General features: G+C 57.0%; 58 protein-coding genes (2 of these 58 running past the window's edge). 26 read left to right on the top strand and 32 right to left on the bottom strand.

Annotation, left to right across the window (positions count from 1 at the left end):
• Positions 1-1291: the 5' portion of a 30S ribosomal protein S12 methylthiotransferase RimO gene (rimO, locus tag EDF81_RS09190; RefSeq protein ID WP_123347850.1), read on the bottom strand. The gene continues 35 nt to the left of window position 1, outside the view; 1291 of the gene's 1326 nt are visible here — the first part of the coding sequence; it begins with the start codon at positions 1289-1291; the stop codon falls past the left edge of the window.
• A 212-nt stretch (positions 1292-1503) separates the two neighbouring features.
• On the opposite strand from rimO, the gene EDF81_RS09185 reads away from it, so the two are divergent.
• Together EDF81_RS09185 and EDF81_RS09180 are read left to right on the top strand one after the other, a co-directional pair.
• The gene (locus EDF81_RS09185) at positions 1504-1887 is read left to right on the top strand and encodes a biofilm formation regulator BssR (protein WP_123347849.1); all 384 of its coding nucleotides are present in this window, start codon (positions 1504-1506) and stop codon (positions 1885-1887) included.
• A gap of 114 nt (positions 1888-2001) precedes the next feature.
• Complete coding sequence (locus EDF81_RS09180) at positions 2002-3114, top strand: PQQ-dependent sugar dehydrogenase (protein WP_123347848.1); 1113 nt, start codon at positions 2002-2004, stop codon at positions 3112-3114.
• Positions 3115-3148: 34 nt separating this feature from the next.
• On the opposite strand, the gene EDF81_RS09175 is transcribed toward EDF81_RS09180, so the two are convergent.
• Positions 3149-3775 (bottom strand): glutathione S-transferase family protein, encoded by a 627-nt coding sequence (locus tag EDF81_RS09175; protein WP_123347847.1) that lies wholly within the window; start codon positions 3773-3775, stop codon positions 3149-3151.
• A 224-nt stretch (positions 3776-3999) separates the two neighbouring features.
• Here EDF81_RS09175 and dacC point away from each other — a divergent pair, with 224 nt between their 5' ends.
• Positions 4000-5220: a serine-type D-Ala-D-Ala carboxypeptidase gene (gene dacC / locus EDF81_RS09170; RefSeq protein WP_123347846.1), complete on the top strand. Its 1221-nt coding sequence runs from the start codon at positions 4000-4002 to the stop codon at positions 5218-5220.
• Here the strand turns inward: dacC and deoR are convergent.
• The 3 genes from deoR to EDF81_RS09155 all read right to left on the bottom strand — a co-directional run bounded on the left by deoR (position 5215) and on the right by EDF81_RS09155 (position 8115).
• On the bottom strand, positions 5215-5991 hold the full coding sequence (gene deoR / locus EDF81_RS09165) for a DNA-binding transcriptional repressor DeoR (RefSeq protein ID WP_123347845.1): 777 nt from the start codon (positions 5989-5991) through the stop codon (positions 5215-5217). The two genes, dacC and deoR, sit on opposite strands and share 6 nt — an antisense overlap.
• 77 nt (positions 5992-6068) lie before the next feature.
• On the bottom strand, positions 6069-6677 hold the full coding sequence (gene ybjG, locus EDF81_RS09160; protein ID WP_123347844.1) for an undecaprenyl-diphosphate phosphatase: 609 nt from the start codon (positions 6675-6677) through the stop codon (positions 6069-6071).
• 223 nt (positions 6678-6900) lie between these two features.
• Entirely contained in the window at positions 6901-8115 is a 1215-nt protein-coding gene (locus EDF81_RS09155) for an MFS transporter (RefSeq protein WP_123347843.1), read from the bottom strand.
• A gap of 83 nt (positions 8116-8198) precedes the next feature.
• On the opposite strand from EDF81_RS09155, the gene EDF81_RS09150 reads away from it, so the two are divergent.
• Positions 8199-8750 (top strand): TetR/AcrR family transcriptional regulator, encoded by a 552-nt coding sequence (locus EDF81_RS09150; RefSeq protein WP_123347842.1) that lies wholly within the window; start codon positions 8199-8201, stop codon positions 8748-8750.
• A gap of 45 nt (positions 8751-8795) precedes the next feature.
• Here the strand turns inward: EDF81_RS09150 and EDF81_RS09145 are convergent, their stop codons facing one another.
• Positions 8796-9392: a hypothetical protein gene (locus tag EDF81_RS09145; protein ID WP_123347841.1), complete on the bottom strand. Its 597-nt coding sequence runs from the start codon at positions 9390-9392 to the stop codon at positions 8796-8798.
• 207 nt (positions 9393-9599) lie between these two features.
• On the opposite strand from EDF81_RS09145, the gene EDF81_RS09140 reads away from it, so the two are divergent.
• Positions 9600-9854: a hypothetical protein gene (locus tag EDF81_RS09140; RefSeq protein ID WP_123347840.1), complete on the top strand. Its 255-nt coding sequence runs from the start codon at positions 9600-9602 to the stop codon at positions 9852-9854.
• Between the two features lie 398 nt (positions 9855-10252).
• Here the strand turns inward: EDF81_RS09140 and EDF81_RS09130 are convergent, their stop codons facing one another.
• Positions 10253-11518: a HEPN domain-containing protein gene (locus EDF81_RS09130; protein ID WP_123362938.1), complete on the bottom strand. Its 1266-nt coding sequence runs from the start codon at positions 11516-11518 to the stop codon at positions 10253-10255.
• Between the two features lie 384 nt (positions 11519-11902).
• Here EDF81_RS09130 and EDF81_RS09125 point away from each other — a divergent pair, with 384 nt between their 5' ends.
• Entirely contained in the window at positions 11903-12706 is an 804-nt protein-coding gene (locus tag EDF81_RS09125; protein ID WP_123347837.1) for an FRG domain-containing protein, read from the top strand.
• A 238-nt stretch (positions 12707-12944) separates the two neighbouring features.
• Here EDF81_RS09125 and EDF81_RS09120 read toward each other — a convergent pair whose 3' ends face one another.
• Complete coding sequence (locus tag EDF81_RS09120; RefSeq protein ID WP_123347836.1) at positions 12945-14630, bottom strand: aspartate:alanine antiporter; 1686 nt, start codon at positions 14628-14630, stop codon at positions 12945-12947.
• A gap of 268 nt (positions 14631-14898) precedes the next feature.
• On the opposite strand from EDF81_RS09120, the gene ybjM reads away from it, so the two are divergent.
• Positions 14899-15261, top strand: a complete 363-nt coding sequence (ybjM, locus tag EDF81_RS09115) for an inner membrane protein YbjM (protein ID WP_260232691.1) — start codon at positions 14899-14901, stop codon at positions 15259-15261.
• A 17-nt stretch (positions 15262-15278) separates the two neighbouring features.
• Here ybjM and EDF81_RS09110 read toward each other — a convergent pair whose 3' ends face one another.
• Entirely contained in the window at positions 15279-15542 is a 264-nt protein-coding gene (locus EDF81_RS09110; RefSeq protein ID WP_123347834.1) for a GrxA family glutaredoxin, read from the bottom strand.
• A 165-nt stretch (positions 15543-15707) separates the two neighbouring features.
• Between EDF81_RS09110 and nfsA the strand changes: the two genes are divergently transcribed.
• The 9 genes from nfsA (at position 15708) to rlmC (ending at position 24243) form a co-directional block, all read left to right on the top strand.
• Positions 15708-16430 (top strand): oxygen-insensitive NADPH nitroreductase, encoded by a 723-nt coding sequence (nfsA, locus tag EDF81_RS09105; RefSeq protein WP_123347833.1) that lies wholly within the window; start codon positions 15708-15710, stop codon positions 16428-16430.
• Between the two features lie 90 nt (positions 16431-16520).
• Positions 16521-17423: a 30S ribosomal protein S6--L-glutamate ligase gene (rimK, locus tag EDF81_RS09100; RefSeq protein WP_123347832.1), complete on the top strand. Its 903-nt coding sequence runs from the start codon at positions 16521-16523 to the stop codon at positions 17421-17423.
• An 87-nt stretch (positions 17424-17510) separates the two neighbouring features.
• A complete protein-coding gene (locus EDF81_RS09095; RefSeq protein WP_123347831.1) occupies positions 17511-17990 on the top strand; it encodes a YbjN domain-containing protein in 480 nt (159 codons plus the stop codon).
• 348 nt (positions 17991-18338) lie between these two features.
• On the top strand, positions 18339-19451 hold the full coding sequence (gene potF, locus EDF81_RS09090) for a spermidine/putrescine ABC transporter substrate-binding protein PotF (protein WP_123347830.1): 1113 nt from the start codon (positions 18339-18341) through the stop codon (positions 19449-19451).
• Positions 19452-19586: 135 nt separating this feature from the next.
• The gene (potG, locus tag EDF81_RS09085) at positions 19587-20720 is read left to right on the top strand and encodes a putrescine ABC transporter ATP-binding subunit PotG (protein ID WP_123347829.1); all 1134 of its coding nucleotides are present in this window, start codon (positions 19587-19589) and stop codon (positions 20718-20720) included.
• 9 nt (positions 20721-20729) lie between these two features.
• Positions 20730-21683: a putrescine ABC transporter permease PotH gene (gene potH / locus EDF81_RS09080; RefSeq protein ID WP_123347828.1), complete on the top strand. Its 954-nt coding sequence runs from the start codon at positions 20730-20732 to the stop codon at positions 21681-21683.
• A complete protein-coding gene (gene potI / locus EDF81_RS09075) occupies positions 21680-22525 on the top strand; it encodes a putrescine ABC transporter permease PotI (protein WP_123347827.1) in 846 nt (281 codons plus the stop codon). The genes potH and potI overlap by 4 nt, the downstream gene beginning before the upstream one ends.
• 59 nt (positions 22526-22584) lie before the next feature.
• Complete coding sequence (locus EDF81_RS09070) at positions 22585-23073, top strand: YbjO family protein (protein WP_184999527.1); 489 nt, start codon at positions 22585-22587, stop codon at positions 23071-23073.
• A 42-nt stretch (positions 23074-23115) separates the two neighbouring features.
• Positions 23116-24243 carry a 23S rRNA (uracil(747)-C(5))-methyltransferase RlmC gene (rlmC, locus tag EDF81_RS09065; protein WP_123347826.1) on the top strand — a complete coding sequence of 376 codons (1128 nt, stop codon included), beginning with the start codon at positions 23116-23118 and terminating at the stop codon, positions 24241-24243.
• A 41-nt stretch (positions 24244-24284) separates the two neighbouring features.
• On the opposite strand, the gene artJ (EDF81_RS09060) is transcribed toward rlmC, so the two are convergent.
• The 6 genes from artJ (EDF81_RS09060) to EDF81_RS09035 all read right to left on the bottom strand — a co-directional run bounded on the left by artJ (EDF81_RS09060) (position 24285) and on the right by EDF81_RS09035 (position 28879).
• Positions 24285-25016: an arginine ABC transporter substrate-binding protein ArtJ gene (gene artJ / locus EDF81_RS09060; RefSeq protein ID WP_123347825.1), complete on the bottom strand. Its 732-nt coding sequence runs from the start codon at positions 25014-25016 to the stop codon at positions 24285-24287.
• A 151-nt stretch (positions 25017-25167) separates the two neighbouring features.
• Positions 25168-25836: an arginine ABC transporter permease ArtM gene (gene artM, locus EDF81_RS09055; RefSeq protein ID WP_123347824.1), complete on the bottom strand. Its 669-nt coding sequence runs from the start codon at positions 25834-25836 to the stop codon at positions 25168-25170.
• Positions 25836-26552, bottom strand: coding sequence for an arginine ABC transporter permease ArtQ (gene artQ / locus EDF81_RS09050; RefSeq protein WP_123347823.1), 717 nt, complete (start codon positions 26550-26552; stop codon positions 25836-25838). The genes artM and artQ overlap by 1 nt, the downstream gene beginning before the upstream one ends.
• A 5-nt stretch (positions 26553-26557) precedes the next feature.
• Positions 26558-27289 carry an arginine ABC transporter substrate-binding protein gene (gene artJ / locus EDF81_RS09045; RefSeq protein WP_123349016.1) on the bottom strand — a complete coding sequence of 244 codons (732 nt, stop codon included), beginning with the start codon at positions 27287-27289 and terminating at the stop codon, positions 26558-26560.
• A gap of 17 nt (positions 27290-27306) precedes the next feature.
• Complete coding sequence (artP, locus tag EDF81_RS09040) at positions 27307-28035, bottom strand: arginine ABC transporter ATP-binding protein ArtP (RefSeq protein WP_123347822.1); 729 nt, start codon at positions 28033-28035, stop codon at positions 27307-27309.
• 331 nt (positions 28036-28366) lie between these two features.
• Entirely contained in the window at positions 28367-28879 is a 513-nt protein-coding gene (locus EDF81_RS09035) for a lipoprotein (protein ID WP_123347821.1), read from the bottom strand.
• 113 nt (positions 28880-28992) lie between these two features.
• On the opposite strand from EDF81_RS09035, the gene EDF81_RS09030 reads away from it, so the two are divergent.
• From EDF81_RS09030 to EDF81_RS09020, 3 genes are read left to right on the top strand one after another with little or no spacing between them, the layout of a single operon-like run.
• Complete coding sequence (locus tag EDF81_RS09030; protein ID WP_123347820.1) at positions 28993-29316, top strand: heavy metal-binding domain-containing protein; 324 nt, start codon at positions 28993-28995, stop codon at positions 29314-29316.
• Positions 29313-30146, top strand: a complete 834-nt coding sequence (locus EDF81_RS09025; RefSeq protein WP_123347819.1) for an N-acetylmuramoyl-L-alanine amidase — start codon at positions 29313-29315, stop codon at positions 30144-30146. The genes EDF81_RS09030 and EDF81_RS09025 overlap by 4 nt, the downstream gene beginning before the upstream one ends.
• A gap of 35 nt (positions 30147-30181) precedes the next feature.
• Positions 30182-30757, top strand: a complete 576-nt coding sequence (locus EDF81_RS09020; protein ID WP_260232690.1) for a WG repeat-containing protein — start codon at positions 30182-30184, stop codon at positions 30755-30757.
• Positions 30758-30762: 5 nt separating this feature from the next.
• Here the strand turns inward: EDF81_RS09020 and EDF81_RS09015 are convergent, their stop codons facing one another.
• Complete coding sequence (locus tag EDF81_RS09015; RefSeq protein ID WP_123349014.1) at positions 30763-31776, bottom strand: NAD(P)-dependent oxidoreductase; 1014 nt, start codon at positions 31774-31776, stop codon at positions 30763-30765.
• A 112-nt stretch (positions 31777-31888) separates the two neighbouring features.
• A complete protein-coding gene (ltaE, locus tag EDF81_RS09010; protein WP_123347818.1) occupies positions 31889-32890 on the bottom strand; it encodes a low-specificity L-threonine aldolase in 1002 nt (333 codons plus the stop codon).
• A 202-nt stretch (positions 32891-33092) separates the two neighbouring features.
• On the opposite strand from ltaE, the gene EDF81_RS09005 reads away from it, so the two are divergent.
• On the top strand, positions 33093-33527 hold the full coding sequence (locus tag EDF81_RS09005; RefSeq protein ID WP_123347817.1) for a DoxX family protein: 435 nt from the start codon (positions 33093-33095) through the stop codon (positions 33525-33527).
• Positions 33528-33578: 51 nt separating this feature from the next.
• Here EDF81_RS09005 and EDF81_RS09000 read toward each other — a convergent pair whose 3' ends face one another.
• The 13 genes from EDF81_RS09000 to EDF81_RS08940 all read right to left on the bottom strand — a co-directional run bounded on the left by EDF81_RS09000 (position 33579) and on the right by EDF81_RS08940 (position 48042).
• Positions 33579-34613 (bottom strand): HoxN/HupN/NixA family nickel/cobalt transporter, encoded by a 1035-nt coding sequence (locus EDF81_RS09000; protein ID WP_123347816.1) that lies wholly within the window; start codon positions 34611-34613, stop codon positions 33579-33581.
• The gene (gene hypF, locus EDF81_RS08995; RefSeq protein ID WP_123347815.1) at positions 34606-36909 is read right to left on the bottom strand and encodes a carbamoyltransferase HypF; all 2304 of its coding nucleotides are present in this window, start codon (positions 36907-36909) and stop codon (positions 34606-34608) included. Before hypF ends, EDF81_RS09000 begins: the two co-directional genes overlap by 8 nt.
• Positions 36910-36959: 50 nt before the next feature.
• A complete protein-coding gene (fdhF, locus tag EDF81_RS08990) occupies positions 36960-39131 on the bottom strand; it encodes a formate dehydrogenase subunit alpha (RefSeq protein WP_123347814.1) in 2172 nt (723 codons plus the stop codon).
• Between the two features lie 23 nt (positions 39132-39154).
• A complete protein-coding gene (hydN, locus tag EDF81_RS08985) occupies positions 39155-39700 on the bottom strand; it encodes an electron transport protein HydN (protein ID WP_123347813.1) in 546 nt (181 codons plus the stop codon).
• Between the two features lie 170 nt (positions 39701-39870).
• Positions 39871-40380 carry a hydrogenase maturation peptidase HycI gene (gene hycI / locus EDF81_RS08980; protein WP_123347812.1) on the bottom strand — a complete coding sequence of 170 codons (510 nt, stop codon included), beginning with the start codon at positions 40378-40380 and terminating at the stop codon, positions 39871-39873.
• Positions 40373-40852, bottom strand: a complete 480-nt coding sequence (locus EDF81_RS08975; RefSeq protein WP_123347811.1) for a formate hydrogenlyase maturation HycH family protein — start codon at positions 40850-40852, stop codon at positions 40373-40375. Before EDF81_RS08975 ends, hycI begins: the two co-directional genes overlap by 8 nt.
• On the bottom strand, positions 40849-41646 hold the full coding sequence (locus EDF81_RS08970) for an NADH-quinone oxidoreductase subunit B family protein (protein ID WP_123347810.1): 798 nt from the start codon (positions 41644-41646) through the stop codon (positions 40849-40851). Before EDF81_RS08970 ends, EDF81_RS08975 begins: the two co-directional genes overlap by 4 nt.
• A complete protein-coding gene (locus tag EDF81_RS08965) occupies positions 41643-42200 on the bottom strand; it encodes a formate hydrogenlyase complex iron-sulfur subunit (RefSeq protein ID WP_123347809.1) in 558 nt (185 codons plus the stop codon). The genes EDF81_RS08970 and EDF81_RS08965 overlap by 4 nt, the downstream gene beginning before the upstream one ends.
• A 13-nt stretch (positions 42201-42213) precedes the next feature.
• Positions 42214-43938, bottom strand: coding sequence for an NADH-quinone oxidoreductase subunit C (locus tag EDF81_RS08960; RefSeq protein WP_123347808.1), 1725 nt, complete (start codon positions 43936-43938; stop codon positions 42214-42216).
• A gap of 44 nt (positions 43939-43982) precedes the next feature.
• Positions 43983-44936, bottom strand: a complete 954-nt coding sequence (locus EDF81_RS08955; protein WP_123347807.1) for a respiratory chain complex I subunit 1 family protein — start codon at positions 44934-44936, stop codon at positions 43983-43985.
• 10 nt (positions 44937-44946) lie between these two features.
• Complete coding sequence (locus tag EDF81_RS08950; RefSeq protein ID WP_123347806.1) at positions 44947-46842, bottom strand: proton-conducting transporter membrane subunit; 1896 nt, start codon at positions 46840-46842, stop codon at positions 44947-44949.
• Positions 46839-47444 (bottom strand): 4Fe-4S dicluster domain-containing protein, encoded by a 606-nt coding sequence (locus tag EDF81_RS08945; RefSeq protein WP_184999535.1) that lies wholly within the window; start codon positions 47442-47444, stop codon positions 46839-46841. Before EDF81_RS08945 ends, EDF81_RS08950 begins: the two co-directional genes overlap by 4 nt.
• A gap of 130 nt (positions 47445-47574) precedes the next feature.
• The gene (locus EDF81_RS08940) at positions 47575-48042 is read right to left on the bottom strand and encodes a formate hydrogenlyase regulator HycA (RefSeq protein ID WP_123347804.1); all 468 of its coding nucleotides are present in this window, start codon (positions 48040-48042) and stop codon (positions 47575-47577) included.
• Between the two features lie 300 nt (positions 48043-48342).
• On the opposite strand from EDF81_RS08940, the gene hypA reads away from it, so the two are divergent.
• The 6 genes from hypA (at position 48343) to flhA (ending at position 54083) form a co-directional block, all read left to right on the top strand.
• Positions 48343-48687 carry a hydrogenase maturation nickel metallochaperone HypA gene (gene hypA, locus EDF81_RS08935; protein WP_123347803.1) on the top strand — a complete coding sequence of 115 codons (345 nt, stop codon included), beginning with the start codon at positions 48343-48345 and terminating at the stop codon, positions 48685-48687.
• A 30-nt stretch (positions 48688-48717) separates the two neighbouring features.
• Complete coding sequence (hypB, locus tag EDF81_RS08930) at positions 48718-49470, top strand: hydrogenase nickel incorporation protein HypB (protein WP_123347802.1); 753 nt, start codon at positions 48718-48720, stop codon at positions 49468-49470.
• Positions 49461-49739, top strand: coding sequence for a HypC/HybG/HupF family hydrogenase formation chaperone (locus EDF81_RS08925; protein WP_123347801.1), 279 nt, complete (start codon positions 49461-49463; stop codon positions 49737-49739). Before hypB ends, EDF81_RS08925 begins: the two co-directional genes overlap by 10 nt.
• Positions 49739-50884 (top strand): hydrogenase formation protein HypD, encoded by a 1146-nt coding sequence (gene hypD / locus EDF81_RS08920; protein ID WP_123347800.1) that lies wholly within the window; start codon positions 49739-49741, stop codon positions 50882-50884. Before EDF81_RS08925 ends, hypD begins: the two co-directional genes overlap by 1 nt.
• Positions 50881-51912: a hydrogenase expression/formation protein HypE gene (gene hypE, locus EDF81_RS08915; RefSeq protein WP_123347799.1), complete on the top strand. Its 1032-nt coding sequence runs from the start codon at positions 50881-50883 to the stop codon at positions 51910-51912. The genes hypD and hypE overlap by 4 nt, the downstream gene beginning before the upstream one ends.
• Before the next feature lie 83 nt (positions 51913-51995).
• Entirely contained in the window at positions 51996-54083 is a 2088-nt protein-coding gene (flhA, locus tag EDF81_RS08910; protein ID WP_123347798.1) for a formate hydrogenlyase transcriptional activator FlhA, read from the top strand.
• 38 nt (positions 54084-54121) lie between these two features.
• On the opposite strand, the gene EDF81_RS08905 is transcribed toward flhA, so the two are convergent.
• Positions 54122-54940, bottom strand: a complete 819-nt coding sequence (locus tag EDF81_RS08905) for a 5'-nucleotidase, lipoprotein e(P4) family (protein WP_123347797.1) — start codon at positions 54938-54940, stop codon at positions 54122-54124.
• 33 nt (positions 54941-54973) lie between these two features.
• Positions 54974-55331: the 3' portion of a phosphatase PAP2 family protein gene (locus tag EDF81_RS08900; RefSeq protein ID WP_123347796.1), read on the bottom strand. It continues 494 nt past the right edge of the window; 358 of the gene's 852 nt are visible here — the last part of the coding sequence; its start codon lies off the right edge, out of view — the gene reads right to left on this strand; its stop codon occupies positions 54974-54976.

The raw sequence follows: 55331 nt of genomic DNA, 5'->3' as shown, positions 1-55331 counted from the left end.
CGTGATCGATTTTCACTTTCACGACGTCGCCCGGCTTAAGCTTGCTCTCACCGTTCAGATAGACCGCGCCGTCGATTTCCGGGGCGTCGGCCATACTGCGGCCAATCGCGCCTTCTGCGTCGACTTCATCGACAATCACCATCAGCTCGCGGCCCACTTTCTCCTGCAGACGCTCGGCGGAAATCTTCTGCTGCAGCTGCATAAAGCGGTTCCAGCGCTCCTCTTTGACCTCTTCCGGCACCTGGTCCGCCAGTTCATTGGCGGTGGCACCTTCAACCGGGCTGTACTTAAAGCAGCCGACGCGGTCGAGGCGCGCTTCTTTCAGGAAGTCGAGCAGCATCTGGAAATCTTCTTCGGTCTCGCCCGGGAAGCCAACGATAAAGGTGGATCGCAGGGTCAGCTCAGGACACATTTCACGCCACTGCTTAATGCGTGCCAGCTGGCGATCGACTGCGCCAGGGCGCTTCATCAGCTTGAGGATTTTCGGGCTGGCGTGCTGCATCGGGATATCCAGATACGGCAGAATTTTGCCTTCCGCCATCAGCGGGATCACATCGTCCACGTGCGGATACGGGTAGACATAGTGCAGACGCACCCAGATACCCAGCTTCGCCAGCTGCTCGCACAGGCTTACCATGCTGGTTTTCACCGGCTCGCCGTTATAGAAACCGGTCCGGTGCTTCACGTCCACGCCGTAGGCGGAAGTGTCCTGAGAGATCACCAGCAGCTCTTTAACGCCCGCGTCGGCCAGACGCTTAGCTTCCGCCAACACGTCGCCAATCGGACGGCTGTCGAGATCGCCGCGCATGGACGGGATAATGCAGAAGGTGCAGCGATGGTTGCAGCCTTCGGAAATTTTCAGATAGGCATAGTGGCGCGGCGTCAGCTTCACGCCCTGTTCCGGGACCAGGCTCAGGAACGGGTTATGCTTTGGCTTCGGCACATAGTGGTGAACATGCTCCAGCACCTGCTCATAGCTATGCGGACCGGTAATCTCCAGCACCTTCGGATGGACTTCACGGATCTGATCGACCTTCGCGCCCAGACAGCCGGTCACAATCACCTTGCCGTTCTCGTTCAGGGCTTCGCCAATCGCCTCCAGCGACTCCTGCACCGCGCTGTCGATAAAGCCGCAGGTGTTGACGATCACCATATCGGCATCGTCGTAGCGGGGAACGACGTCATAGCCTTCGGTACGCAGCTCGGTGAGGATGCGTTCTGAATCCACCAGATTCTTTGGACAACCGAGAGAGACAAAACCAATCTTCGGCTGCTGGGTTACATTGCTCATAAGGTCAAAAAATAGTCATTTATAGAATTATCAGGGCTCGGATTTTACAGAAGCTGGAGGGAAAGTTGTACTGGTATCTTTAGTACGGCTTTTCTGCTGCAGCAGTGTAAATAACCCTGCACTTTGGTCAATAATTGACCTCACGCATGTTTCCTGCTCAATAAATAGCCATAATCAGATCGGGCTAACAGATGACAAAGGAGGAAAATGCTATGTCGATTGCGCGACTGAAACGCAACCTGCTGAATAAACTGATTAATGCCTGTATCGACCTGGATGCTTATCTGCAGCTAAGAAAAGCGAAGGGTTATATGACGGTCAGCGAAAGTGACGAGCTGCGCGACAACCTTTTTGACCTCTGCACGGAAATGCGCACTCAGGGGGCGCAGCTAAGTACGCTGCCTGAGCCGAGAGAGCGGGAGGCGCTGCACAATGCGGCGGAGGCGATGGTCACCGCGGCGGTATCCTTAATGAGCGGACGCCACGACTGCCCGCAGTTTGTGGCGGTGGACGCAGAGAAACTTGAACGCTGCCTGGCGGTATTAACCACCAGTATTCAGCACCTCAATGCTAACGCTTCACACACTTCAGCCTGAGCACGGGGGAGGCAACTCCCCCATCTGCTCATTATTCAGTTTTTGTAAAAGTAAATGCACTTCCCGGCGCGCTGGCTAACCTTAACGCGGACACATCATACAAGGGAGTCTGTTATGCGACGTTCAGCCACGGCACTGTTTTTCGGTTCTCTGTTTTTCCTCTCTTCTGCACAGGCGGCGACGGTCAACGTCGAGGTGTTGCAGGACAATCTTGAACACCCCTGGTCTCTGGCATTTTTACCCGACAATAACGGGATGCTGATTACCCTGCGCGGCGGGGAGCTGCATCACTGGCAGGCGGGGAAAGGGCTCTCAGCGCCGATTGCTGGCGTGCCGAAGGTGTGGGCTAATGGCCAGGGCGGTCTGCTGGACGTGGTGCTGGCCCCGGATTTTGCCGAGTCGCGTCGGGTGTGGCTGAGCTATGCCGAAGCCGGGGAGGATAATAAAGCCGGTACCGCCGTGGGCTACGGGCGACTGAGCGACGACGGTCAGCGACTGGAAAATTTCCAGGTGGTCTTCCGCCAGACGCCGAAGCTCTCTACCGGCAACCACTTCGGCGGACGTCTGGTGTTTGACGGCAAGGGCTACCTCTATATTGCCCTCGGTGAAAATAACGAGCGCGCCACCGCCCAGGACCTGGATAAGCTGCAGGGCAAAGTGGTGCGTCTCACCGATCAGGGCAAGGTGCCGGAAGATAATCCGTTCGTTGGCAAGGCGGGCGCACGGGAAGAGATCTGGTCATACGGGATCCGCAATCCGCAGGGCATGGCAATGAATCCCTGGAGCCAGACCCTGTGGCTGAACGAGCACGGCCCGCGCGGCGGGGATGAGATCAATATCCCGGAGAAAGGCAAAAACTACGGCTGGCCGCTGGCGACCTGGGGCATTAACTACAGCGGCCTGCCGATCCCGGAGGCGAAAGGCGGGATCGTGGAAGGCACCGAGCAGCCGATCTTCTACTGGAAACAGTCCCCGGCGGTCAGCGGCATGGCGTTCTATAACGCAACGGCCTTCCCGCAGTGGAAGAACAAACTGTTTATCGGCGCGTTAAAAGATCAGGATGTGATTGTGATGAGCGTCAACGGCAATAAGGTCACGGAGGACGGGCGTATTCTCGGGGATAAAAAACAGCGTATCCGCGACGTGCGTGTCGGCCCGGATGGCTATCTCTACGTCCTGACCGATGAGTCGAAGGGTGAGCTGTGGAAGGTCAGCCCGGCAGGCTAAAGCCTTTGACGCCGGGCGCTGTCAGCATCCGGCGTCAGGTCACCGGGATCATGACCGCTTTTCGATATGCCGGGCGGTCGGCCAGCTTCTGATACCACGCCTGCAGATGCGGGCGTGGCGTCCAGCCATCGGTGGCATTGAACAGGTTATAGACGAAGGGCGCGACGGCAATATCACCGGCGCCAAAGGCGTCACCTGACAGCCACGGGCTCTGCGCCAGGGCGTTATCAAGGATTTCAAACTGCGCTTCGCAGGCTTTCTTGCTGGCCGCAATTGCCGCCGCGTCGCGTTTTTCCGGCGGCGTTCTTACCAGCCCCATCAGGATCCCACGGTGTGCAGGAGAGAGGTTGCCATTGGCCCAGTCCATCCACTTTTCTCCGACGGCACGCCGGACGGGTTCCTCAATCCACAGGCTCTCTTTCCCGTACTGCGCCAGCAGATAGCGCACGATAGTATTAGATTCCCACAGCACCAGGCCCGTTTCTTCATCGCGCATGAGCGGCACCAGACCGTTGGGGTTCATCGCCAGATACGCCGCATCGTGGTTGAGCCCGAACTCCAGCCCGGCCAGGATTTGAGTATAGGGCACGCCGAGCTCTTCCAGCGTCCAGAGGACTTTTTTGACGTTGGTCGAGTTGTTTCGACCCCAAAGCGTAATCATAACCACCTCTCCTGGAAACAGTTTGGGCACATTGCCAAATGACGGTCTATGTTGGGATAAACTTCACAATCGCGCAACACCCGACAAAAAAAATCACGTAGCGGATGCGGGCAAGGGACAGATTGCTTAAACTTTAAAAACTTTACCAACTCACTGTTTCTTTACGGGCATTTGTACGTTACTAATCACTTTTTATGTGACACGGCAATGTGGCGTGCTTCTGAATGGACACTCGGGTGGCTCTTATGATGCGTAATGTTTTCTCCCTCCGCAGCCTGACGGCAGGCTCAGTTCTCCTCTTATTAACGGCTCCCGCTCTGCAGGCTGCAGAACAAACCCCGGCAGCGCCTGAGATTGATGCGCGCGCATGGATCCTGATGGATTACGCCAGCGGCAAAGTGCTGGCCGAAGGCAATGCCGACGAAAAACTCGATCCCGCCAGCCTGACCAAAATTATGACCAGCTACGTGGTCGGTCAGGCGATTAAGGCGGAAAAAATTCACCTGACCGATATGGTCACCGTCGGCAAAGATGCCTGGGCAACCGGCAACCCGGCCCTGCGCGGCTCTTCCCTGATGTTCCTTAAGCCCGGGGATCAGGTCTCGGTAGAAAACCTCAATAAAGGGGTCATAATTCAGTCCGGCAACGATGCCAGTATCGCCATTGCCGACTACGTGGCCGGGAGCCAGGACTCCTTTGTCAGCCTGATGAACGGCTACGCCAAACGTCTGGGGCTGAACAGCACAACGTTTAAAACCGTTCACGGCCTGGACGCGCCGGGACAGTTCAGCACGGCAAGGGATATGGCTCTGCTGAGCCAGGCGATGATCCGCGACGTGCCGGAAGAGTACGCCATCCACAAAGAGAAAGAGTTCACCTTCAATAACATCCGCCAGCCTAACCGTAACCGCCTGCTGTGGAGCAGCAATTTACAGGTCGACGGGATGAAGACCGGTACCACGACGGGCGCGGGCTACAATCTGGTGGCATCGGCAACCCAGGGCGATATGCGTTTGATCTCGGTGGTGCTGGGCAGCAAAACTGACCGTATCCGCTTTAACGAGTCGGAGAAACTCCTGACCTGGGGTTTCCGCTTCTTTGATACGGTCACGCCGATCAAACCCGGTACCGCCTTTGTTTCCCAGCGGGTCTGGTTTGGCGACAGCGATGAGGTTCCGCTTAGCGCGGGCGATGCCGGATCTATTACCATTCCAAAAGGCCAGCTGAAAAACCTGAAGGCCAGCTTCACCTTAACCGAACCTCAGCTGAAAGCGCCTCTCAGCAAAGGTCAGGTGGTTGGCACCATTGATTTCCAGCTTAACGGGAAATCCATTGAGCAACGCCCGCTGGTGGTGATGGAAGCGGTGGAAGAGGGCGGTTTCTTTAGCCGGATGTGGGACTTTGTCATGATGAAGCTCAACCAGTGGACGGGCGGCTGGTTATAGCCCCTGAGCCTTTGAGTAAAGCAGGCGGATATTCTGTGCTTCCGCCTGCTCCCGCAGAGCCTCATCAGGCTGACAGTCGCTGACGATGGCATCAAAGCGGCTGAGCTCACCCATCCGCGCCGGGCGGACCTTACCGAATTTACTGTGATCGACCACCAGCACGTGATAGCGCGCATGGTGCATCGCCCAGTGCTTGACCGGCAGCTCCTCCAGATTAAAACAGGTTGCGCCGTGGCGAGCATGGACGCCGGCCGCCGAGTAGAAGGCGATATCCGGGCTGAGGCTGTTCAGGGTTTCGTGCAGATTCAGCGGCTTAAAAATGGCGTTGCTGGCGTGAAATTCGCCGCCGCAGAGAATGACCCGACACAGAGGCTTAGCCTGCAACGCCAGAAAGGTGTTCAGAGAGTAGCAGACGGCGGTAAACGGCAGTTCGTTATCGATGGCATCGATAATCCACGGCGTGGTGGTGCCGCAGTCGAAAAAGGCCATCTGGTGGGGCTGTAACAGACCGGCGGCCAGTCGGGCGGCGGCACGCTTCTCCTCTACCAGCCGGGTTTGCTGATCGCTCAGCAGATAGTGACCGGCGCTGCGCGGCTCCAGCACGATATAACCGCCCAGCAGGACGACGGGTCCGCCGTGGCCGTTCAGATCCCGGCGAATGGTCATCTCCGACACGCCAAGCAGGGCGGCTGCTTCTTTAAGATGCAGTTTATCGCTGCGCTTCAGCGCCTGAAGAAGTTGCCCAATCCGCTCGTCGCGCCGCGTTTCCATAAAGCTCCTGATGACCATAAAAAAACACCCTGCACGAAGCAGGGTGCGATGGGGCGATTTTACCTGCCCACAGCGGGTTAGTCACGTATCCAGCCTTTGCGGATCGGCAGGGAGAAGCAAATACGGTAAATCTGCTGCAGCCGCTGGTGCAGCGCCGGACCGAAGCCCTGCCACAGGATCTGCGCCGTCAGACAGCCAATCAGCGCCACCAGCAGACCGCCCAGCATATCCATCGGCCAGTGGACGCCGAGATAGACCCGCGACCAGGCGATAGCGCACGCCATGACCATCAGCAGCGCGCCGGACCACAGCCGGTGCCAGAACAGGAACGCCAGCGCAAAGGTGAAGATTACCGTCCCGTGATCGCTGGGGAAGGAGTCGTCCGCCGCATGCTGGAGGAAGTTATAGCCAACGTGATCGGCAAAGGGACGGTCGTGCGGAAACAGATGACCCATTAGCCAGGAAACCAGCAGGCTGGCGACCATCGCCAGAGCCACTTTAATCACCAGCTGCCGCTGGGCGCTGACCTGCTCGCGTGGACCCCACAGCCAGAGCGCAACCGCCGCCAGAGGCGCAACAAGAATCAGGTCCCGGGCGATCAGGATCGCCAGTGAGATAAGCCAGGGTGGGGAATCCGGGGTGGCGTTAATCAGCGAGAAGAGCGAATAGTTGAGCGTCTCCAGCATGGTTTAAAGTCCTTGGTCTGCACAAATGGGGTCGGCCGGGCCGATGGCTGTCATAAAAGTGTCATCACCTTAAAAGCGTCAGACACATTGATAAAGCAGTTTTGTCTTACTTTACGTTGGGGATAAGTCTACGAGGCTTAACTTAAGCCAACCTTAAACGGCAGAAGGGAAAGGGGATTTTTAGGAAGAAGGGAAAAAAGGCCCCGAATCGGGGCCTCTGAAGCTAGTTTTTCTCTGATACCGGTTCTGCCGTGAAAGGCACCGCCGGTTTGGCGACCGCACGGGCCACCAGAGCGGCAATCAGGACCATTCCGAGCACCACCAGCATGGCGCTGCGCAGGCCGTAGTGCTCGCCGAGGAAGCCCAGCAGCGGCGGGCCTACCAGAAACGCCAGATAGCCGGTAGTGGCGACCACGCTGACGCGGGTCGCGGCATCCGGGCCGGTATCTCCGGCGGCGGAAATGGTCAGCGGGAAGCCCAGCGACGCGCCCAGTCCCCACAGGATCACCGATACTCCGGCCACCCAGGCGATGTCGACAAAGATAATCAGCCCGATACCCAGCGCGCCCATGATCGCGCTGGCGCGGACGACCGCCACGCGGCTATATCGGTCGATAAACCAGCCGCCGGTAAAGCGTCCGACGGTCATCCCCAGGGTAAACCCGGCGTAGATCAGCGAGCCGGAGGTCGGGTTAAAGCCGTGACCATCCACCATTAATAGCGGCAGCCAGTCGTTGGCCGAGCCTTCGGCAAAGGCCATCGCCAGCACCACCACGCCAATCAGCAGCAGCTGACCGTCGCGCCAGAAGGGGCGACCTTTTTCACCCTGCTGACCCTCACCGGCGACGTTCTTGCCCGTGCCGTCCGGAATAGCGGTAATACAAATCATAATCGGGGCAATCACCACCAGCGCCGCCAGCAGCACATGCAGGGTTGCGTTCATGCCAAAGCCGGTCAGCGCCATGCCGATCCCCGCGCCGACCAGGGTGCCGAGGCTATAGAAGCCGTGCATCATCGGCAGAACGGTTTTATTAATCTCGCGCTCAACGGCCGCGCCTTCCACGTTAATCGCCACTTCTGCCGCGCCAAAGCTGCCGCCAAAAATCGCCAGCCCACCGGCAAACAGCAGCGGGGAGCGTAGCCACAGAGCGGTACTCATGACCAGCATGCCGACGACCGCGCTCAGCATCGCGGTGCGGATCACCTTACGGGTGCCAAAGCGCTTCACCAGCCAGCCGGAGCAGAGAATACCGCTCATCGATCCAACCGACAGACCAAACAGCACTGCGCCCATACCGGCGGTCGAGACGGACAGGATGTCGCGGATAGCGGGCGTGCGGGTGGCCCAGGAGGCCATCAGAATACCTGGAATAAAGAAGAACATAAAAAGCGCCCAGGTCCGCAGACGCAGGGCTTTACGATGCGATACAGCTGTCATTTACTGGCACCACGGGAAGTTGTTTGCTGACAACGGTAGCAAGGTTGTGTACATTTGTACATAACTGATGTGAGAGATTAATTATGGCCCGACGACCCAACGACCCGCAGCGCCGGGAAAGGATCCTCCAGGCAACCCTGGACACCATCGCCGAGCACGGCATTACCGCGGTGACACATCGCAAGATAGCCGCCTGCGCCGATGTGCCCCTCGGCTCGATGACCTACTATTTTTCGGGGATCGATGCCCTGGTGGAAGAGACCCTGCGCGAGTTCACCCGTGATATGTCGGTCCAGTACCAGGCTTTTTTCGATGATGTCAGCACGCCAGATCAGGCCTGCGACAGTCTCACCGAACTGATTTTCAGCGCCCGAATCACCACCGCCCGCAATATGGGCCTGATGTACCAGCTCTACGCCTTTATGAGCTGCAAACCCTCCCTGCGCGAGGTCATGCAGGACTGGATGACCAGCAGCCAGCAGACGCTGGCCCAGTGGTTCGATCCCGTCACGGCGCGTGCGCTCGACGCCTTTATCGAAGGGATGACCCTGCACTTTGTGACCGACCGCCAGCCGCTTTCGCGGGGAGAACTGAGGAAGATGGTGGGGAGGATTGCGGGGGAGAAAGAGGCCTGAGAAGAGACGTCTGCCGCTGGACCTGCGCGGCAGACGTAAAAACGGTTAATTTATGCCCTGAGTTTTTTGGGCCGCCACCCAACGATGACGCTTCTTATCCCACTCCTGACGCATATCCAGCGTGTAAATCTTCACCAGCCAGCCGCCGCGATAGCCATAGCGCACCGCACTGTCCGCAAGATGGCTCGCCAGCCCGCGGTTATAGCTGATTTTAATATCGCGAATCCCGTCTAATGGTTTCTCCAGCGCCATCACGGCGGTGTCGTTAACCTGCGGCTCGCCCTGCGCATTTTTCAGCAGCGCCCGGTTTGAATACCAGTAAGAGTGCCCCCGCGCCGCCGCCAAATCCCGGGCATAGCCTTCCAGCTGGCTCAGACTCAACTCCGTCTCCCCGGCCTGCCTTGCCGCGTTATCGGCCCAGCTATCGTAAGCCTCGAAGAAAGCGACAATATCCTGATGGCTTTTCTGCGTATTCTGCCAGGCGCTATAGCGCGACCAGCCCAGGATAGCGGCAATAATCACGGCGATAACCGTAAAGGCGATCAGCGCCACGCGTAGCACCGTGTCTTTATGCTGCCCCAGCTGACGCCAGATAAAAATGGCCAGCGTTACGGCGATAAGGAAGAGAACAATCTGGATCATCGGCGGCCCTGTCGAGTTGAAGATTGAATTTATTAGGGATTATACATCAGGGGGAAGGGATGTCATGGCTAAAGCCCGGGTGATTCGGGGTTGATCTGATCGTTACGGCACAGTGATTTTTATCAGTCGTTTAATTATCCACGCTAATTTATTCCTGATATTTTATAGGTCATCATCCGAAATGGCTTGAGTGACTAAGGGGTAACGATGAGTTTAAAAGTGACGACACAGCAGGTGGATACCTGGAAGAAACGCATTCAGCGGGATGGGTTAAAAGGTTCTACCTACCTTTGCCAGCAGGGTGGGGCCGTGTGGGTTTCCGCATCCGCCGATCATCAGGCTATCTGCCAGCGAGTTTTGGGCCGGGATTCAGGAACAAGTTCTTTAGAAAGTTATTTGCGTTGGGATGATGTAAAGGCTGTGGATTTGGTTGAATTGCTGTACGCGATTGAAACGGCATAAGCCATGAACTGTTCAGTCATGCTATTGACTATCGCAACTTTGAAGGATAACTGGTTTTTTTCAGGCTTATCCAGGAGCCAGGTAAGTGGTTGCACATACTCGTTTTATGTGATGGCTCAGGATTTTCTACAGGGCGAGAATATTCTCGCCCGACACCATAAAGCGCGTTGTGAACGTATGATGCTGAACCTGGATGAGTTGTTCAATTGGAAACATCATGTAGGTTTCCGCTATGGGCGAAGTAGCAGTCAATAAAGAATCCTGAAGTTGTCTAAGGCAATGGTGTTCTCGTACAGCATCTTGCAAATCGGTTTCGTTGTGTTGAGTTCCATACATCAATAAAAATCTTCCATATTGAAAAAATAAAATTAACTGCGCATATAAACAGAACCTGCAAGTTAATATTCATCTGCGTCATCTTTGCTGATTTCTATTTGTATGATCTTATCGCTAACTATATTTCTTATGTCCAGGCATGTTTTTGTTAGATTATTTAGTTCAAAGTTGTCAATTTTATTAATGCTCCCTTCTTTAGCCACGATACTTATGAGGCTCATAACATCTTGTGCACCGTATTTTTCATCGGGAATAATAAATTCAAATACTTGATTTATAATTCTTGATACAGGATCTCCTTTTTTAATGTCATTGTCATATACTGTAAGATACAAATTTTTAATTTCCAGGTAAAGTTTGTAAACGGCTTCGCAAAATATTTGCTTGTCAGTTTTATCTTCTTTGAAAAAATTATCTTCAAACTGATCTGCTAACTCATTTTTATCTGTTTCTTTGATATTTATAGATTCTGTCTTTTCAATCGCCTTTTTTAGTATTGGTGAGATTTCATTTATTAGTCGTGATGTTTCATCAAAGTCTGCTTTTGAGAAGTCTCGGTTATGAGCGATTTTGCATCTGTACTCATAAAGTTTCTCCCAACTTTCAGTTATCTTTTTCTGTTGTGCTTCTATATGAGGAGCAAAATATTTATCCCAGTTGGATTGAGGAACTATTCTTTTTAATTCATCAAAGGTTTCTTGGTTTAATTCATTGAATTCCAATGGTGATATTTTTTTTATTAACTCGCTGATATCTATTTCTTTGTAGGCTTTAAATAAAAAATTTGTTAACTGGATGAAATCAACCTGATACATCATATTATGATCTTCAGGTAATTTTGTGCTAGATCTCAAACTAGTAAACTCTTCCGGGATGGATGTTTTTGTCCATGATACACCAACGTTAAGCAACATGAATTTTGTAATAAGCTTACGCATTAGATTTTCAACTTCATGAATAAGTGGGTATGCTTGAATACTGTAGTATTTACTAATGTCATCCCAGATGAGTTGAATTTGACCAATTTTACATTCACTGGACACCTTACGAAATGTGCGTATAACCTTTGAAAAAGTTACGAGATTATTTTGATTGGTATTCTCCAGTGAGATTTTTATAAACAAAGAGTCTTTTTTATTATCATATTCTGATATATGGAATTTAAAATCAACGTCGTTAAATATTAAGCAGTCGTCGCTGATTTTGAATTCATCGGTAGATTCGAGAATTTTAATGAAAGAATCAGGAGATTTACCTATCATAGCGTTTTTATTAATAATAAAAAGCATTTCTACATCACATTTGGGCATGATACTTTTTTTGCTCATAAATAAATCACTTTATTTAAAAATGTTAATGAATAAACCAATGTTGAAATTCATAAGATCTCGAAAAAAATCAAAATTGCATTGACAGATTCTAATGATGATCCTGGCACTGAACTCAACATGTTCTTTTGGCGGTTTTATTACTACCCACCAAAAATGGCTCGCCATGAGAAATAATGTTGCACCATGGGGCCAAAAATTTCAATCACTCAGAATACGCTACAGGTCACAATTGAACGTTATCGTGAGCCGCAAATTCACTGGCGCCCCTGTCGACATGATCAACGACATGTTGACTGATGGGTTTTTCATTGCTTGCTGTACTCTAAGCGCATAAAGTTTTTTCGTTACCTTAATCAAGGGCAAAGGGAGTCATGGATACAAATGAAAATAGTTGAAACGGAATTATTTGGCCCTGTAGTCGCACCAGATGAGTTTTGGCAAGTTATCGAACTTGCTTCTTTAGGTGAATGCGAAACAAAAAACATCTTCCTATGGAGAGGACAGGGCAGTATCGCCTGGCCAATTCATAGCTCTGCTTACAGGCGCTTAGAAAAGGATAAAGTCTTCACTCCTTCAGAAATGACTATGCGCGACTACGAGAGGGAACTTCTGTTAAACGCTAAGCATCAAGGCTACCAGTACGAAAATGGCCGTGTATTGGCTGACTTTGAGCTTCTGGCAAAGCTTCAACATCATGGTGCGGCAACCCGATTGGTAGATTTTTCAAGAAACATGCTTGTAGCCTTGTGGTTTGCCTGTAATTCTGAGCGAGACAAAACTGGACTGTTGTTCGGAATGTACTGGGCAGGAGTCAGTGGTTTCGAAGGAAGACCTGAACTTCGTACATACAATGAGTTATTTGGCTCAGGAGACCCTAAGGTCGACGACGAGTTGGAGAATTTTCCGAGACTCTGGCAGCCTCCTGTTGTGACGAGAAGGATCGCAGCTCAGAGTGCACAATTCCTTTATAGCAGAGTCACCGATGTTCGGACTGGCAGCTTGGTTTTATGTGAAAACCCAAATCATCTCAATATGATTGCCATTACGCCTGAACTGAAAAAGCAATGTTTGGTCTTGCTGGAGAATGTTTTTGATATCAGACAGTTCACTCTTTTCCCTGATATTGATGGTTTTTGTTATGCCAACAGCGTTAGTTTTGAAAGCCATAGTAACGAGCGCTGGTAGCTAAGCGTTTTTCAGCCGCCATTTAGTCTCTGGGTTTTGATGTAATTTATTGATTATATTATGTTTAAGTTTAAGGCAAACAAAAAACCCATCAACCTTGAACCAAATTTGGCGGGGTTGATGGGCTCCACAAAATGGGGACATCAAAGAAAAGCAGTGGCATAAATTATGACTGCGGGCCCGGTGAAAAGTTCTGCGAATGATGCAAAAAATTTCCGTTAGCGGGCCATCTTCAGATTTATCCCAGGCCAGGCCAGATAATGATGATCAGCGTACCCGCAAGCGTCAGCAGCACGTTGGCGATGGCGTAGGTGCCGGCATAGCCCAGCGCCGGGATATTGCTGCGGGCGGTGTCGCTGATAATCTCCATGGCCGGGGCGCAGGTACGGGCGCCCATCATCGCGCCGAAGAGCAGGGCGCGGTTCATACGCAGGACGTAGGCGCCGAACAGGAAGCAGATCACCACCGGCACCAGGCTGACGATGAGCCCTGCGACCAGCATCTGGCCGCCGACGGCGCCGAGGTTGTTGCCGATGCCGCTACCGGCGCTGAGGCCGACGCCCGCCATAAAGACCATCAGACCAAACTCTTTCACCATATTCAGCGCGCCCTGAGGGATATAGCCGAAGGTCGGGTGGTTGGCGCGCAGGAAGCCGAGCATGATCCCGGCGAACAGCAGGCCCGCCGCGTTGCCGATACCGAAGCTAAAGGAGCTGAACTGGAAGGTGATCATGCCGATCATCAGGCCCACAATAAAGAAGGCGCAGAAGGCGAGCAGGTCGGTGACCTGGCTATGAATAGAGATAAAGCCGATGCGATCGGCGATAGCCTTCACCCGTCGTGCATCGCCGCTGACCTGGAGCACGTCGCCTTTATTCAGCACGATATTGTCGTCGATAGGCATCTCAATCTGGCTGCGGATCACGCGGTTAAGGAAACAGCCGTGGTCGGTCAGCTTGATCTGCGCCAGGCGACGGCCCACCACGTTGTGATTTTTAACCACCACCTCTTCGGTGACGATACGCATATCCAGCAGATCGCGGTCGAAGACCTCTTTGCCGTTGCGGAAGCTCGGGTCGAGGCGGGCGTGGGCGTCCGGGTAGCCGACGAGGGCGATTTCATCCCCGACCTGCAGAACTGCATCCCCGTCCGGGTTAGCCAGAATGCCGTTACGGCGAATACGCTCGATATAGCAGCCGGTCTGGCGATAAATGCCCAGCTCACGCAGATTTTTGCCGTCGGCCCAGGCCACCAGCTCCTGGCCGACGCGATAGGCGCGGATCACCGGGAGATACACTTTACGCTGGGAGTCGGCGTCCAGGCCGCGCTCGCGGGCGATCTGCTGGGCGCTGGTCTGCAGATCCTGATGCTGGAGCTTCGGCATATAGCGTGCGCCCACAATCAGGCTGACCAGACCGATCAGATAGGTCAGGGCGTAGCCGAGGCTAAGATGGTCAAGGGCCGACGCCAGCTCGCTGCCGGTCATCCCCGAATGGCGTAGCGTATCGCCCGCGCCAACCAGCACCGGCGTGGAGGTCATCGACCCGGCCAGCATCCCGGCGGTGAGGCCAATATCCCAGCCGAAGAACTTCCCTAAACCGAGGGCAATCAGCAGGGCGCTGCCCACCATCACCAGCGCCAGCATCAGGTAATTTTTGCCGTCGCGAAAGAAAATTGAAAAAAAGTTCGGGCCGGCTTCGACGCCGACACAAAAAATAAACAGCATAAAACCGAGATTCAGGGCGTCGGTGTTAATGCTGAAATGCTGCTGGCCTAATAATAGTGAAACCACTAAAACGCCAATAGAATTACCGAGTTGGACTGAACCAAGCCGTAATTTACCCAGGCAAAGGCCGAGGGCCAGCACCACAAATAATAACAGGATGTAATTCCCGTTTAACAAATCTGCGACGTTTATATTCACGTAAGCTAACTTCTTGTTTACTAGTAACTTATTGAAAGAAATGGTTATTTGCGCTAATGTTTGACCTGTTCTGAAGAAAATTCCGAATTCTTCATAAGAGCTTAAAACAGAAAAAACAGGCCGTAGTTTAATCCTTCCTGGATGCCACGGCTAGTCACAATCCATTGAGATCTCATGGGTAATTCGGCATGGAATGCCACAGGCTTTATCTTACGGGTGTCCGGAAGGGCAAAACGAGAGTTTGATAGAGAAATATCAGGAGGATGATGTGAACTCTGGGCGTATTGGGGTCGGCGAAGTCTGCTGCTTTGTTCTGTTTATTACGCTGATCGTGGTGCTGAATACGCATAGCACCTCGTCGGTCGCGGGCGATCCTGATATCGGGCTGCTCTTTTTCACGCTGCCCGGCGCTATCGCCAGCTATGTGTCGAGACCCAGTCGGGTGCTGCGTCCGCTGCTGGGTGCGGTGCTGGCCGCCGCCTGTAGCCTGCTGCTTGTCCGGCTGATTTTTATCACTCCCCGCTCATTCTGGCAGGATCTGGCCTGGCTGTTCAGCGCGGTATTCTGGTGCGGTCTGGGCGCGTTGTTTATCAGCGCGCTGCTGCACGGTAAGCGCAGAAGGCGCCGGTAGCGCCTTCTCATCTCATCTTATGCGTAGAGGCCCAGCGTCTCTTTTGCCCAGGCTTCAAAATCGGTAAAACCGCCAATGTGCTGCTGGTCAACGAAGATCTGCGGCACGGTCTCAACCGGTTTACCCACGGTTTTTTCCAGATCGGCTTTGGTGATACCTTCCGCGTGAATATCGATATAGCGGAAGTTAAAGTCATCACGCTCGTTAGTCAGTTTTTCTGCCAGCTCTTTAGCGCGTACACAGTATGGGCAGCCCGGGCGACCAAAAATTACAGTAAACATGGTTATTCCTTAAAGAGAAGTAAGCCTGACGGCGAATGGCGCTTATGATGCCGTTAACGACTCGTGCTGGAAAGCAGGTTGTACCTTTTGGTTTGATATCCTCAGGCTATACTGGGTCCCTGGTTTACCGGAAACACCCGTATTATTTTCAGACAGGATACCGACATGACGCCGACCATTGCGCTTCTGCGAGGCCACCGCTCCATTCGCCACTTTACCGACCAGCCGATTAGCGATGAACAGCGCGAGGCGATTATCGCCAGCGCCCAGTCCGCCTCCAGCTCCAGCTTTTTACAGTGCAGCGCCATTATCCGTATCACCGACAACGAGACGCGCCAGCAGCTGGTTACCCTGAGCGGCGGGCAGCAGCACGTAGCCCAGGCCGCGGAGTTCTGGATCTTCTGCGCTGATTTTAATCGTCATCTGCAGATCAGCCCCGACGCGCAGCTGGGGCTGGCCGAACAACTTTTGCTGGGATGCGTGGATACAGCCATTATGGGGCAGAATGCGCTGGTTGCCGCCGAATCCCTGGGGCTGGGCGGGGTCTATATCGGCGGGATCCGTAACAATATTGAGGCGGTGGGCAATTTACTGGAACTGCCGAAGCACGTACTGCCGCTGTTTGGTCTGTGCCTGGGCTGGCCTGCCGATGAGCCGGATATCAAGCCGCGCCTGCCGGCCTCCATGGTGGTGCATGAAAATCGTTATCAGCCGCTGAATGAGGCCGCGCTGGCAGAGTATGACGAGCAGCTGGCGGAGTATTATCTTAGCCGGGGCAGCAATACCCGTCGCGATACCTGGAGCGATCATATTCGCCGGACCATTATTAAAGAGAACCGACCCTTTATACTGGATTATTTGCATAAACAGGGATGGGCAACGCGCTAAAGACGTTCATCCCGTACCGGCCTGCGTGTATGATACGCAGGCTTTTGATGCCATCGGCTCAGGCAGCGATATCTTTCAGAGAGGTACAGGGTGAAGATTGCCATTTTGTCCCGGGACGGAACGCTCTATTCGTGTAAACGTCTTCGCGAGGCGGCCACGTTCCGTGGTCACCAGGTCGAGATCCTCGACCCGCTTTCCTGCTATATGAATATCAGCCCGGCGGATTCTTCAATCCACTATAAAGGGCGTCAGCTTCCCCATTTTGACGCGGTGATCCCGCGTATCGGCTCGGCCATTACCTTCTATGGCACCGCCGCCCTGCGTCAGTTTGAGCTGCTGGGCAGCTATCCGCTCAATGAATCCGTTGCCATTACCCGCGCCCGCGACAAGCTGCGTTCCCTGCAGCTGCTGGCGCGCCAGGGCATTGATTTGCCGATCACCGGGATTGCACACTCTCCCGACGATACCAGCGATCTCATCCGCATGGTCGGCGGTGCGCCGCTGGTGGTTAAACTGGTGGAAGGCACCCAGGGTATCGGCGTGGTACTGGCCGAAACGCGGCAGGCGGCGGAAAGCGTGATTGACGCCTTTCGCGGGCTGAACGCGCATATTCTGGTCCAGGAGTATATCGAAGAGGCCAAAGGGCGCGATATTCGCTGCCTGGTGGTGGGCGATGAAGTGGTGGCTGCCATTGAGCGACGGGCGAAGGAGGGCGATTTTCGCTCCAACCTGCATCGGGGCGGCGTGGCGGTTAACGCGGCGATCACCCCGGAAGAGCGCGACATCGCCATCAAAGCGGCCCGAACCCTGGAGCTGGACGTGGCCGGGGTCGATATTCTGCGCGCTACCCGCGGCCCGCTGGTGATGGAAGTCAACGCCTCGCCGGGTCTGGAAGGGATTGAAAAGACCACCGGGATCGATATTGCCGGGCGGATGATTGCGTGGATTGAACGTCAGGCAACGCCGGGGTTTTGTCTGAAAACCGGCGGATAGTGTCATTTTCACTGTCGGTCATGGTATGCCGTCGGCTTTTTGCGTAAGCTATGGCGCTGAAATTTTATTGCAAGAGGTCGCACGCACATGGATTCACTCGTCGTTCCGGGTCTGGATACGCTACGTCAATGGCTCGACGAACTGGCTATTAACTTTTTCGAGTGTGATAGCTGCCAGGCGTTACACCTGCCGCATATGCAGAATATTGACGGCGTCTTTGATGCCAAAATCGATATTATCGACAATATTATTTTGTTCACCGCGCTTGCCGAGGTGAAGCCTTCCGCGCTGCTGCCTCTGGCGTGCGATCTCTCGGCGATTAACGCCAGCTCGCTGACGGTGAAGGCCTTCCTCGATATTCAGGATGATAACCTGCCGAAGCTGGTGGTGTGCCAGTCTTTCCCGGTGGCCGCCGGGGCGACCTTCGAGCAGTTCTCCTGGTTTATGCAGCAGAGCGAAGAGCAGATCTCCATGGTGATCCTCGAAGCCGGTGCGCATCAGCTGCTGTTTAATGCTGAAGACGACGATGCGCAAAAAAACAACGCTCAGCACCATTTTCTTCACTAAGCTTGCCGCCCAATAGCGCAGTCGCTGCCATCACGACTGCGTATCTCACGATATTATCTGGTTGTTCAGCCTTTAAGTCAGCAGCATTCACCGGCATCCTGCCGGTTTCGGCTTATCACATAGACACATACTGCATAAAAAATTGATAAATCGCGTTTTTTAATCTGGCCTATAGCCGGGACTCTTAGCTACAGTTATTCTTGCGATGCTTTTGCGAGCCGGTGACTGCAGAAGGAGAGGCCTGTCTCTTTTTCTTCTCACAATGAAAAAGTATGCACGCTTCTTGCATATCTTACGCTCCGGGTACGATCTCTGGTGGGTTCTTTTTCTGAATGACCGTTAAGAAGGATAAGTGACATGAATAAAAAATGGTTATCGGGCCTGGTGACAGGTGCGCTAATGGCTATTTCTGCAAGCACGCTCGCTGCTGAACAAAAGACGCTGCACGTTTATAACTGGTCTGATTATATTGCGCCGGAAACGGTCGCCAATTTCGAGAAAGAGACCGGAATTAAAGTCGTCTATGACGTCTTCGATTCTAACGAAGTGCTGGAAGGCAAGCTGATGGCCGGCAGTACCGGTTTTGACCTGGTGGTGCCTTCTGCCAGCTTCCTTGAACGTCAGCTGGCCGCCGGTGTGTTCCAGCCGCTGGATAAGAGCAAGCTGCCGAACTGGAAGAACCTCGATCCGGAAATTTTAAAGCTGATAGCGAAGCACGACCCCGATAACCAGTATGCATTCCCGTATCTGTGGGCCACCACCGGTATTGGCTTTAACGTCGATAAAGTTAAAGCCGCGCTGGGCAAAGACGTGCCGCTGGACAACTGGGATCTGGTCATGAAGCCGGAAAACCTGGAAAAACTGAAAAGCTGCGGCGTCTCCTTCCTCGATGCCCCGGAAGAGATCTTCGCCACCGTTCTGAACTATCTTGGCAAAGATCCGAACAGTACCAATGCGGCTGACTACACCGGCCCGGCGACGGATCTGTTGCTGAAACTGCGCCCGAATATCCGCTACTTCCACTCTTCCCAGTACATTAACGATCTGGCCAACGGCGATATCTGCGTGGCGATCGGCTGGGCCGGGGATGTCTGGCAGGCGGCGAACCGCGCTAAAGAGGCGAAAAACGGCGTCAATATCTCCTACACCATTCCGCAGCAGGGCGCGCTGGCGTTCTTCGACGTCTTCGCCATGCCGAAAGATGCGAAAAACAAAGAGGAAGCCTATGCCTTCCTTAACTACCTGATGCGCCCGGATGTCATGGCCCATATCAGCGACTATGTCTACTACGCCAACGGCAACAAAGCGTCGGTACCGCTGATTAAGGAAGAAGTGCGTAATAACCCGGGCATTTTCCCGCCGCCGGATGTTTACGCCAAACTCTTTACGCTGACCGTGCAGGAGCCGAAAATCGACCGCGTCAGAACGCGTGCCTGGACCAAAGTGAAGAGCGGTAAATAAATCAACGCCCTGCGTTGAATGGACTGCACCGGGGCAGTGCAGCTGCCCCAATATGGACAGAGGCCGAAGGGTCTCTGTCCCGCTGTTTGTATGGCTACCGGGCCATACGCTGTTGTCTTTGCCGGAGAGTACTGAGTGAATGACGCTATCCCCCGCCCACAGGCGAAAACCCGTAAAGCGCTGACCCCGCTGCTGGAAATCCGTAACCTGACCAAATCCTTCGACGGCCAGCATGCCGTGGACGACGTCAGTCTGACGATCTATAAAGGCGAAATTTTTGCCCTGCTGGGCGCGTCCGGCTGCGGAAAATCGACCCTGCTGCGTATGCTGGCGGGTTTTGAGCAGCCGAGCGCCGGGCAGATCATGCTCGATGGCGTGGATCTCTCCCAGGTTCCGCCCTATCTGCGCCCCATTAATATGATGTTTCAGTCCTACGCCCTGTTCCCGCATATGACGGTCGAGCAGAACATCGCTTTTGGTCTGAAGCAGGACAAACTGCCGAAAGCGGAAATTGCCGCCCGGGTGGCCGAAATGCTGGCGTTGGTGCATATGCAGGAGTTTGCAAAGCGTAAGCCGCATCAGCTTTCCGGCGGCCAGCGTCAGCGCGTGGCGCTGGCCCGCAGCCTGGCGAAGCGGCCGAAGCTGCTGCTGCTCGATGAGCCGATGGGCGCGCTGGATAAAAAGCTGCGCGACCGGATGCAGCTGGAAGTGGTGGATATCCTTGAGCGCGTCGGCGCGACCTGCGTGATGGTCACCCATGACCAGGAAGAGGCGATGACCATGGCCGGGCGAATCGCCATTATGAACCGCGGCAAGTTTGTGCAAATTGGCGAGCCAGAAGAGATTTACGAGCATCCGACGACCCGCTACAGCGCGGAATTTATCGGCTCGGTGAACGTGTTTGAAGGGCTGTTAAAGTCGCGTGAAGAGGATGGTCTGGTGATCGAATCCCACGGTCTGGTCCATCCGCTGAAGGTTGACCCGGATGCCTCCGTGGTCGATAACGTGCCGGTCTATGTGGCTCTGCGCCCGGAAAAAATCATGCTCTGCGACGAGGTTCCGGCGGACGGCTTTAACTTTGCCGTCGGCGAGGTGGTGCATATTGCCTATCTTGGCGACCTCTCTATCTATCACGTTCGCCTGCAAAGCGGGCAGATGATCAGCGCCCAGCTGCAAAACGAGCATCGCTACCGCAAAGGCACGCCGACCTGGGGCGATGAAGTTCGCCTCTGCTGGGATGCCGACAGCTGCGTGGTTCTGACGGTTTAAGGAGGGGCGATGAATATCTCTAAACCACCGGCCCGGACACAAGCCGCGGGCGGTTTTTCTCTCTGGCTGGCGCGTATGCAGATGGCCCATGGCCGCAAGCTGGTCATTGCGATGCCTTACGTCTGGCTGATCCTGCTGTTTTTACTCCCGTTCCTGATCGTCTTTAAAATCAGCCTGGCGGAAATGGCGCGGGCGATCCCGCCCTATACCGAACTGATGGAGTGGGCGGACGGGCAGCTGTCGATCACCCTGAATCTCGGTAACTTCCTGCAGCTGGCCGACGATCCGCTCTATTTCGAAGCCTATCTGCAGTCGCTCCAGGTGGCGGGGATCTCGACCCTGTGCTGTCTGCTGCTTGGCTATCCGATGGCCTGGGCGGTGGCGCACAGTAAGCCGTCAACGCGCAATATCCTGATGCTGCTGATTATTCTGCCGTCGTGGACCTCGTTCCTGATCCGCGTGTATGCCTGGATGGGGATCCTGAAAAACAACGGGGTGCTGAATAACTTCCTGATGTGGCTTGGCGTTATCGACCAGCCTCTGGCGATCCTGCATACCAATCTGGCGGTCTATATCGGCATCGTTTACGCCTATCTGCCGTTTATGGTTCTGCCTATCTATACCGCCCTGACGCGTATCGACTACTCCCTGGTCGAAGCCTCGCTGGACCTGGGCGCGCGCCCGCTGAAAACCTTCTTCAGCGTGATTGTGCCCCTGACCAAAGGCGGGATTATTGCCGGTTCGATGCTGGTGTTTATCCCGGCGGTGGGCGAGTTTGTGATCCCTGAACTGCTCGGCGGCCCGGACAGCATTATGATTGGCCGCGTGCTGTGGCAGGAGTTCTTTAATAACCGCGACTGGCCGGTGGCTTCGGCGGTGGCGATTGTGATGCTGCTGTTGCTGATTGTGCCGATCATCTGGTTCCACAAGCACCAGCAAAAACAGGGGGGAGAACACGGATGAACAATCTGCCGGTAGTGCGCTCTCCGTGGCGTATTGTGATTCTGGTGCTCGGCTTTACGTTCCTGTATGCGCCGATGCTGATGCTGGTCATCTACTCCTTTAACAGCTCGAAGCTGGTGACGGTGTGGGCGGGCTGGTCGACGCGCTGGTACGGCGAGCTGTTCCGCGACGAGGCGATGATGAGCGCCGTCGGCCTGAGCCTGACCATTGCCGCCGCCGCAGCGACGATGGCGGCGATCCTCGGGACGATTGCGGCAATGGTGCTGGTGCGCTTTGGCCGCTTCCGGGGGGCGAACGGCTTTGCCTTTATGATCACCGCGCCGCTGGTCATGCCGGATGTGATCACCGGCCTGTCGCTGCTGCTGCTGTTTGTCTCTCTGGCCCACGCTATCGGCTGGCCTGGAGATCGCGGGATGCTGACGATCTGGCTGGCCCACGTGACCTTCTGTACCGCCTACGTGGCGGTGGTGATCTCCGCGCGACTGCGCGAGCTGGATCGCGCTATTGAAGAAGCGGCGATGGATCTCGGCGCGACGCCGGTGAAGGTGTTCTTTGTGATCACCCTCCCGATGATCATGCCGGCGGTGATCTCCGGCTGGCTGCTGGCCTTTACCCTCTCCCTTGACGATCTGGTTATTGCCAGCTTCGTTTCCGGGCCGGGTGCCACCACATTACCGATGCTGGTCTTCTCCAGCGTGCGAATGGGGGTGAACCCGGAGATCAATGCCCTGGCAACGTTAATCCTCGGCGTGGTGGGGATTGTCGGTTTAATCGCCTGGTTTATTATGGCGAGAGCAGAAAAGCAGCGACTGCGTGATATCCAGCGTGCAAGGCGTGGCTGAACCTTTTAAAATCCGTCAGGATAATGACCCGGTGCCGCAATTACTGCGGCACCGTTTTCATGGAAGACGATGCTGTGGGTTTTCTTAAAAAAACGCGTTCCACTCATGCCCGGTTAAATGTGCCTGCCCTGGTTCAGGTGGCGGCTATCGCTATTATTAGCGTGCGCTGCGTTGATATGCTGATGCTGTTCAATATGCTCGGCCTGCGCGGCGCGCTGGACGTTATCCATCGCAGCGTTCAGACCTGGACTCTGACCCTGGTGTTTCTGACCAGCCTGCTGCTGTTGTTCATCGAGTTACTGTGCGCGTTCTCGCTGACCAAAGGGCGCAACTGGGCCCGCTGGCTGTTTCTCGCCACCCAGCTGGTCACTACCGCCTATCTGTGGGCGGCTTCGCTGGGCTATGGCTATCCTGAACTGTTCAGCATCCCCGGCGAATCGAAGCGGGAAATCTTCCGCTCGCTGGCGCTGCAAAAACTGCCTGACCTGCTGGTGCTGTTCCTGCTTTTTGTTCCGTCCCCCAGCCGTCGGTTTTTCCGCCTGCAATAACGGTGGTACAATCGCAGCCCCAAAAATTGCGAAGGTTTTACTATGCAGTGCGCACTCTATGACGCCGGTCGCTGTCGTTCCTGTCAGTGGATTGAACAGCCGGTTTCCCGCCAGCTTACCGCCAAAATAAACGACCTGCAGACCCTGCTGGATGCATTCCCGGCGGCGGAGTGGTGCGCACCGGTCAGCGGCCCGGAGCAGGGCTTTCGCAATAAAGCCAAAATGGTGGTCAGCGGCAGCGTAGAAAAGCCGTTGCTGGGAATGCTGCACCGCGACGGCAGCCCGGAAGATCTGACCGACTGCCCGCTCTACCCGGACGCCTTCACCCCGGTTTTCAGCCTCCTGAAACCCTTTATCGCCCGCGCCGGACTGACGCCCTATAACGTGGCCCGCAAACGCGGCGAGCTGAAGTATCTGCTGCTGACCGAAAGCCAGCTCGACGGCGGCATGATGCTGCGCTTTGTGCTGCGTTCAACCGCCAAGCTGGAACAGCTCCGGGCGGCGCTGCCCTGGCTACAGCAGCAGCTTCCACAGCTGAAGGTGATTACCGCCAATATACAGCCGGTGCATATGGCCATTATGGAAGGGGAAGAGGAGATCTTTCTCAGCGGCGAACAGGCGCTGGCGGAGAACTTTAACGGCGTGCCCCTGTGGATCCGTCCGCAAAGCTTCTTCCAGACTAACCCGGCCGTTGCCAGCCAGCTATACGCCACGGCGCGGGACTGGGTGCGTGCGCTACCGGTTAATCATATGTGGGATCTGTTCTGCGGGGTGGGCGGTTTTGGCCTGCACTGCGCCACGCCTGAGATGACCCTGACCGGGATTGAGATTGCCCCTGAGGCGATTGCCAGCGCGAAACAGTCGGCGGCCGCGCTGGGGCTCACCCGCCAGCATTTCCAGGCCCTGGATTCCACGCAGTTTGCCACCGCCCAGGGCGAGGTGCCGGATCTGGTGCTGGTCAACCCGCCGCGACGCGGTATCGGGCGTGAGCTGTGCGATTATCTGAGTCGGATGGCGCCCGCGTTTATCGTCTACTCCAGCTGCAATGCGCAAAGTATGGCGCGGGACTTTCAGTTTTTACCTGGCTACCGGCTGGAGAGGGTTCAGCTGTTCGATATGTTCCCGCATACGGCGCACTATGAAGTGCTTACGTTGTTGATAAAGAAATAAAAAAAGCCGCTGATGCGGCTTTATTTTTTTTAGCAGTTTGCTTACTGCGGGAACCACTGGTCGTTAATTTTCTGCCAGCTGCCGTCGGCTTTAATCGCGGCCAGCGCGGCGTTCAGTTTTTCCAGCAGGGCAGTATTGTCCTGACGCACGGCGATGCCCAGACCGGTGCCGAAGTACTGCGGGTCGGTCACTTTATCAGTGGCGGTGCCCAGCTGCGGGTTGGTTTTCAGCCACTCGTTTACGACCGCGGTGTCACCAAAGACGCCGTCGATACGGCCATTTTTCAGGTCGATAATCGCGTTCTGGTAGCTGTCATAGGCTACGGTTTTCACTTCAGGATGCTTATCCTGGAGATATTTCTGGTGGGTGGTGCCGTTTTCCATCCCGATACGCTTGCCGGTCAGTTCGGCGAAGGACTTATAGGCGTCTTTTTTGGCAATCACGACCGCAGAGTTGGCGTAGTACGGTGCGGTAAATGAAACCTGCTTGCTGCGCTCCGGGGTGATATCCATTCCGGAAATTACCGCGTCATATTTCTTAAATTTCAGCGATGGGATCAGACTGTCGAATGCATGGTTGGTAAAGGTGCATTCGGCCTGCATTTGCTTACAGAGCGCTTTGGCGAGGTCGATATCAAAACCGACGATCTGATTGCTTGCATCCAGAGATTCAAACGGCGGGTAGGTCGCGGAGACGCCGAAGTTGATTTTGTCTGCGGCAGTCGCGCCGGTAGCAAAGGTAGCAAGCAATGCGGCCAGAATGATTTTTTTCATGATGGGATCCCGTCTGTCAGTCTTATGATTTTATGTGCCGTGTCTGCGGCGTGAAAACACAATGCCACCAAATGAATTTATATTCAATATTTATGATTATTTATTTTTATGCGGGTAAAGAAAAGGCGGGATAAACCCGCCTTGAGAAGTGTTAGTTGCGGCGTTCAAACGCCAGCGCTCTTCGCTCGACCATCCGCATCATCAGGGTTAGCAACCCATTGACAACTAAATAGATAAGGCCTGCCGCGCCGAATACCGTGACGTCGTAGGTTCGACCGTACAGCAGCTGCCCGTGACCCATCACTTCCATCAATGTAATGGTGTAGGCCAGCGAGGTGCTTTTGAATACCAGCACCACTTCGTTGGAGTACGAAGAGAGGGCGCGTTTAAAAGCATAAGGCAGTAGAATCGCCAGGGTATCTTTTTTGCTCATCCCCAGGGCACCGCAGGACTGCCACTGGCCTTCTGGAATAGCGCGGATTGCCCCGTAGAACAGCTGGGTGGTGTAGGCCGCGCTGTTTAACGACAGGGCCAGCAGCGCGCAGAGCCAGGGCTCAGACAGCAGATGCCAGAGAACCGGATACTCCTGCAGGGTCGGGAACTGGCCCGGCCCGTAGTAGATCAGGAAGATCTGCACCAGCAGCGGCGTACCGGTAAACAGGGTGATATAGCCGCGCACCAGCCACACCAGAACCGGCGTTTTCAGCGTCAGCACAATGGTGAACAGCACCGACAGGATCAGCGCAGCGACAATGGAGGCTACCGTCAGCGTCAGGCTGGTCTGCAGCCCCTTCATCAGTTCGGGTAAATACTCAAGCATCAGCCCGGCCTCCGTTCAAAGCGGGTGGCACGCAGGTCAATGCGTTTAAGAATGTACTGACTGATCAGGGTGATCACCAGGTAGATGGCCGCTGCGATGATATACCAGTTAAATGGCTCCTGGGTGCGGGTGGCAATGCTTTTGGTTTGCAGCATCAGATCGTTAACGCTGATCAGCGACACCAGAGCGGTATCCTTGAGCAAGACCAGCCACTGGTTGCCCAGCCCCGGCAGCGCATGACGCCACATTTGCGGCATCACCAGACGGAAGAAGATCGCGCTTTTCGACAGGCCCAGTGCCTGACCGGACTCCCACTGGCCCAGCGGCACCGCCTTCAGCGCGCCGCGCAGGGTCTGCGAGGCGTAGGCGGCATAGAGCAGGGAGAGGGCAATCACGCCGCACAGGAACGGGCTGACGTCAAAGTTCTCGATCTGCATCTGTACCGGGATCTGCACCACGCCGAGATTGAGCGTGAAGCCGTCAGACAGCATTAACAGCAGCTGTGACGAACCGAAATAGATAAACAGGACCACCAGAATTTCCGGTAGTCCACGCAGAACGGTGACCAGCGCTGACCCGGTCCAGGCGACGGCGCGCCATTTAGCCGACTCCCATACCGCAAAGATCATCGCCAGTGCCAGGCCGATGACCAGCGCACAAACGGCAAGGCCGACGGTCATTCCGGCGGCGCTCGCTAAGGGAAAAAATTCGTTCATTCAGCTTACTTCTGGAACCATTTTTTGTAGATGGATTCGTAGGTGCCATCCTTCTTCACTTTATCCAGCGCAGCGTTGAATTTCTGCTGCAGGTCGGTATTGCCCTGACGTAAGGCAATGCCCAGACCGGTGCCGAAGTAGTCTTTATCCGTGACTTTATCGCCCACGGCGGCCAGTTTGGCGTTCTCTTTCAGCCATTCGGTCACCACAGCGGTATCACCGAAGACGGCATCGATACGGCCGTTCTGCAGATCCAGCTTCGCATTCTGGTAGCTGTCGTAAGGAACAGTGGTCACGTCAGGGTATTTATCGTTGATAAATTTCTGATGCGTGGTGCCGTTCTGCACGCCCACTTTTTTCCCTTTCAGCTGGTCAATGGCGGTGAATTTACCCTGCTGACCCACAAAGAGTGCCGAGTTGTCATAGTAAGCGTTGGTGAACAGCACCTGCTTCTGACGCTCCGGGGTGATATCCATACCGGCCATCACCGCGTCGAAACGACGGAATTTCAGGCTCGGGATCAGGCTGTCGAAGGCCTGATTGGTGAAGGTACAGGTGGCGTCGATCTCTTTACACAGGGCGTTAGCCAGATCCACGTCAAAACCGACGATCTTGTTGCTGGCATCTACCGACTCAAACGGAGGGTAGGAAGCTTCGGTAGCGAAACGAATAGTCTGAGCCGCAGAAGCGGAAAGGCTGACGCTGGCAAGCAGCGTGGCGATCAATACTTTTTTCATTGTCATTGTCACGATTCTCAGTGTGAAAGGTAGTGTTTAAAGGCGTCGGTCTGCGGCGCGCTAAAGCAACTCGCATCCCCCTGCTCGACGATATGACCGTTCTCCATATAAATCACGCGGCTGGCGGTTTTACGCGCCACTTCCACTTCATGGGTCACGATCACCTGAGTAATCTTTGTGTGCGCCAGTTCGCGAATGATGCTGACGATCTGGGCGGTAATTTCCGGGTCCAGTGCGGCAGTCGGCTCATCGAACAGCAGAATTTGCGGCTCCATCATCAGCGCACGGGCAATGGCGACGCGCTGCTGCTGACCACCGGAAAGGTGCAGCGGATAGCGATCGCTATAGGGCTTCAGGCGCAGACGATCCAGCAGCTTTTCCGCACGGGCCAGCGCCTGCTCTTTGCTCAAACCCAGCACGCGGCAGGGGGCTTCGATCAGATTCTGGATAACCGTCAGGTGCGGCCACAGGTTGTACTGCTGGAACACCATCCCCACGTTCTGACGCAGTTCACGGATCGCCTTATCGGAAGGCGTTTTGGCGAAATCAAAGTGATTACCGGCAATGTTCAGAGTGCCTGAACGCGGCATTTCCAGCAGGTTGAGCACGCGCAGCAGCGAGCTTTTGCCCGCGCCGCTTGGCCCGAGCAGGACCAGCGTTTCACCCTGTGGGCAGTCTAGTGTGATGTCAAACAGCGCCTGGTGTGCGCCGTAGAAGCAGTTAATGCCGTTTAATTGAATACTCATCGATACTCGTCATGCTTCTGGTTGCGGATGCGATCGCTGCATGCAACGGATTTATTCTTCGCCCTGAGCACGCGGCCAGGGACTGACTCACTTGCCGCTGTCCTGTTACCCGACCGGATTCATCGTGCCGACAGCCTGCTAGCTATTGAGGCCGCAAATAGTAACGTTCGCAGAATAGTTATGCAATATTTATGCGTTAAAACGTAAATGTAAACTGCATAACTCTTTAAACTTAGCACAAAATAGGGTCGCCTGAGGGGGGCAAGGATAAATGTCGGCATTCGTTTCTGAATGCCGGACATTTGGCGGAGATTCGGGATTTGTCGTGGGCTTAACGTTTTTCCAACGACTGGCGCAGAGTGCCCGCCGGTGCCTGTCCGCCGCCGCTGGCGTAACGGATATCATCGACCGCCCAGCACTGGCCTTCGCGGATCATCAGCACTTCATCCTGCCAGCGGGTATCGCCCTGTTTCAGCGCCACCCGCAGGGGGATATTACGCGCATCGGTATTGGGGATGGTCGAGGCGCTGGCAACGTCGGCGCTCTCCGGTACGATCCCGCGTCCGGAGAAAAGATCGCCGCGCAGTAACGCGCTGCGCTGTGGGTCGCGGCTGGCATCATCGAGGAGTTTCGCCAGATCGTCACTCAGCCAGGGGCGAAGAGTGTTAAGATCGCCCCCGCATTTTTCAATGCGGGTATCATAGAACGCCTGGGCGACCGTATCCGGTCCGCCGTCAACGCACGGCCCGCTGCGCGTGCCAATATCCTTAAAGGCGGGCGTAACGCTGGTACAGGCGCTGAGCGCGAGCGCGCAGGGAATAATAAATGCCAGGGTGTAGCGCATGATGATTTCCTTATGGGCTGACGATGTTGTTAGTATCATTCAAGCTTAGCGCATCGGTTTGATCTTGTTTGACTATCCGCGCCGTTGCGCGTTACACGAAAAGGAGCGACAGAATGCAATTTTCTACTACCCCGACGCTGGAAGGCCAGCCGATTACCGGGTACTGCGGCGTGGTTGTCGGGGAAGCGATTCTCGGGGCCAATATTTTCCGCGACATGATGGCTGGCGTGCGCGATATCGTGGGTGGCCGCTCCGGCGCCTATGAAAAAGAGCTGCGCAAAGCCCGTGAGATAGCGTTTAAAGAGCTGGGCGAGCAGGCCGCAGCCCTGGGCGCGGACGCGGTGGTCGGGATTGATATTGACTATGAAACCGTGGGCAAAAACGGCAGCATGCTGATGGTCAGCGTCAGCGGGACCGCGGTCAAAACCCGCCGATGAAACGGCTTCTTCTCTCCGGCCTGCTGGCGATGCTGCTGGCCGGCTGCGCCGCTGAAAAGGGGATTATCGATACCCCGCACTATCAGCTGGATACCCGCAATCAGGCTCAGGCGGCCTACCCGCGAGTGAAAGTGCTGGTGATTCACTACACCGCGGAAGGGTTTGATTCTTCCCTGGCGACGCTGACGGATAAACACGTCAGCTCCCACTATTTGATCCCGGCGGTGCCGTCGCTGCATCAGGGCAAGCCGCGTATCCTGCAGCTGGTTCCCGAAGAATCCCTGGCCTGGCACGCGGGCGCCAGCGCCTGGCGCGGGGCTACGCGGCTTAACGATACCTCGGTCGGCATTGAGCTGGAGAATATCGGCTGGCGCACCGCCGGGGCGGGCAAGCAGTTTGCGCCCTTTGAACCCGCGCAGATTGCGGCGCTGATCCCGCTGATGAGGGATATTATCGCCCGCTATAACATTAAGCCGCAGGATGTTGTGGCCCATGCGGATATCGCCCCGCAGCGCAAAGACGATCCCGGCCCGCTGTTCCCCTGGAGCCAGCTGGCTGCACAGGGCATCGGGGCCTGGCCTGAGGCCTCGCGGGTGGCGTTTTATCTGCAGGGGCGCTCCCCGACGCAAACGGTGGACAGCGCGCTGCTGCTCGACCTGCTGGCGCGATATGGCTACGACGTGAAGGCGGATATGACGCCCGCGCAGCAGAAGCGGGTCATCATGGCGTTTCAGATGCATTTTCGCCCGGCGTTGTGGAACGGGATTGCCGATGCGGAAAGCCTGGCGATTGTCGAAGCGTTGTTGGAAAAATATGGTCAGGCGGGCTAATGGTCGCCCCCTTTGTTATGACGAGGTCAATGGAGATGTTTCGTATTATCACCGCCGCGCTGCTGATGGCGGCGTCATTTGCCCACGCTGCGCCAGTTCCTGCGCCAGCGGCAACGCCAACTTATCGCTGCTCCTACTGGGATAAAGCGGGAGACAGCGTGGAAACGCTGGAGACCTGTGTGGAAGTCCGGGACGGCAAGCTGGTGTTTTTACCCGCGCTGTTTGAGAAAACGCACGATGTCGACGGAATGTCCTGGGTTGGCCTGTATGACTACACCCGCGAAGCGGGGCTGCTGGACGTGGACTACTATGTGCGCGGGCCGGATAACTACCTGCCGGTGCTCCATTATGATAATGGTCCGGACTGGTTTGTCGAAGGGCTGGTGCGTTCCCGACAGAATGGCAAAATCGGCTTCTGGGATGACAGCTTTAAAAACCGTATCCCCGCGCAGTTTGACTACGCCGGGCAGTTCAAAGGCGGGAAAGCGCTGGTCTGTACCGGCTGCACACCACAGCGCGAAGGCGAACATATTACGCTGGTGGGCGGCGAGTGGTACTACATCGATAAAAGCGGCCAGCGCGTTTCCGAGGTGAAATCCGCGCCGTTCTGATCCCGTCAGCGGGGCAGTTTACCGTGGTCTTTTAGCCAGTACGCCGTGCGTTCGATCCCTTCATCGAGGGTCACAATCGGCGTATAACCCAACTCCTGCCGGGCGCGGGAGATATCCAGGGTAAAATCAAAATTGAGCTTTGATACGCCGTAATGGGTAAAGGCGGGCTCTTTGGCACGCTTGTCACCAAAACGCTCCATGCTGCGGGCAACCATATCCAGCATGGCGTAGGGCACCGAGCGGATACGGCAGGGAATGTTCAGCTCATCGATAAGCTTCTGCACGATGCTGCGCAGGGTGCGCGACTCGCCGTTGGTGATATTGTACGCCCGACCCGACGGCAGCCCGTCGCAGGCCGGCTGGCTGGCCAGCCACATGGCGTGCACCGCGTTTTCGTAATAGGTCATATCCACCTTCGCTTCGCCACCGCGCGGCAGCAGGACGCTGCCGTAGTGGTGCATCATCTGCGCGAGGCGCGGAATCAACACCTTGTCGTGGGGACCAAACAGACTTTGCGGCCGCAGTACGGTAAAGCGGGTCTGGGGATTGGCCTGCGCCAGCAGGGCGATCACCTCTTCCGCGGCCGCTTTGCTGCGGGCAAACTCATTGGCGCAGCGCCGGGGGCGGAAATCCTCGGCGATATCGCGGCGGTGGTGATAGTCAAAATAGAGCGACGGGGAAGAGATATGAATGAAGTTGCGGACACCCCAGGCCACGGCCCACTCCCCGAGACGACGGGTGGCACGCACGTTCGCCAGGTCGAAGACCTGCTGGGTGCCCCAGGGCGAGGTAAAGCTGGAGCAGTGCCACAGGGTGTCAATATCGGCGAGCATCACCTTGGCCTGGGAGGAGACCAGCTCGGTCAGGTCTGCGTGAACAAACTCTGCGCCCATCTTTTGCAGTAGCTTGCCCATTGCCGCGTTGCGACCGGTGGCCCTGACGCTGATACCTTTATTGCGCAGGTATTCCACCGCGTTACGACCCAGACCGCTGGTGGCGCCGGTGACCAGTACCTTCATATCAATCCGCTGTATATTGAAGAATTTTGTGCGCATTCTTCCGTGAATTACGCCGCTATGCAATGGGAAACGTGAAAGAATCTACCGTATCCCCTTTATTCTTCAGGTTGCCTCAGCGCTGTAAAAATGCGCGCCAGTGGTTGACCACCTCCATCAGCTGTGCCCGGCTGACATCGAGATGGGTGACCAGACGTACGACAGGAGAGGCGTTGATCAGCACGCCGCGAGCCTGCATAAACTCGCCGAGCGCGGCGGCGTTTTCCGTCCCGACCCGGACAAACAGCATATTGGTGTCGTGACGCGTCACATCGGCCCCAATCTCGCGAAGCTGTGTCGCCAGCCATGCGGCGTTGTCATGATCGTCCTGTAAACGGGCAACGTTATGCTGAAGTGCGTACATGCCCGCCGCGGCCAGAATCCCCGCCTGACGCATGCCGCCGCCGGTCATCTTGCGCCAGCGGGTGGCGCGTTTGATATAGTCCCGGCTACCCACCAGAAGCGATCCTACCGGCGCGCCCAGGCCTTTTGACAGGCAAATGGTGAAGGTATCGCAGTAGCGGGTCACCTCCTCCAGAGAGCAGCCATAGGCGACCACCGCGTTAAAAATACGGGCACCGTCAACGTGCAGCGCCAGATCGTGCTCGCGGGTAAAATCCCATGCCTGCTGCAGATAGTCTCGCGGCAGCACTTTGCCGTTGTGGGTATTTTCCAGGCTTAACAGGCGGGTGCGGGCAAAATGGATATCGTCGGGTTTAATTTTAGCGGCCACTTTGTCCAGCGGCAGGGTGGCATCGACGGCGGCGTCGATAGGCTGAGGCTGGATGCTGCCGAGCACCGCCGCGCCACCGGCTTCATAGAGATAATTATGCGCGCCCTGGCCGACGATATACTCTTCGCCGCGCTCGCAGTGGCTGAGCAGCGCGACCAGATTGGCCTGGGTGCCGGTCGGCAGGAACAGGGCCGCCTCTTTGCCCGCCAGTTCGGCAGCGTAGCGCTGCAGCTCATTGACGGTCGGGTCATCGCCGTAGACATCATCGCCGACCGGTGCGGACATCATGGCGTCCAGCATGGCACGGTCAGGGCGGGTTACGGTATCGCTGCGTAAATCGATCACGGCATTTCCTTTTTTTCTTCAGAGTGATGTTCCTGTTGTACCCGAGGTGCGTGTTTTTCGCTACTCCGTTTGCCGGGCATGATGAACTTCACATTATTTGGCTGATTTATGGGTCAATTACCTCTTATAAAATAGGGCTATCTTTGTGAGTATTTTCAGCCTATTCTCATCGCACAATAAACGAAAACAGGAATCATTTCAGATGGTTAAATCCTTGTTAAATGCTGTTAATAAAATGTTTTCTAATGATGACCTCGGTAAACTACTGCTGCGCTTCTCGGTGGGCGGACTGATGCTGTTTCACGGCATTCATAAGCTGATTGACGGCGTAGGAGGCATTGCCGGAATGCTGGCGGCAAAAGGATTGCCTGAGTTTATTGCCTATGGCGTGCTTGTTGGTGAAGTGGTTGCGCCGATTTTGATCATTCTCGGCATTCTGACGCGTCCGGCGGCACTGACGCTGGCCTTCACCATGGTGGTGGCGTGGCTGATGGTCGGTGTGGGTAAAACCTGGGCGCTGGATAAAACCGGAGCCTGGGCGATTGAAAGCATGGCTTATTTCTTTATTGCGGCGATTGCGATTGCCTATCTCGGCGCCGGACGTTACGCCCTGGCCCGCGACAGCGCCTGGCGCTAACCGCCCTGGCAGCATAAAAGCGCCGTCCGAACTCGGGCGGCGTTTTTTTATTTACGGCTGGCTCAGGCCCAGGCGGTCGTAGCCCTGACGGCGATAGTTCAGCGCCGATATCCCCCAGAACACCACGAAGATAGCGACGGCGGCGTAGCCCACGCTGCCCATATTCTCATTGAGGCTCTCAACAATTCCCCACAGGCCGCCGTGCAGATCCAGCTTATCCGCCATCAGCCCCAGGGCTTCCAGGCCGCCGATAAACAGGGCAATCACCACGCTGGTGGCGGTAATGGTCATATTGTAATAGAGCTTGCGCACCGGCTTATCGAACGCCCAGCCGTAGGCACCGATCATCACCAGGTTATCGAGAGAGTCGATCAGCGCCATGCCGCTGGCAAACAGGGCCGGAAAGATCAGAATGCTCCACACGGACATCCCGGAGGAGGCACCGGCGGCGGACATGCCTAACAGACCGATCTCCGTGGCGGTATCAAACCCCAGCCCGAACAGAAATCCCACCAGATACATCTGCCAGCTTTTATTCACCAGATTAAACGCGAAGCGAAACAGGCGGCTCATGATGCCCCCCTCAACCGCAATCTCTCCGCTGGCGTCGGTAAAGTGTTCACCGCGTTTTAGCCGCTGGAAACGACGGTAGACGTCGCGCAGGATCAGCGTATTCAGCAGCGCCATAACCAGTAAAAATAGGGCGGAAACCAGCGTGCCAATCGTGCTGCCGTACTCGTGCAGCCAGCCGATTTTATTGCCGAAGACCAGTGAGGTCGCGGCGATGGCCACGCAGGCCAGGATCACAATGCTGGAGTGGCCAAGGGAGAAGAAGGCTCCGACGGAGACCGGGCGCTGTCCCTGCTGCATCAGCTTGCGCGTCACGTTATCAATCGCGGCAATATGATCGGCATCCACGGCGTGGCGCAGGCCGTAGCCGTAGGCCAGAAGGGCGGCGGCGATCAGCGCGGCATTGCCGTGAAACACCACCAGCGCCCAGCACCAGGCCAGCAGGTTAATCACCACCAGGCCAAAGATCAGCCAGGACGCCCGGCGGTGAGTGTTGAAAAGGTTACGGTTAATCATGAGGATCCTTATTTGGGGTCGAGAAAGAGGGGCACTGTCGACGGGCGCAGGCGACGATCGCCTGGCCCAGCGCCAGCCCACCGTCACCGGCCGGAATGGTCTGTGGTGACAGGACGTGGAATGGGGCTAAATAGTGCGTCAGGCGCTGACGCAGGAGCGAGTTATGCAGCACGCCGCCACCGAGAGCGATGGTTTTGATGCCGGTGCGGGCGGCGTAATAGTGGGCCAGGTCGGCAAAGCCCCGGGCCAGCGCATCATGAAACGCAAAGGCGCGCTCGGCGGGCGAAGCCTGCCAGTCGAGCCACTGCTGCCAGAAGCGGGCTAAATCAAGAAATGTCCCCTGAAGGGTATGCCGCAAGGGGATCGTTACCGGATGAACGCTGATCTGCGCCTGGTGGGCCAGCGCCTCCAGACGGCAGGCGGCTTCGCCCTGCCAGCTGAGCTGTTCTGGCGCGCAGCCCTGCGCGGCGGCGACGGCGTCGAACAGGCGTCCGCAGGAAGAGGCGAGCGGGGCGTTTATTCCGGCGGTGATGGCCCGGGACAGGGGCTGCCACGGATGAGGTCGTAACGCTTCTGCCTGCGGACGCTGCGGCCAGTCCGGCACAAAGGCCTGCCACTGGGCCAGCAGATTGCGCCAGGGTTCCCGCGCCGCCCTGTCGCCGCCCGGCAGGGCGACCGGAGGTAAACCGCCGAGATGCTGACAGTCATGGTAATCAACCAGCAGGCATTCGCCTCCCCACAGTGCGCCTTCTGCGCCATATCCCAGACCGTCCAGCGCCAGACCAATAACCTTTCCGCCCTCCAGCGGCCAGCGATGCTCTGCCAGACAGGCGGCGATATGGGCATGGTGGTGCAGGATCCCGGTCATCGGGATAGGGTTGTTTTTCGCTGTCGCTAAGGCCGGGTGGGCATCGTGGGCGATAAGCTGCGGGGTGCAGTCATACAGCTGCTGAAAATGCGCGATGGCCTGCCGCCGCTGCTGCGCAATATCGCTTTCGGCGACGGAGCCAAAGTGGGTGCTAAGGATCATCTCCTCACCCCGCACCAGACAGAAAGTATTATTCCGCTCCCCGCCCAGCGCCAGCAGCGGCGGCTGCCGGGCAAAACCCGGCGGCAACGGCAGAGCGTCGGGAACGTAGCCGCGTGACCGACGCAAAACGGTAAACGGCGCAGGGTGCACCAGGGAGTCGTCGGCACGCTGGACAATATCGCGGTTGTGCAGCAGCCAGAGATCGGCGATACCGCTGAGCTGCTGCAGGGCGTCAGTATTCGTCAGTACCGGCGCACGGCCGGTGGCGTTGCCGGAGGTCATCACCAGCGGGGTCTGACAGGCCCGGAGCAGCAGGTGATGCAGCGGGGTAAAGGGCAGCATCAGGCCAACCTCATCCAGCCCCGGCGCGATAGCCGGACAAAGCGAGGAGGTCGCACTTTTGCGGACAAGAACAATGGGCGCGGCGGGAGACTGCAGCAGATCGCGGATTTCCGCCACGGCAGCGTCTGCGCTGCACTCTGCCAGCCAGTCGAGATCCGGCAGCATGACCGCCAGCGGTTTGGTGGGTCGCCTTTTGCGCGCACGCAGGCGCTGCACCGCGTCCTGCTGACGGGCATCGCAGGCCAGATGAAATCCGCCGAGGCCCTTAATCGCCACGATTTCGCCCGCCCGCAGCGCCTCGACCGCAGACGCAATGGCCCGTTCGTCCTGTGCCAGCGCCACGCCATCCTGGCGCGTGGCGCTGACCTGCGGCCCGCAGCGCGGGCAGGCAACCGGCTGGGCGTGAAAGCGCCTGTCGGCAGGGTTGTCATACTCCTGCTGGCAGGCGGAGCAGAGGGGAAATTCCGCCATGCTGGTAGCCGGGCGGTCATAGGGCATGGCGCGGATCAGCGTAAAGCGGGGTCCGCAATGGGTGCAGTTGGTAAAGGCATAGCCGAAGCGACGATCGCCGGGACGGGTAATATCCTTGATGCACTCGGGGCAGGTAGCCGCGTCGGGCACAACCTGGGTATCCATCCGGCTTCGCTGACTGTCGGCGATGGTGAACCTGGCAGGCGGCGACGGCCAGTCGAACGGCTCCACGCTGACGTTGTCAATGCGTGCCAGAGGCGGGCAGCCTTGCCTCAGCTGCTGGAGAAACCGGTCAATATTGACCGGCGGGTGTAATCTGATCTCGACACCGGCGCTGTCATTTCTGACCTCGCCGCACAGCCGCAGGCGCTCCGCCAGCTGCCAGACAAAGGGGCGGAAACCCACGCCCTGAACCTTGCCGCTGACGCGTATTCTCAGGCCTGAATCAACCATGATGTCTTCCTTACCCCTCAGACCCTGAGCAGAGGGCCTGAGGGCGTGGTTTAAATATTGACGGCCGGGATCACATCTTCAACGGCAGCGCGCAGACGCGCTTTCATCTCGCTGTAGGTCTGGCGAGCGAAGTTTTCTGCCCAGTGTTGATCGTTGATGCGCTCGACTTTTACCGCGCAATATTTGGTTTCCGGCGTTTTGGATACCGGATCCAGATTTTCCTGGGTCAGTTCGTTACAGGCCCCGATCCACCATTGATAGGTCATATACACTGCGCCAATATTGATGCGCTCGTTATAGTTGGCCCGCGAAATAACCTTGCCGCGCCGTGACGCGACCCAGACCAGCTGCTGGTCGCGGATCCCGAGCGCCTGCGCATCCTGTGGGTGCATCTGTACGAAGCCCGGCTCATCGGCCAGCGTTTGCAGGGCGGCGCAGTTGCCGGTCATTGAGCGGCAGGAGTAGTGGCCCACTTCGCGCACGGTACAGAGCACCAGCGGATAGTCGCCGTCCGGTATCTCCGCCGGGGCGCGCCAGGGCGCGGCAAACAGCTGGCCTTTACCGGAAGGCGTGGTGAAGTGATTGTCCTGATACAGATACTGGGTGCCGGGGCTGTCGAGGGTGGTACAGGGCCACTGGACATGTCCCAGAGTGCCCATTTTTTCGTAGGTTGCCCCGTAGAATAACGGACACAGCTCGCGCATTTCGTCCCAGATCTGCTGATTGTCGGTGTAGTGCATCGGGTAGCCCAGCTCGGTGGCCAGCAGGCTAATAATTTCCCAGTCGCGTTTGACGTTATATTGCGGCTCGATGGCTTTTTCGAAGCGCTGGAAGCCACGGTCGGCACAGGAGAACACGCCGCCATGCTCGCCCCAGGAGGTGGCGGGCAGGATCACATCGGCCTGTTCGGCGGTTTTGGTCATAAAGATGTCCTGCACCACCACGAAATCCAGCGCCTCAAAGCCTTTACGTACCAGGCTTAAATCTGCCTCGGTCTGTAACGGATCCTCGCCCATGATGTAGTAGGCTTTGACATGGCCTTCCAGCGCCAGATGTGGGATCTCGGTAATACGGTAGCCGACTTCGGCATCCATCTGGTTGACGTCAATCCCCCAGGCGTCGGCAAATTTGGCGCGTATACCCGCATCGGTGACCGACTGGTAGCCCGGGAACTCGTTCGGCAGCACGCCCATATCGCAGGCGCCCTGGACGTTATTCTGGCCGCGCACGGGGCCTACCCCAACGTTGGCGCGGCCCAGATTGCCGGTCAGCAAGGCCAGACCTGCCAGACCTTTCACCACATCGACAGCCTGACCGAACTGCGTCACACCCATGCCCCACATAATGGTGGCCGACGGCGCGGCGGCGTAGGTGCGCATTGCCTGACGGATCTGCTGAGCGGAAACGCCGGTCTGCTCTGCCACCGCTTCCGGCGAGTAGTCGGCAACCTGCTTGCGGTACTCCTCGAAGCCCTCGGTGTATTTGGCGACGTAGTCGTGATCGTACAGGTTCTCTTCGATCAAAACATGGGCAAAGGCGTTGACCAGCGCCATATTGCAGCCGTTTTTGATTTGCAGATGCTGATCGGCGATACGGGCGGTTTCGATACGGCGCGGATCGCAGACGATCACCTGCGCGCCTTTCTCTTTGGCTTTGATCACCCGGCGGGCCACGATCGGGTGCGAATCGGCGCAGTTATAGCCGATCACCAGCAGGCATTTTGAGTTCTCAATATCGCCAATGGAGTTGCTCATGGCCCCGTTGCCGAGTGTCGCCTGTAAGCCTGCCACCGACGGACCGTGACAAACGCGGGCGCAGCAGTCGACGTTGTTGGTGCCGATCACCGCCCGGGCAAACTTCTGCATCACATAGTTGGTTTCATTCCCGGTGCCGCGTGATGAGCCGGTATGCATAATGGAACGCGGGCCATGCTTCTCTTTGATCTCTTTCAGCCGACGGGCGGTATAGCGAATCGCCTCATCCCAGCTCACCGCTTCAAATTTCCCGCCTTTCTCACGGCGGATCAGGGGCTGGGTCAGGCGCGGCGTCAGCAGTTTTGTATCATTGAGGAAATCCCAGCCGTAGTAGCCTTTCAGACACAGCTCACCCTGATTGGTGACGCCGTTAGCCGCTTCGGCACGAATAATTTTGCCGTTGTCGACGACCAGATTCATTTTGCAGCCTGCTCCGCAGTATGGGCAGACGGTGGTCACTTTTTTCATGTTGTAATAGCCTCTTGCCGTGCTTAAAACAGCAGCGGGGATGTACTGTCGAGCGCCGCACGGCGGCGTTTCTCGGCGTTCATTTCCTGTAACTGATTGCGATCGATGGCGTACAGCGCCTTGGTCGGACAAATATCCATACAGGCCGGTCCCTGTTCGCGGGCGTGGCACAGGTCGCATTTATGCGCCTCGGCCTTGCTGGAGGTGGCGGTGATTGCTGCACCGTTCTGGCGGAAAACGGGTCGGGTCATCACCTCCATCGCGCCGTAGGGGCAGGCGACAACGCAGGTTTTGCACCCGATGCAGCGCTCCTGCATCACCTGAACCCGATCGCCGGTGCGAGCGATGGCACCGTTCGGGCAGACGTTGGCGCAGGGTGCGTCTTCACACTGGCGGCACATCACCGGGGTGCTGAGATTGACGCCTTTAATGACGTGCAAACGCGGGGCGAAGGTCTCCGCGTTGAGCTGTGAAATATCCTGTGATTCGCTGTGCGCCATCACGCAGGCGATTTCACAGGTACGGCAGCCGATACATTTTTTGGGGTCGGCGATAATAAACCGGTTCATCCTCAACCTCCTGATTGCGGATTTGTTGCGATAGCCGGATAGCTCCGGCGTGACGACATTGCTGCACGGGTAAAGCATAAAGCGTGCCAGTGATTTAAATTATTTTTTAGCGTTGTTATTCAATTGGTTATCCATTTATCTCGCGGTAGTGACGACACTTGTGGCCGACGTCATCTGCGCGTCGTCACCGTCTCGACAGATGTGTCGATCTTAAAAGGCGCGATGCCCAGCCCGCTCTCCAGCGTGGGTAGCCGCTGATGCAGACGCTCAACCGCCTGCTCGACTGCCGGACTCATCGGGTAATAAAACGCCACGACCTCGGGCTGGATGCCGATAAAGGTGATCTGCGGGATATCCTCGCGCAGCTGCTGGATCAGGAAGGTCAGGGGCAAATTGTGGGTGGTCAGCAAAAACATCTCCCCGATGTCATCTTCATCGAGAAGGCGCATTTCACCCGGTGGCAAACCCATATCGGTGGCATCGACAATCACCAGGTGCGCGGGACGCAGCTCGCGCAAATAGCCAATGTCGTTTTCCGGGGCCGCGCCGCCGTCGACCACCGTCCAGCCGGGCAGCGGCTGCTCTGCGCAGCGCTCAGCCAGCCGGGGGCCAGCACCGTCGTCGCCCATCATGCTGTTACCGACGCACAGCAGGGCGTAGTGGAGGGGTAACTCAGGCATCGTATCTCCTGACCATCAGGTACATGGCGGGGTCGTTTTCAATTTGCTGAAGTAGCGCGATAAGCCCGTCGCTCCACATCTGCTGCTCATCGTTCATCTGCTCGCGGGCAGCGCGCAGGGCCAGCGCCAGCAAATGGGTGTGGCTACTGTCGATGGTGATCTCGCCGAAGCGAGCGACCCCGGCCAGCTTGCGCCGGGCCTCGCCGCTTTGCAGGCAGGAAATCCACCGTTGATAGCCCTCAAGCGGGCATTCGAGGCGGGATTTCAGACAGTCGATAACCCCAAGGTGATGGCCGATAGCGAGGCTGTAGTAGATCACCTCCTGCACTTTCTGGGTGCTGCGCTGGCGGGCGCTCTTCTCATCGACAAATTTGCTGTTCAGGGCGTAGAACACCACTTTGTCGACGACAGGGGCACGGCTGGCAACGGGCTGGTGGCTGGCGTAGCGCTGGTCATTGCCGCAGCCGGTCATAGCGAGATCTCCCCGCGCATAACCTGGCGGTAAATCTGCTGAAGGTTGCCAACGATCTCATTGAGACGCAGGTCGCCCTGCGCCTGCAGCCAGGCGGCTATTCGAGCGTCGGCCTCCTGCGGACCCGGGGCGGCAAGCTGGGTCATAAAGAGATCGGCAATCTGGCGGCCATAGCGGTAACCCGCCATCCGCCGCGCTTCACGATCGAGCAGCACGCGCAGGGGCTGCGGGATATCCGGGTGCAGCAAGGTGGCAGGCTCTGCGGCGGCGGCATCGTGCTGCTGGCCGTTTATTTTCTGATCGAGCAGGCCGAGCGCCAGCGCGAAGCCGTAGATAGTGGCCGCTGGCGTTGGCGGGCAGCCCGGAATATAGACGTCCACCGGGACGATTTTATCGGTGCCGCCCCAGACGCAGTACAGGTCGTGGAAGATGCCGCCGCTGTTGCCGCAGGCCCCGTAGGAGATACAAATTTTCGGATCCGGAGCGGAATCCCAGGCCCGCAGAGCCGGGATCCTCATTGCCCGGGTCACCGCGCCGGTAAAGAGTAAAATATCGGCATGGCGCGGAGAGGGAACCACTTTGATACCGAAGCGTTCAGCGTCAAAAAGAGGCGAAATAGCAGCAAAAATCTCAATTTCGCAGCCGTTACAGCCGCCGCAGTCTACGCGATAGACATAGGCGGAACGACGAATGCTGTGCAGCAGGGTCGATTTGAGTTTGGCGATGCTTTCGTCAAGCGTGACGGGCACCGGCAGGCCATTTTCATCGCGTGGCCCGATTAGTGTATGGCTCATAAATGGGCCTCCGGGGTCAGGTGGCGGCCGATAGCGATACGGTCGGAGGAGGAGAGACTGTGCCCTTTTTTGCACGCCGGGCAGGTTTCGTACTGCCGACGGCGTTCATTGATTTGCGCGTCGCTGAGAGCGGCATTTTCCTGCAGCAGATCGAGCGCGAAGTCGATCTCTTTTTGCACGGCGTAAGGCGCGCCGCACTCGCGGCAGTGGCAGACCGGGAAATCGGCGGTTTCGAAGAGATCCTCTTTACGCCATACCGCCAGCTCAAATTCCTGTGACAGTTTGATGGCCGCCGTCGGGCAGACCTCTTCGCAGCGGGCGCAAAAAATGCAGCGGCCTAAAAACAGCGACCAGCGGATACTCTCTCCGTCTTCTGCGGTGGTCATGGTCAGGGCATTCGACGGACAGGCGTTAGCGCAGGCGCCGCAGGCGATACACTGCTGCGCGTTGTACTGCGGTTTGCCGCGAAAATGGGGATGCAGATCCAGCGGCTTAAACGGATAGTCCACCGTTGCCTTGCCGGTTTTAAGCACTTTTCTAATCAGTTTTAGCATGACGGGCGATCCCTTAAAGCGGCGAGTTTTTGCGTTCGATACCGTAGCGTTCGATCTCTTTGTAAGGCACGACGACGGTCGTTTTCTTACGCACATCCACCACCGTCATACGGTCGGTACAGGAGTAGCAGGGATCGAGACTGCCGATGATCAGCGGTGCATCGGACACCGTATTGCCGCGCAGCATATAGCGCAGGGTTGGCCAGTTGGCGTAGGTCGCCGCACGGCAGCGCCAGCGAAACAGCTTCTGGTTATCGCCGGTCATGCTCCAGTGCACGTCATCGCCGCGTGGCGCTTCGGCAAAGCCGAGGGCAAAGCGGTGCGGAATATAGTTGAAGCCTTCTACCGCCAGCGGGCCGCCCGGCAGGTTTTGCAGGCCGAATTCGATCATATCGAGGGCGTTAAACACTTCGCGAATACGGACCTTAAGGCGTGAGTACACGTCGTTCCCGCTTTCGCTGCACAGCTCAAACGGCAGGCTGGCGTAACCGGCATAGGGATGGTCGTGACGCATGTCGCGACGGTGGCCGCTGCCGCGCACCATCGGACCGACGTTGCAGAAATCACGGGCCACCTGCGGGTCCAGCCTGCCGACGCCGATACTGCGCTGTTCGGTATTGGGGGTGCTCAGCAGAATATCCGTCAGCTCGTGCAGATCCCGGCGCATACTGCCCGCCAGGGCGATGGTCTGGATCATGTCGTCCTTGAGGATGTCGCGGCGGATACCGCCGATCAGGTTCATGCCGTAGGTTTTACGCGCTCCGGTAAGGATTTCCGCCATCTTCATCGACTGTTCGCGGATGCGGAAAAACTGCATAAAGCCGGAGTCAAAACCGACGAAGTGGCAGGCCAGGCCGAGGTTCAGCAGGTTGCTATGCAGACGTTCGACTTCCAGCAGGATTGAGCGGATCATCTGTGCGCGCTCCGGCACCACGATGCCCATCGCATTCTCGACTGACGAGGTGTAGGCCACGCTGTGGGTAAAGCCGCAAATCCCGCACACCCGGTCAGAGAGGAAGGTCACCTCGTTATAGCCCATCCGGGTTTCGGCCAGTTTCTCCATCCCGCGATGCACGTAAAACAGACGGTAGTCGGCATCGATAATATCTTCCCCGTCGACAAACAGCCGGAAGTGTCCCGGTTCGTCAGACGTGACGTGCAGCGGGCCGATAGGGACGATTTTGCTTCCGGCTTTCGCCTCGGAAATAAACGGGTAAGTTTCTTCGTCGGTGGTCGGGGCCGGACGCTGGCGGTAATCCATGGCGTCTTTGCGCAGAGGATAAAGGTCGTCAGGCCAGTCATCCGGCAGCACCAGGCGGCGTTCATCCGGCAGCCCGACCGGGCGCAGACCGTACATATCGCGCACCTCACGTTCGCCCCACACGGCGGCGGGAACCCGTGGCGTGACGGACGGGAATTCCAGGGTGCGCGGGTCCACTTCGGCGCGCACGGTTATCCAGCACTTGACCCCTTTTTCCATCGACAGGACATAATAGAGGGCATAGTTGCCGCACAGAGTGCGTTCGTCATTACCAAACAGAACCGACAACCAGCCGCCCTGCTGATAGCTTAGCCACTCGACAACCTCGGGCAGGGCGTTCAGCTTGATGGTGACCGTCACCTGGGTGTCGGTTTGCCAGGCGCTGGCGAGGAGCGTCCCTGGAAACTGCTGCTCCAGCGCGGCCAGATAATGTCGGCCCACCGGGTGCTGATTTAATGCGGTATTCACTTCATTCATTACAACAACTCCTCCCGCCGCAGCGGGACACGAAAAAGGTCAGTTCAGGCTGCAGCCAGCCAGGACACCAGCGCCAGACAGGCCAGCCCGAACCCCGCCCAGGTGGTGCGGGAGGTTTTAAGAAAGCGCAGACGGGCAACGCTGTTCTCAAGCAAAGCGATGACAAACACCGCGACAGCCAGCTTCACCAGGCTCAGGAGTGTCGCGCTGAGCAGCCCGACAAGGCTGAGCGTCGCGGCCTGGCCGAAGGGGCAGAAGAGGCCAAGAAAAAGCTGTAAAACCACCAGCTGTTTCAGGCTAATGCCGAGTTTCAGTACCCCCAGCGCGGTGCCGGAATACTCGGTGAGCGGGCCTTCCTGCAGTTCCTGTTCTGCTTCGGCCAGATCGAACGGCAGCTTGCCCATTTCGATATAGGTGGCGAAGGCGCAGGCCAGCGCGGCCAGCAGCAGCGTTAACGAGGCGGCCTGCGGCCAGTGCGCTACCCGCAGGGCTATCGCACTGAGGGAGGTGGAACCGGCCACCAGCGCCGCAACCCACAGACCCAGCAGCAGAATGGGCTCAACCAACACGCCAAGTACCGCTTCGCGGCTGGCGCCGATGCCGGTAAAGGTGCTACCGGTATCCAGTCCGGCAATGGCGAAGACAAAGCGCACCACCGCGAACAGATAGATGATGGTGAGCAGATCCCCCACCGCGCCCAGAGGCGAAACCGGGGTGACCATCGGCAGCGCGGTGGCGATAACCAGCAGCACGCCGGTCAACAGGTACGGCATGCTGCGGAAGGCCAGGCCCGATGCCGCAGGGGCGATGCTCTGGCGGCCGAGCAATTTGCGGATGTCGCGATACTCCTGCAGCAGACCCGGTCCCTGGCGATTGTGCATCCGGGCGCGCAGCACGCGGCTGAATCCGGCAAACAGCGGGGCAAGGGCCAGCAGGGCGATGGCCTGTATCAGCGCCAGCGGCCACAGGGCATAGCCGGATAAAAAGGCAAAATTCATAGTCAGTTCCTCAGGCGAACGCCACCACCAGCAGCAGGGCGAATTCGATGGGTGCCAGGTAACGGCAGAAGGCGCTCAGTTCGTTGTGATGCAGCAGGGAAACCAGCCCGTCAGGCGTGGCTTTCTGGCGCAGACGATAGAGGGGCGCAAACATCACCCGCAGGGGCTGGGCAAAACCGGTGGCGGTCACCACCATCTCCGCTGAGTGTTGATATCCGCAGGCCCAGGCATCACCGCGTCGGCGGCCCGGCAGGCGGTTACCGCGCAGGGCCACGGCGATAAGCCACGGCAGCAGCGGCATCGCCAGTAACAGCAGAGTGACCAACGGCGTCGAGACGGCGGACGTGGCTGAGAAGGTCACGCCATGCCGGGTCAACTGCAGCAGCGGAGCATTAAGCACCGAGGCGGCGACGGCGGAAAAGGTCGGGATAATCCACGGCGAGGCGATGCCAAAAATTACGCACAGCAGCGCCGGCAGCAGGCTACTGAGGGTGACAACCCGCGCTCCCGACGTGGCCTCTGCCGCGCCCTGACTGCGTGGCGTACCGAGGAATGTCACGCCGAAGACTTTGGCGATACACATCAGCGCCAGCGCCCCGGTCAGGGCCAGACCGACGGCCAGCAGCGGCCCCAGCAGGCGGGCAATAAACAGCTCGCTGCCGCTCAACTGGAACAGGGACTGGTACAGCAGCCATTCGCTGGCAAACCCGTTCAGCGGCGGAAGCGCGGCCATCGACATCAGGGCGATAAGCATCGCCACGGCGGTCAACGGCATGCGGCGAGCCAGTCCGCCGAGTTTTTCCATATCCTTGATCCCGGTCTGCATTTCGATCTCACCCGCACCAAGGAACAGCGCGGTTTTAAACAGACCGTGGTTAAACAGATGGAACAGGCCCGCGAGCAGCGCCAGGGACGCCAGCAGCGGGCGATCCAGCGCGACGCCGACCATCGCACCGCCGATACCGAGCAGGATAATGCCGACGTTTTCGAGGCTGTGATACGCCAGCAGACGGCGAATATCGTGTTCCATTAGCGCATACAGCCCACCGATAAAGGCGGTCAGCATTGCCAGTACCAGCACCATCACGCCCCACCACAGCGGCGGAGCGCCGAGCAGATCCAGGCCGATTTTGACGATCCCAAGAAGGCCAATTTTCATGACGGCACCGGAGAACAGGGCGGCCACCTGCGCCGGGGCGCTGGCGTGCGACTGCGGCACCCAGGCGTGGAACGGGATAATCCCGGCGTACAGGCCAAAACCGATCAGCGCCAGCACAAAGGCGGAGGAGGCGATCCCCGCGCTGAAGTGGGTATGGCGCAGCGCCTCAAAGCTCAGGTCGTGGCTGGTGTGATACAGCAGGGCAAAGGCGATAATCAGGCACAGCGTGCCGAGGCGCGCGCAGAGAAACTGGTTATGTGCGGCGCGCTGGCCTTTGGCATCGCTGGCCTGGGTGATGATAAACCCGGCGCAGAGCGCGGCCAGTTCCAGCATCAGGATCAGGGTGACGGCGCTGGCGGCGAGCGTCGCTGCGGCCAGCGCAGGCAGCAGAAGATTCGTGGCGAGGCCGACACGGGCGCGCAGCCGCGGGTTGACCGTAGCCAGCCATCGGCAGGCGTACAGACTGCAAAAGAGAGCGGTTACCGCCATCGCCAGCAGCAGTAGTCCGTTAAGCGGGCTGAGTTCAGCGCTGAATATGGCGATCCTGGCAACCGCAGGGGCGTTGTACAGGAGCGGAATAGCAGCGAGGATAACGGCCAGCGAGGCCAGAATCCCACCGAAGCCAGTAACCCACGCGCTCAGGCGTGCCGCGCCGGCCAGCAGCCCGCCAGCAAGGCCGCTCACGACCCAGACCAGCAGGGCCAGCGTCAGCAGCGACGCCGGATTAAAAGCAAACAGCGGCGTCATAATTTGGCCTCGGTGTTGGCAGGGAGTGAGAGTTCGCCAGGAAAGACGTTCATGGCATTAAGGCGTTTTTGCTGGCTGGCCTGTTCGGCAAGACTGGCGGTGACCAGGGTGATGGCCTGAGTCGGGCAGGTTTTGATACAGGCGGGTCCGTCAGGGCTGAAGCTGCACAGATCGCACTTCACCGCGACCGCACGCAGTCCGGGAACGCAGTCAAGGAACGGGCTGACGGCGCGCGGCGGCAGAGGGGCGGGCAGGGCTTTGGACGTATTACAGTCACGGGGGATGGCCAGCGGCGTGCTGGCGGAAAAGGTAATCGCCCCGAACGGACAGGCGATGCCGCACAGTTTGCAGCTGACGCACAGGCTTTCGTTAAGCTGAATCGCCTCGTTTTCACGGACGATGGCATTCACCGGACAGACCTGCGCGCAGGGGGCATCTTCGCACTGGTGACACATCACCGGGGCGGAATCCAGCCGGTTGCGCATCACCTGCAAACGCGGCGCTGACTGCAGGCCGTGGCGCTGATGCTCCTGCGAACAACTGGCAACGCAGGTGTTGCAGCCGATACAGAGTTTAGGATCGGCAATAACATATTTATTCATGGCATTATGACTGCTCATGAAGTCTCCTTTCTATTTCGTCAAAGATGACGAAATCGGCACGTAACATGACATTTCGACATTTATGTCGGATCGGGAAATAAACCTCAGGTGGCAATTTCCGTTTTAAATATCAAGCATGGGTAAATAATTTTTCGAGCTGCGAATGGACCGGCCGATCTTTTTGTAAGGAATCAAAAATACACTGATAAACGGCCGTAATTTTATTCAGATAATGTTCGAGGACGGCATTTTTGTCGTGAATGTCGACCGTGCTGTCGATATGGTCATCTTCGCTAAAGGTGGCGTGAGCAAAGGCTCTGAAATTATCTGGCTGGTCACCGCTGGCCATATTCAGGCTGTAGACAATGTGCTGGCTGTAGAAGTCATCCTGCAGATGGATGCTGACGGTAAAATGGCTAAACAGAACAAAGCGAATATCCCGATCGCCTCCGCAGATAAATTCATGATTTATTTTGTTTTTTGAGTTGCTTATGGCCTGTGTCAGGGTGTTCTGATAGAGACGCCACTGGGCTTTCAGATGGCTGTTTTTGTTGGCGATATAGTGTGCTTTGCTGGTCAGTTCGCTAAGGGTGCTCATGGTTTTTACCCGTAATTAAGTGGTGCATTATGCCGTGTATTACCTGACGAAATACGGCGCATAAGGCTCAGAAAGCATAAAGCGTGCCAGCCATGGATTTATTTTATAATTTCTTTTAAATCATTCCTTTGGATTTAACTGGCGGCGGGTTTGTGCTGCGCTGAAAAAGAGATGGCATGTCGATAGCTGTCTATTTCGACAAATGTGACGGCTCTTTTTTCGTTGATTTATTTTTCGTAGCAGAAACTGGCATCAATATTGCTTAACATTTTTTATTAATCTGCTGAGTGCGGGGAAATTATGCACGAAATTACCTTGTGCCAGAATGCGGTGGAAATTATGCAGCAGTTTGGCGAGCAACATAATGCCCGGCGGATCGTCGCCGTATGGATGGAGGTGGGGGCATTTTCCTGCGTCGAGCCGGAAGCGCTGCGTTTTTGCTTTGGGCTGGCCTGTCGCGAAACTCTGGCGGAGGGCAGCGAGCTGCACCTTGAAACGCCTGCCGCCGAGAGCTGGTGTCATGATTGCCAGCAGTATGTGGATTTATTGACCCCTGCCGTGCGGCTTTGCCCGCGCTGTGGAGGGCATCAGCTGCGGGTTGTGGCTGACGACGGAATGAAAATCAAACGTATTGAAATCGAATAACGGACGGGATGGCTGTCCGGGGAGAAAGCTATGTGCAGTACCTGTGGTTGCGCCAGCGGCGAGCTTCGTATCGAAGGCGTCAGCAGCGAACATTCTCATCATTCTCATGATGCCGGTTTACCCTTTGCGCCACGCCGTATGGTGGACATCGAAATGGATGTGCTGGCGAAGAATAATCATATTGCGGCGCACAACCGGGCGCATTTTGCCGGGGCGGCGGTGCTGGCGCTGAATCTGGTCTCCAGCCCTGGCTCGGGTAAAACGACCTTGCTGACGGCAACCCTGACGCAGCTGGCCAGTCGGGTTTCCTGTGCGGTGGTGGAAGGCGATCAGCAAACGACCAATGACGCCGACCGCATCCGGGCTACCGGCGTGCCGGCGATTCAGGTCAATACCGGGAAAGGCTGCCATCTTGATGCGCAGATGGTACACGATGCGGTCCATCATCTGGCGCCGCAGAACAATAGCCTGCTGTTTATCGAAAACGTCGGCAATCTGGTGTGTCCGGCGAGTTTCGATCTGGGTGAACGCCACAAAGTGGCGGTGCTGTCGGTCACGGAAGGTGAGGACAAACCGCTCAAGTATCCGCATATGTTTGCGGCATCCAGCCTGATGATCCTCAACAAAATCGACCTGCTTCCCTACGTCAATTTTGACGTCGACAGCTGTATTGCCAACGCCCGCCAGGTGAACCCGCAGATAGAGGTGATTCAGCTCTCTGCGACCACCGGTGAAGGGATGGAGCAATGGCTGGCATGGCTGGAGCAGCAACGATGTGCATAGGCATCCCCGGGCAGATTGTCGCCCTGCATGAACAACAGCCGGATCATGCCTGGGCCGATGTCTGCGGGCTACGGCGCGAGGTCAATATCGCCCTGGTCTGCGACGGCAATCGTGATGCTTTGCCCGGCAGCTGGGTGTTAATTCACGTCGGTTTTGCCCTCAGCAAGCTTGACGAGCAGGAAGCCCTTGAAACCCTGGCGGCGCTGAATGAGATGGGCGAAGTGGAAGCCGACGTGGCGATGTTCCTGGCCGGTGAAGGGGAACGATAATGCGTTTTGTTGATGAATTCCGCGATCCTCAGCTCGCGAAGCGGCTGATTGAACGGCTGCATCAGCGTGCGGCAGAGCTGCCGTTTACCGCTGAAAAGCCGATGCAGATTATGGAAGTGTGCGGGGGTCATACCCACGCTATCTTTAAATTCGGGCTGGATAAACTGCTCCCGCCGCAGCTGGAGTTTATTCACGGGCCGGGGTGTCCGGTTTGCGTGCTGCCGATGGGGCGCATTGATGCCTGCTGCGATATTGCAGCCCGGCCAGAGGTGATCCTCTGCACCTTCGGTGATGCGCTGCGGGTGCCGGGCAAGCAGGGATCGCTGCTGCAGGCTCGCGAGCGCGGGAGCGATGTGCGGGTCCTGTACTCTCCCCTCGATGCCCTGAAGCTGGCGCGTGACAATCCGGATCGTCAGGTGGTGTTTTTTGCGCTGGGCTTTGAAACCACCCAGCCGGTGACGGCCGTGACGTTACAGCAGGCGCGGCGGCAGGGGATCACGAACTTTAGCGTCTTTTGCCAGCATATCAGCCTGATCCCGACCTTACGGTGCCTGCTGGAGCAGGATGACGTGCGCATTGACGCCTTTCTCGCGCCAGGCCATGTCAGCATGGTGATTGGTACCACGCCCTATGATTTTATCTCCCGGCAGTTTATGAAGCCGCTGGTGGTCAGCGGCTTTGAACCGCTGGATATGCTGCAAAGCGTGCTGATGCTGGTGGAGCAGGTCTGCGAGGGTGTCTCCCACACCGAGAATCAGTATCGGCGCGTCGTTCCGGAGCAGGGAAACCGGCTGGCACAGGAGGCGATGCGCGATGTGTTCCGGCTTGCGGGCAGCAGCGAGTGGCGCGGGCTGGGTCTGATTGAAGAGTCGGGGATCTCCCTGACCGAACCCTACATGCAGTTTGATGCCGAGCGGCGTTTTCGCCCACAGATGCAGGCCGTGGCGGACGATCCGCGCGCCCGCTGCGGGGACGTCCTGACCGGGCGCTGTAAGCCGCATCAGTGTCCGCTGTTTGGTCAGGGCTGTACGCCGCATAACGCCTTTGGCGCGCTGATGGTTTCCTCCGAAGGCGCCTGCGCTGCCTGGTATCAGTATCGTTATCGGCAGGCGCAAGAAAATGAACAACAGGAGATGGCAGGATGACAGCGAATAACGCGAGCGAAAAAGTGATCACCATGGCCCAAGGCAGCGGAGGCCTCGCCATGCAGGCGTTAATCGACGCGCTGTTTCTTAGCGCGTTCGATAACCCGTGGCTCGGCGAACGTGAGGACGGTGCCCGTTTGTCGCTGGCCGATCTTAGCGCTCAGGGCGACAGGCTGGCTTTTACCACCGACAGCTATGTTATCGACCCGATTTTCTTCCCCGGCGGTAATATCGGCAAGCTGGCCGTCTGCGGGACGGCAAACGATCTGGTGGTCAGCGGGGCAACGCCGACGTATCTCTCCTGCGGATTCATACTGGAAGAGGGGCTGCCGCTAAGCGACCTGCAGCGCATCGTCAGCAGTATGGCGCAGACGGCGCGGGAGGCGGGGATCGCCATCGTGACGGGCGATACCAAGGTGGTGCAGCGCGGTGCGGCCGACAAGATTTTTATTAACACTGCCGGGATTGGCGCGATCCCCACCGCGGTACGCTGGGGGGCCGGAACTATTCAGCCCGGTGATAAAATTATCGTCAGCGGAACGCTCGGCGATCACGGCGCGGCGATCCTCAATCTGCGCGAACGGCTGGGGATGGACCTGGGCGTCGAGAGCGACTGTGCGGTGCTGGCCTCGCTGGTTGCGCCTCTGCGTGAGGTATCAGGCGTCCATGCCCTGCGTGATGCGACGCGCGGTGGCGTCAACGCCATACTGCATGAGTTCGGTCAGGCCAGCGGATGCGGGATGGCTATCGACGAGTCAGCGTTGCCGGTGAAGCCTGCCGTCCGGGGGATTTGTGAACTGCTGGGGCTGGAGGCGCTGAATTTTGCCAACGAGGGCAAACTGGTGCTGGCGGTGTCGGCCGGGGACGAAGAGAGGGTGCTGAACCTGCTCCGGGCGCACCCTCTGGGGCGGGATGCCGCCACCATTGGTGAAGCGACCGTCGATCCGCAGGTCTGCTTACGCGGGGCGCTGGGCATTTCGCGCCAGCTGATGTTGCCCTGGGCGGAGCCGTTACCGCGTATTTGTTGATCTCGTCAGGGGAGCGACTGACCAGAAAGAGGTACAGTTTCCCCTGTCTCATTTTTCATATTTATGTATCCAGAGCCAACGCTATGCACAGTGCAACATTAAGCACATCAAAACACCTGGGATCGCTGGAGCTGACGCGCAATTTATTGCAGCAGCAGACTATGACGTCATTAGTCACCTCCCTGACCCGGTGCGTTCAGCTGGAGGGGATTGCGGACGCGATAACGCTGGTGCTGTTTAATAACCACAGCGAGAGGGTCAGTTTTCACGCTATCGATGCGAACGATCAGCCCGTGTACTATGAAGATGAAACCCTGCTGAGTACCGGTCCCGTCCGCACCCTGCTGGATAACCCACAAATCCAGGTATGGCAAAGCGAAGCGCTGCATGCAGCTTACCCGCAGCTGGCGGCGCTGAATCTCTATCCGCCGTTCTCCCACTACGGCCTGGTGCCGCTGCAGCTCCCTGCGGGGCTGCTGGGAGGCTGCGAATTTACCCGTCAGCACACCCGCCCTTTCAGCGAGAAAGAACAATGCCGGCTGAACGAACTTTGCCTGCTGGTGGCGATTGCCGTTGAGCAGATCCAGCTCCGTAGCGAGGCCCGGTTTCAGCAATCTCTACTGCGCCATGAGCGCGATGATTTTCGTATCCTGGTGGAGATTACCAACGCCGTACTCTCCAGGCTGGATATCGACGAACTGATCGGGGAGATAGCCAAAACTATCCACCACTTTTTTCATATCAACACCGTCGGCATGGTGCTCTGCGATGCGGATAAAGAGAGCCTTCAGGCGGATGTTTACACGACCTCTTACGGTGTAAACCATCTCGCGAAACAGCAAAAGTCACGGATGACGCTGGCCGGCTCGCTGGAGCAGCAGGTGATGCAAAAAGGCGAAATGCTGCTGAAAAATGTTCAGCCTTCTGAGGCTGCGGGCGAAGAAGAGACGCTATGGCGCGAGCAGATTAAAACCCTGTGCATCCTGCCGCTGCGCTTTGGCGATAAAACGCTGGGCGTGCTGAAACTGGCCCAGGGCCAGCTGAATAATTTCAGCACCGCGAATCTGCGGGTTTTGCAGCAGATCGCCGAGCGTATCGCTATTGCGGTGGATAACGCCCTGGCCTACCAGCAAATTAAAAGCCTGAAGGAAAAGCTCCAGCACGAAAATCTCTATCTGACCGAGCAAATTAACAGCAACGTGCCGGATTTCGGGGATATTGTCGGGCGCAGCGAGGGAATGTCGGCGGTACTTAAGCAGGTGGAGATCGTCGCCAAAAGCGACTGCGCGGTACTGATCCTCGGCGAGACCGGCACGGGTAAGGAGCTGATTGCCAGAGCGATCCACAATCTGGGCGACCGCCGGGATCGTCGCATGGTGAAAATGAACTGTGCCGCGATGCCTGCCGGACTGATGGAAAGCGATCTCTTTGGTCATGAGAAAGGCGCATTCACCGGGGCAACGACCCAGCGGATGGGGCGTTTCGAACTGGCCGACCAGGGCACTCTGTTTCTCGATGAGGTGGGTGAGATCCCCCTTGAGCTACAGCCCAAACTGCTGCGCATTTTGCAGGAGCAGGAGTTCGAGCGGGTGGGGGGCAATAAGCTGATTTCGGTGGATGTCAGACTGATTGCGGCAACCAACCGCAATCTGCAGCAGATGGTGGCGGATAAAGCGTTTCGCAGCGATCTCTTTTACCGACTCAACGTCTTTCCCATCATTATTCCACCGTTACGTGAACGTCCGGAAGACATCCCGCAGCTGGTGAAATACCTGACCTATAAGATTGCCCGGCGTATGAAACGCACTATCGACAGTATCCCGGCGGAAACGCTTCGACTTCTCAGCCGCATGGAGTGGCCGGGCAATGTGCGTGAACTGGAAAATGTGATCGAGCGTGCCGTGTTGCTCACCCGAGGGACGGTGCTGGATCTTCAGCTTCAGGGGCTGGGTTATCCGCTGCCCGTTGCTGCGCCGGTCGTGCCCCAGGCCGGTATCGAGGTCGCGCCTGCGGCATATCTGAGTGAAGACGATGAGCGGGAGCGGATCCTGCAGGTGCTGAAAGAAACCAACGGCGTGGTTGCCGGACCCCGTGGCGCGGCACAGCGGCTGGGGTTAAAACGCACCACGTTATTGTCGCGGATGAAAAAAATGGGTATTGCTGCCCGTTAAGGTGACAGGGCGGAATATGCCGCCCTGTCAGCGTGATATCAAGGCGCGTTAGCGGATTCGAAAGGCCGTAATTTATCCATTCGCAGCCTGTAAATACGGTTATGGTCCTGGGTGAAATTGTTTTGTATTAACCCGCCATACCAGTCGCCATACATCGGATTCGGGAAAAGAATAAAACGTTTCCCGAATTCTGCGCGAGCCTCTTCCATCATGCGGTTCCTCTCTTCCTGAGATTTTCCTTTTGAATCGAGGAAGTCGGCAAGATTATCGCCAAAATAAAGCACCACATTGTAGTGTTCTTCCAGCCTGTCTCTGCGCCCCTGCTTGCTCTTCATCTCCGGCGTTTTTAACAGGAGATGGGCTTTATCCGCCTGGGGTAAGCCGATTTTTTGTAAGTTTTTCAGCGTGACATCGAATTGCGACTGCTTACGGTCGCTTAAATAAAACAGGCTGACTCCCTGTTTATCCGCAAACTCCAGGAAAGCTTTGGCCCCGGGAACCGCTTCTGCAGCGGCCATATCCACCCATTCATCCCAGCCATCGAGCAAGAACTTATGGTTCTTAATCAGCCAGGCCTGATGGGGGCTGTCATCGAGTACGGTTTCATCCAGATCGAGCACCACGGCCAGCGGCTTAGTGGATTTTTCTTTTAGCGCCTGCTCCAGACGCATCTGTCCAAGCTGATAGCCCTGGTAAAATGCGGCACGTGCTTCCGCAGAATTCTGATACCAGAGAACGGACATCGTATACTGCTCCGTCAGACAGGCGGGCGTTACCGGGTCGCAGTGGGTATTCGCGGAAACAGAAAAGACAGTGAATGATAAACATATGGGTATAAGACGTTTTAACGTATTCATATCGCCTCCATGGCCTGAACTCTTGTAAGGTGATTATTCCTGTGTCGTTTTTTGCGCCAGTAAAAGGGCGGCAACTTCCTGCCGGGCGTCCTTAAACTGTTTTTGATATTCCGCGCTGGCCTGAAGGCGGGCAAAGGCACCGGCGGCGAGAATTCTGCCCGCCTCGACATCACTCGCCCAGTGCACGCCACAAATCAGGCGACTGCGGCCAAACTCATACCCTTTTTGCATCAGCGGCGTTGCCTGTTCCGGGACCATCGCGGTCAGCGTCATTGCCCAGAGAAACCCGGTAACGGCGTGGCCGGACGGGTAAGATCCGCCATCATTGCTCAGGGCACTGTGTTCCGAGGGGGTGCAGCTGTCGATGCGCAGCTCGGAATAAGGTCGGATA

It is taken from the genome of Enterobacter sp. BIGb0383 (assembly GCF_003751845.1).
In the GTDB taxonomy this organism is placed as follows: Bacteria; Pseudomonadota; Gammaproteobacteria; order Enterobacterales; family Enterobacteriaceae; genus BIGb0383.
Note: the sequence above shows the minus strand (reverse complement) of the source record. Positions and strands in the feature narration are given on the sequence as shown.

What these genes read in the sequence shown, in the direction of transcription:
- rlmC (WP_123347826.1), top strand. Translation starts at nt 23,116, where the DNA reads ATGCAGTGCGCACTCTATGACGCCGGTCGCTGTCGTTCCTGTCAGTGG.
- hypA (WP_123347803.1), top strand. Translation starts at nt 48,343, where the DNA reads ATGCACGAAATTACCTTGTGCCAGAATGCGGTGGAAATTATGCAGCAG.
- artJ (WP_123347825.1), bottom strand. Translation starts at nt 25,016, where the DNA reads ATGAAAAAAATCATTCTGGCCGCATTGCTTGCTACCTTTGCTACCGGC.
- EDF81_RS08955 (WP_123347807.1), bottom strand. Translation starts at nt 44,936, where the DNA reads ATGAATTTTGCCTTTTTATCCGGCTATGCCCTGTGGCCGCTGGCGCTG.
- hycI (WP_123347812.1), bottom strand. Translation starts at nt 40,380, where the DNA reads ATGCCTGAGTTACCCCTCCACTACGCCCTGCTGTGCGTCGGTAACAGC.
- EDF81_RS08960 (WP_123347808.1), bottom strand. Translation starts at nt 43,938, where the DNA reads ATGAATGAAGTGAATACCGCATTAAATCAGCACCCGGTGGGCCGACAT.
- EDF81_RS09140 (WP_123347840.1), top strand. Translation starts at nt 9,600, where the DNA reads ATGAGTTTAAAAGTGACGACACAGCAGGTGGATACCTGGAAGAAACGC.
- EDF81_RS09185 (WP_123347849.1), top strand. Translation starts at nt 1,504, where the DNA reads ATGTCGATTGCGCGACTGAAACGCAACCTGCTGAATAAACTGATTAAT.
- EDF81_RS09175 (WP_123347847.1), bottom strand. Translation starts at nt 3,775, where the DNA reads ATGATTACGCTTTGGGGTCGAAACAACTCGACCAACGTCAAAAAAGTC.
- EDF81_RS09035 (WP_123347821.1), bottom strand. Translation starts at nt 28,879, where the DNA reads ATGCGCTACACCCTGGCATTTATTATTCCCTGCGCGCTCGCGCTCAGC.
- EDF81_RS08970 (WP_123347810.1), bottom strand. Translation starts at nt 41,646, where the DNA reads ATGAGCCATACACTAATCGGGCCACGCGATGAAAATGGCCTGCCGGTG.
- hypB (WP_123347802.1), top strand. Translation starts at nt 48,718, where the DNA reads ATGTGCAGTACCTGTGGTTGCGCCAGCGGCGAGCTTCGTATCGAAGGC.
- artQ (WP_123347823.1), bottom strand. Translation starts at nt 26,552, where the DNA reads ATGAACGAATTTTTTCCCTTAGCGAGCGCCGCCGGAATGACCGTCGGC.
- hypF (WP_123347815.1), bottom strand. Translation starts at nt 36,909, where the DNA reads ATGGTTGATTCAGGCCTGAGAATACGCGTCAGCGGCAAGGTTCAGGGC.
- EDF81_RS09125 (WP_123347837.1), top strand. Translation starts at nt 11,903, where the DNA reads ATGAAAATAGTTGAAACGGAATTATTTGGCCCTGTAGTCGCACCAGAT.
- EDF81_RS08950 (WP_123347806.1), bottom strand. Translation starts at nt 46,842, where the DNA reads ATGACGCCGCTGTTTGCTTTTAATCCGGCGTCGCTGCTGACGCTGGCC.
- potI (WP_123347827.1), top strand. Translation starts at nt 21,680, where the DNA reads ATGAACAATCTGCCGGTAGTGCGCTCTCCGTGGCGTATTGTGATTCTG.
- EDF81_RS09020 (WP_260232690.1), top strand. Translation starts at nt 30,182, where the DNA reads ATGTTTCGTATTATCACCGCCGCGCTGCTGATGGCGGCGTCATTTGCC.
- EDF81_RS09180 (WP_123347848.1), top strand. Translation starts at nt 2,002, where the DNA reads ATGCGACGTTCAGCCACGGCACTGTTTTTCGGTTCTCTGTTTTTCCTC.
- EDF81_RS09130 (WP_123362938.1), bottom strand. Translation starts at nt 11,518, where the DNA reads ATGAGCAAAAAAAGTATCATGCCCAAATGTGATGTAGAAATGCTTTTT.
- EDF81_RS09110 (WP_123347834.1), bottom strand. Translation starts at nt 15,542, where the DNA reads ATGTTTACTGTAATTTTTGGTCGCCCGGGCTGCCCATACTGTGTACGC.
- ybjG (WP_123347844.1), bottom strand. Translation starts at nt 6,677, where the DNA reads ATGCTGGAGACGCTCAACTATTCGCTCTTCTCGCTGATTAACGCCACC.
- EDF81_RS08940 (WP_123347804.1), bottom strand. Translation starts at nt 48,042, where the DNA reads ATGAGCACCCTTAGCGAACTGACCAGCAAAGCACACTATATCGCCAAC.
- potH (WP_123347828.1), top strand. Translation starts at nt 20,730, where the DNA reads ATGAATATCTCTAAACCACCGGCCCGGACACAAGCCGCGGGCGGTTTT.
- EDF81_RS09005 (WP_123347817.1), top strand. Translation starts at nt 33,093, where the DNA reads ATGGTTAAATCCTTGTTAAATGCTGTTAATAAAATGTTTTCTAATGAT.
- nfsA (WP_123347833.1), top strand. Translation starts at nt 15,708, where the DNA reads ATGACGCCGACCATTGCGCTTCTGCGAGGCCACCGCTCCATTCGCCAC.
- hydN (WP_123347813.1), bottom strand. Translation starts at nt 39,700, where the DNA reads ATGAACCGGTTTATTATCGCCGACCCCAAAAAATGTATCGGCTGCCGT.
- EDF81_RS09070 (WP_184999527.1), top strand. Translation starts at nt 22,585, where the DNA reads ATGGAAGACGATGCTGTGGGTTTTCTTAAAAAAACGCGTTCCACTCAT.
- fdhF (WP_123347814.1), bottom strand. Translation starts at nt 39,131, where the DNA reads ATGAAAAAAGTGACCACCGTCTGCCCATACTGCGGAGCAGGCTGCAAA.
- artM (WP_123347824.1), bottom strand. Translation starts at nt 25,836, where the DNA reads ATGCTTGAGTATTTACCCGAACTGATGAAGGGGCTGCAGACCAGCCTG.
- EDF81_RS09145 (WP_123347841.1), bottom strand. Translation starts at nt 9,392, where the DNA reads ATGATCCAGATTGTTCTCTTCCTTATCGCCGTAACGCTGGCCATTTTT.
- EDF81_RS09000 (WP_123347816.1), bottom strand. Translation starts at nt 34,613, where the DNA reads ATGATTAACCGTAACCTTTTCAACACTCACCGCCGGGCGTCCTGGCTG.
- hypD (WP_123347800.1), top strand. Translation starts at nt 49,739, where the DNA reads ATGCGTTTTGTTGATGAATTCCGCGATCCTCAGCTCGCGAAGCGGCTG.
- EDF81_RS08945 (WP_184999535.1), bottom strand. Translation starts at nt 47,444, where the DNA reads ATGAATAAATATGTTATTGCCGATCCTAAACTCTGTATCGGCTGCAAC.
- EDF81_RS09095 (WP_123347831.1), top strand. Translation starts at nt 17,511, where the DNA reads ATGGATTCACTCGTCGTTCCGGGTCTGGATACGCTACGTCAATGGCTC.
- EDF81_RS09025 (WP_123347819.1), top strand. Translation starts at nt 29,313, where the DNA reads ATGAAACGGCTTCTTCTCTCCGGCCTGCTGGCGATGCTGCTGGCCGGC.
- EDF81_RS08965 (WP_123347809.1), bottom strand. Translation starts at nt 42,200, where the DNA reads ATGCTAAAACTGATTAGAAAAGTGCTTAAAACCGGCAAGGCAACGGTG.
- artP (WP_123347822.1), bottom strand. Translation starts at nt 28,035, where the DNA reads ATGAGTATTCAATTAAACGGCATTAACTGCTTCTACGGCGCACACCAG.
- flhA (WP_123347798.1), top strand. Translation starts at nt 51,996, where the DNA reads ATGCACAGTGCAACATTAAGCACATCAAAACACCTGGGATCGCTGGAG.
- artJ (WP_123349016.1), bottom strand. Translation starts at nt 27,289, where the DNA reads ATGAAAAAAGTATTGATCGCCACGCTGCTTGCCAGCGTCAGCCTTTCC.
- dacC (WP_123347846.1), top strand. Translation starts at nt 4,000, where the DNA reads ATGGACACTCGGGTGGCTCTTATGATGCGTAATGTTTTCTCCCTCCGC.
- EDF81_RS09155 (WP_123347843.1), bottom strand. Translation starts at nt 8,115, where the DNA reads ATGACAGCTGTATCGCATCGTAAAGCCCTGCGTCTGCGGACCTGGGCG.
- EDF81_RS09030 (WP_123347820.1), top strand. Translation starts at nt 28,993, where the DNA reads ATGCAATTTTCTACTACCCCGACGCTGGAAGGCCAGCCGATTACCGGG.
- EDF81_RS08975 (WP_123347811.1), bottom strand. Translation starts at nt 40,852, where the DNA reads ATGACCGGCTGCGGCAATGACCAGCGCTACGCCAGCCACCAGCCCGTT.
- EDF81_RS08905 (WP_123347797.1), bottom strand. Translation starts at nt 54,940, where the DNA reads ATGAATACGTTAAAACGTCTTATACCCATATGTTTATCATTCACTGTC.
- hypE (WP_123347799.1), top strand. Translation starts at nt 50,881, where the DNA reads ATGACAGCGAATAACGCGAGCGAAAAAGTGATCACCATGGCCCAAGGC.
- deoR (WP_123347845.1), bottom strand. Translation starts at nt 5,991, where the DNA reads ATGGAAACGCGGCGCGACGAGCGGATTGGGCAACTTCTTCAGGCGCTG.
- EDF81_RS09015 (WP_123349014.1), bottom strand. Translation starts at nt 31,776, where the DNA reads ATGAAGGTACTGGTCACCGGCGCCACCAGCGGTCTGGGTCGTAACGCG.
- EDF81_RS08925 (WP_123347801.1), top strand. Translation starts at nt 49,461, where the DNA reads ATGTGCATAGGCATCCCCGGGCAGATTGTCGCCCTGCATGAACAACAG.
- EDF81_RS09150 (WP_123347842.1), top strand. Translation starts at nt 8,199, where the DNA reads ATGGCCCGACGACCCAACGACCCGCAGCGCCGGGAAAGGATCCTCCAG.